At 66.4% G+C, this 56095-nt stretch carries 53 protein-coding genes and 1 pseudogene (1 of these 54 cut by a window edge); 22 read left to right on the top strand and 32 right to left on the bottom strand.

Annotated features, from left to right (window positions below; genetic code table 11):
• Positions 1–547: 547 nt before the first annotated feature.
• Entirely contained in the window at positions 548–991 is a 444-nt protein-coding gene (locus tag K7W42_RS00530; RefSeq protein ID WP_224571434.1) for a hypothetical protein, read from the top strand.
• Between the two features lie 68 nt (positions 992–1059).
• Here K7W42_RS00530 and K7W42_RS00525 read toward each other — a convergent pair whose 3' ends face one another.
• From K7W42_RS00525 to K7W42_RS00505, 5 genes and pseudogenes are all read right to left on the bottom strand, one after another.
• Positions 1060–2391, bottom strand: a complete 1332-nt coding sequence (locus tag K7W42_RS00525) for a hypothetical protein (RefSeq protein ID WP_224571433.1) — start codon at positions 2389–2391, stop codon at positions 1060–1062.
• A gap of 108 nt (positions 2392–2499) precedes the next feature.
• Positions 2500–2736 (bottom strand): hypothetical protein, encoded by a 237-nt coding sequence (locus K7W42_RS00520; protein ID WP_224571432.1) that lies wholly within the window; start codon positions 2734–2736, stop codon positions 2500–2502.
• A gap of 663 nt (positions 2737–3399) precedes the next feature.
• Entirely contained in the window at positions 3400–4302 is a 903-nt protein-coding gene (gene holA, locus K7W42_RS00515; RefSeq protein WP_224571431.1) for a DNA polymerase III subunit delta, read from the bottom strand.
• Positions 4290–5099: a serine/threonine-protein kinase gene (locus K7W42_RS00510; RefSeq protein WP_369411302.1), complete on the bottom strand. Its 810-nt coding sequence runs from the start codon at positions 5097–5099 to the stop codon at positions 4290–4292. Before K7W42_RS00510 ends, holA begins: the two co-directional genes overlap by 13 nt.
• Positions 5100–5491: 392 nt before the next feature.
• A pseudogene (locus K7W42_RS00505) lies at positions 5492–6559 on the bottom strand (erythromycin esterase family protein); the annotation flags it as partial.
• A gap of 395 nt (positions 6560–6954) precedes the next feature.
• Between K7W42_RS00505 and K7W42_RS00500 the strand changes: the two are divergent.
• Positions 6955–7962 carry a transposase family protein gene (locus K7W42_RS00500; protein WP_224571945.1) on the top strand — a complete coding sequence of 336 codons (1008 nt, stop codon included), beginning with the start codon at positions 6955–6957 and terminating at the stop codon, positions 7960–7962.
• 72 nt (positions 7963–8034) lie between these two features.
• On the opposite strand, the gene K7W42_RS00495 is transcribed toward K7W42_RS00500, so the two are convergent.
• Positions 8035–9420, bottom strand: coding sequence for an esterase/lipase family protein (locus tag K7W42_RS00495; RefSeq protein ID WP_224571430.1), 1386 nt, complete (start codon positions 9418–9420; stop codon positions 8035–8037).
• Positions 9421–9709: 289 nt separating this feature from the next.
• Here K7W42_RS00495 and K7W42_RS00490 point away from each other — a divergent pair, with 289 nt between their 5' ends.
• The 6 genes from K7W42_RS00490 (at position 9710) to lysX (ending at position 13452) form a co-directional block, all read left to right on the top strand.
• Positions 9710–10978, top strand: a complete 1269-nt coding sequence (locus K7W42_RS00490; protein WP_224571429.1) for a 3-isopropylmalate dehydratase large subunit — start codon at positions 9710–9712, stop codon at positions 10976–10978.
• Positions 10979–10986: 8 nt separating this feature from the next.
• A complete protein-coding gene (locus K7W42_RS00485; protein WP_224571428.1) occupies positions 10987–11391 on the top strand; it encodes a RidA family protein in 405 nt (134 codons plus the stop codon).
• Position 11392: 1 nt separating this feature from the next.
• A complete protein-coding gene (locus K7W42_RS00480; RefSeq protein WP_224571427.1) occupies positions 11393–11887 on the top strand; it encodes a LeuD/DmdB family oxidoreductase small subunit in 495 nt (164 codons plus the stop codon).
• A 34-nt stretch (positions 11888–11921) separates the two neighbouring features.
• Positions 11922–12266: a hypothetical protein gene (locus tag K7W42_RS00475; protein WP_157458276.1), complete on the top strand. Its 345-nt coding sequence runs from the start codon at positions 11922–11924 to the stop codon at positions 12264–12266.
• Positions 12267–12333: 67 nt separating this feature from the next.
• Complete coding sequence (lysW, locus tag K7W42_RS00470; protein ID WP_224571425.1) at positions 12334–12507, top strand: lysine biosynthesis protein LysW; 174 nt, start codon at positions 12334–12336, stop codon at positions 12505–12507.
• Between the two features lie 81 nt (positions 12508–12588).
• Positions 12589–13452 (top strand): lysine biosynthesis protein LysX, encoded by an 864-nt coding sequence (lysX, locus tag K7W42_RS00465; protein WP_224571423.1) that lies wholly within the window; start codon positions 12589–12591, stop codon positions 13450–13452.
• 148 nt (positions 13453–13600) lie between these two features.
• Here the strand turns inward: lysX and K7W42_RS00460 are convergent, their stop codons facing one another.
• Positions 13601–14224 (bottom strand): CBS domain-containing protein, encoded by a 624-nt coding sequence (locus K7W42_RS00460; protein WP_157458273.1) that lies wholly within the window; start codon positions 14222–14224, stop codon positions 13601–13603.
• 120 nt (positions 14225–14344) lie between these two features.
• Between K7W42_RS00460 and K7W42_RS00455 the strand changes: the two genes are divergently transcribed.
• Together K7W42_RS00455 and K7W42_RS00450 are read left to right on the top strand one after the other, a co-directional pair.
• Entirely contained in the window at positions 14345–14833 is a 489-nt protein-coding gene (locus tag K7W42_RS00455) for an OmpH/Skp family outer membrane protein (RefSeq protein ID WP_224571420.1), read from the top strand.
• 76 nt (positions 14834–14909) lie between these two features.
• Complete coding sequence (locus K7W42_RS00450; RefSeq protein ID WP_224571417.1) at positions 14910–15383, top strand: OmpH family outer membrane protein; 474 nt, start codon at positions 14910–14912, stop codon at positions 15381–15383.
• Positions 15384–15470: 87 nt separating this feature from the next.
• Here the strand turns inward: K7W42_RS00450 and K7W42_RS00445 are convergent, their stop codons facing one another.
• The 7 genes from K7W42_RS00445 to K7W42_RS00415 all read right to left on the bottom strand — a co-directional run bounded on the left by K7W42_RS00445 (position 15471) and on the right by K7W42_RS00415 (position 22015).
• Entirely contained in the window at positions 15471–15962 is a 492-nt protein-coding gene (locus K7W42_RS00445; protein ID WP_224571415.1) for a pyridoxamine 5'-phosphate oxidase family protein, read from the bottom strand.
• A 124-nt stretch (positions 15963–16086) separates the two neighbouring features.
• The gene (locus tag K7W42_RS00440) at positions 16087–17343 is read right to left on the bottom strand and encodes an MFS transporter (RefSeq protein WP_157458269.1); all 1257 of its coding nucleotides are present in this window, start codon (positions 17341–17343) and stop codon (positions 16087–16089) included.
• A 557-nt stretch (positions 17344–17900) separates the two neighbouring features.
• A complete protein-coding gene (locus tag K7W42_RS00435) occupies positions 17901–18656 on the bottom strand; it encodes an RluA family pseudouridine synthase (RefSeq protein WP_224571413.1) in 756 nt (251 codons plus the stop codon).
• Between the two features lie 2 nt (positions 18657–18658).
• The gene (locus tag K7W42_RS00430) at positions 18659–19249 is read right to left on the bottom strand and encodes an NADPH-dependent FMN reductase (protein WP_224571411.1); all 591 of its coding nucleotides are present in this window, start codon (positions 19247–19249) and stop codon (positions 18659–18661) included.
• 173 nt (positions 19250–19422) lie between these two features.
• Entirely contained in the window at positions 19423–20496 is a 1074-nt protein-coding gene (locus K7W42_RS00425; protein WP_224571408.1) for a M48 family metallopeptidase, read from the bottom strand.
• Between the two features lies 1 nt (position 20497).
• A complete protein-coding gene (locus tag K7W42_RS00420; protein WP_224571406.1) occupies positions 20498–21646 on the bottom strand; it encodes a YjgN family protein in 1149 nt (382 codons plus the stop codon).
• A gap of 111 nt (positions 21647–21757) precedes the next feature.
• On the bottom strand, positions 21758–22015 hold the full coding sequence (locus K7W42_RS00415) for a cold-shock protein (protein WP_157458265.1): 258 nt from the start codon (positions 22013–22015) through the stop codon (positions 21758–21760).
• Positions 22016–22418: 403 nt separating this feature from the next.
• Between K7W42_RS00415 and K7W42_RS00410 the strand changes: the two genes are divergently transcribed.
• Positions 22419–22976 (top strand): gamma carbonic anhydrase family protein, encoded by a 558-nt coding sequence (locus K7W42_RS00410; RefSeq protein WP_157458264.1) that lies wholly within the window; start codon positions 22419–22421, stop codon positions 22974–22976.
• A gap of 45 nt (positions 22977–23021) precedes the next feature.
• A complete protein-coding gene (locus K7W42_RS00405) occupies positions 23022–23882 on the top strand; it encodes a hypothetical protein (RefSeq protein WP_369411301.1) in 861 nt (286 codons plus the stop codon).
• A 403-nt stretch (positions 23883–24285) separates the two neighbouring features.
• Here K7W42_RS00405 and K7W42_RS00400 read toward each other — a convergent pair whose 3' ends face one another.
• Together K7W42_RS00400 and K7W42_RS00395 are read right to left on the bottom strand one after the other, a co-directional pair.
• Complete coding sequence (locus tag K7W42_RS00400; RefSeq protein WP_224571404.1) at positions 24286–25131, bottom strand: SDR family NAD(P)-dependent oxidoreductase; 846 nt, start codon at positions 25129–25131, stop codon at positions 24286–24288.
• A 259-nt stretch (positions 25132–25390) separates the two neighbouring features.
• Complete coding sequence (locus K7W42_RS00395) at positions 25391–25987, bottom strand: TetR/AcrR family transcriptional regulator (protein ID WP_224571402.1); 597 nt, start codon at positions 25985–25987, stop codon at positions 25391–25393.
• 212 nt (positions 25988–26199) lie between these two features.
• On the opposite strand from K7W42_RS00395, the gene K7W42_RS00390 reads away from it, so the two are divergent.
• Complete coding sequence (locus K7W42_RS00390) at positions 26200–28482, top strand: YhgE/Pip domain-containing protein (protein WP_224571401.1); 2283 nt, start codon at positions 26200–26202, stop codon at positions 28480–28482.
• Between the two features lie 314 nt (positions 28483–28796).
• Here the strand turns inward: K7W42_RS00390 and K7W42_RS00385 are convergent, their stop codons facing one another.
• The 12 genes from K7W42_RS00385 to ftsE all read right to left on the bottom strand — a co-directional run bounded on the left by K7W42_RS00385 (position 28797) and on the right by ftsE (position 40881).
• Positions 28797–29936: an FAD-dependent monooxygenase gene (locus tag K7W42_RS00385; RefSeq protein WP_224571399.1), complete on the bottom strand. Its 1140-nt coding sequence runs from the start codon at positions 29934–29936 to the stop codon at positions 28797–28799.
• Positions 29933–30577, bottom strand: a complete 645-nt coding sequence (locus K7W42_RS00380; RefSeq protein ID WP_224571398.1) for a TetR/AcrR family transcriptional regulator — start codon at positions 30575–30577, stop codon at positions 29933–29935. Before K7W42_RS00380 ends, K7W42_RS00385 begins: the two co-directional genes overlap by 4 nt.
• A gap of 361 nt (positions 30578–30938) precedes the next feature.
• Positions 30939–31814 (bottom strand): DUF705 domain-containing protein, encoded by an 876-nt coding sequence (locus K7W42_RS00375; protein ID WP_224571396.1) that lies wholly within the window; start codon positions 31812–31814, stop codon positions 30939–30941.
• Positions 31815–31839: 25 nt separating this feature from the next.
• The gene (gene recG, locus K7W42_RS00370) at positions 31840–34179 is read right to left on the bottom strand and encodes an ATP-dependent DNA helicase RecG (RefSeq protein ID WP_224571395.1); all 2340 of its coding nucleotides are present in this window, start codon (positions 34177–34179) and stop codon (positions 31840–31842) included.
• A 468-nt stretch (positions 34180–34647) separates the two neighbouring features.
• A complete protein-coding gene (locus K7W42_RS00365) occupies positions 34648–35244 on the bottom strand; it encodes an LON peptidase substrate-binding domain-containing protein (protein WP_224571393.1) in 597 nt (198 codons plus the stop codon).
• A gap of 102 nt (positions 35245–35346) precedes the next feature.
• Complete coding sequence (trmD, locus tag K7W42_RS00360) at positions 35347–36174, bottom strand: tRNA (guanosine(37)-N1)-methyltransferase TrmD (protein WP_224571391.1); 828 nt, start codon at positions 36172–36174, stop codon at positions 35347–35349.
• The gene (gene rimM / locus K7W42_RS00355; RefSeq protein WP_224571389.1) at positions 36167–36721 is read right to left on the bottom strand and encodes a ribosome maturation factor RimM; all 555 of its coding nucleotides are present in this window, start codon (positions 36719–36721) and stop codon (positions 36167–36169) included. The genes trmD and rimM overlap by 8 nt, the downstream gene beginning before the upstream one ends.
• Positions 36718–36957 carry a KH domain-containing protein gene (locus K7W42_RS00350; protein WP_198170423.1) on the bottom strand — a complete coding sequence of 80 codons (240 nt, stop codon included), beginning with the start codon at positions 36955–36957 and terminating at the stop codon, positions 36718–36720. The genes rimM and K7W42_RS00350 overlap by 4 nt, the downstream gene beginning before the upstream one ends.
• 189 nt (positions 36958–37146) lie before the next feature.
• A complete protein-coding gene (rpsP, locus tag K7W42_RS00345) occupies positions 37147–37395 on the bottom strand; it encodes a 30S ribosomal protein S16 (protein WP_157458255.1) in 249 nt (82 codons plus the stop codon).
• Between the two features lie 372 nt (positions 37396–37767).
• Positions 37768–39222 carry a murein hydrolase activator EnvC family protein gene (locus K7W42_RS00340; protein ID WP_224571387.1) on the bottom strand — a complete coding sequence of 485 codons (1455 nt, stop codon included), beginning with the start codon at positions 39220–39222 and terminating at the stop codon, positions 37768–37770.
• On the bottom strand, positions 39219–40082 hold the full coding sequence (locus K7W42_RS00335) for a cell division protein FtsX (RefSeq protein WP_224571385.1): 864 nt from the start codon (positions 40080–40082) through the stop codon (positions 39219–39221). Before K7W42_RS00335 ends, K7W42_RS00340 begins: the two co-directional genes overlap by 4 nt.
• 115 nt (positions 40083–40197) lie before the next feature.
• On the bottom strand, positions 40198–40881 hold the full coding sequence (gene ftsE, locus K7W42_RS00330; protein WP_224571384.1) for a cell division ATP-binding protein FtsE: 684 nt from the start codon (positions 40879–40881) through the stop codon (positions 40198–40200).
• A gap of 155 nt (positions 40882–41036) precedes the next feature.
• Here ftsE and K7W42_RS00325 point away from each other — a divergent pair, with 155 nt between their 5' ends.
• The 3 genes from K7W42_RS00325 to K7W42_RS00315 all read left to right on the top strand — a co-directional run bounded on the left by K7W42_RS00325 (position 41037) and on the right by K7W42_RS00315 (position 46581).
• Positions 41037–42353, top strand: coding sequence for a S41 family peptidase (locus K7W42_RS00325; RefSeq protein ID WP_224571381.1), 1317 nt, complete (start codon positions 41037–41039; stop codon positions 42351–42353).
• Between the two features lie 189 nt (positions 42354–42542).
• The gene (locus tag K7W42_RS00320) at positions 42543–44183 is read left to right on the top strand and encodes a hypothetical protein (RefSeq protein ID WP_224571380.1); all 1641 of its coding nucleotides are present in this window, start codon (positions 42543–42545) and stop codon (positions 44181–44183) included.
• 454 nt (positions 44184–44637) lie between these two features.
• Positions 44638–46581 carry a lamin tail domain-containing protein gene (locus tag K7W42_RS00315; RefSeq protein ID WP_224571378.1) on the top strand — a complete coding sequence of 648 codons (1944 nt, stop codon included), beginning with the start codon at positions 44638–44640 and terminating at the stop codon, positions 46579–46581.
• Between the two features lie 208 nt (positions 46582–46789).
• On the opposite strand, the gene nadE is transcribed toward K7W42_RS00315, so the two are convergent.
• Positions 46790–47632, bottom strand: a complete 843-nt coding sequence (nadE, locus tag K7W42_RS00310; RefSeq protein WP_224571377.1) for an NAD(+) synthase — start codon at positions 47630–47632, stop codon at positions 46790–46792.
• 60 nt (positions 47633–47692) lie between these two features.
• Between nadE and K7W42_RS00305 the strand changes: the two genes are divergently transcribed.
• A complete protein-coding gene (locus K7W42_RS00305; RefSeq protein WP_224571375.1) occupies positions 47693–48610 on the top strand; it encodes an adenylyltransferase/cytidyltransferase family protein in 918 nt (305 codons plus the stop codon).
• Positions 48611–48678: 68 nt separating this feature from the next.
• Positions 48679–49308, top strand: coding sequence for a CoA transferase subunit B (locus K7W42_RS00300; RefSeq protein ID WP_224571373.1), 630 nt, complete (start codon positions 48679–48681; stop codon positions 49306–49308).
• A gap of 98 nt (positions 49309–49406) precedes the next feature.
• Here the strand turns inward: K7W42_RS00300 and K7W42_RS00295 are convergent, their stop codons facing one another.
• The gene (locus K7W42_RS00295) at positions 49407–50750 is read right to left on the bottom strand and encodes a cytochrome P450 (protein ID WP_224571371.1); all 1344 of its coding nucleotides are present in this window, start codon (positions 50748–50750) and stop codon (positions 49407–49409) included.
• A 68-nt stretch (positions 50751–50818) separates the two neighbouring features.
• On the opposite strand from K7W42_RS00295, the gene K7W42_RS00290 reads away from it, so the two are divergent.
• The 3 genes from K7W42_RS00290 to K7W42_RS00280 all read left to right on the top strand — a co-directional run bounded on the left by K7W42_RS00290 (position 50819) and on the right by K7W42_RS00280 (position 54228).
• Positions 50819–52483, top strand: coding sequence for an acyl-CoA carboxylase subunit beta (locus tag K7W42_RS00290; protein ID WP_224571369.1), 1665 nt, complete (start codon positions 50819–50821; stop codon positions 52481–52483).
• Positions 52484–52561: 78 nt separating this feature from the next.
• Complete coding sequence (locus tag K7W42_RS00285; protein WP_157458246.1) at positions 52562–53764, top strand: acyl-CoA dehydrogenase family protein; 1203 nt, start codon at positions 52562–52564, stop codon at positions 53762–53764.
• A gap of 47 nt (positions 53765–53811) precedes the next feature.
• Complete coding sequence (locus K7W42_RS00280) at positions 53812–54228, top strand: hypothetical protein (RefSeq protein ID WP_224571367.1); 417 nt, start codon at positions 53812–53814, stop codon at positions 54226–54228.
• Here K7W42_RS00280 and K7W42_RS00275 read toward each other — a convergent pair.
• Complete coding sequence (locus tag K7W42_RS00275; protein WP_224571365.1) at positions 54225–55043, bottom strand: DUF1152 domain-containing protein; 819 nt, start codon at positions 55041–55043, stop codon at positions 54225–54227. The genes K7W42_RS00280 and K7W42_RS00275 overlap by 4 nt on opposite strands.
• Before the next feature lie 200 nt (positions 55044–55243).
• Between K7W42_RS00275 and K7W42_RS00270 the strand changes: the two genes are divergently transcribed.
• Positions 55244–55948, top strand: coding sequence for a hypothetical protein (locus K7W42_RS00270; protein WP_224571363.1), 705 nt, complete (start codon positions 55244–55246; stop codon positions 55946–55948).
• Between the two features lie 115 nt (positions 55949–56063).
• On the opposite strand, the gene K7W42_RS00265 is transcribed toward K7W42_RS00270, so the two are convergent.
• Positions 56064–56095, bottom strand: the 3' portion of a protein-coding gene (locus K7W42_RS00265) for a putative bifunctional diguanylate cyclase/phosphodiesterase (protein WP_224571362.1). Its footprint extends 2344 nt past the window's final position; 32 of the gene's 2376 nt are visible here — the last part of the coding sequence; its start codon lies beyond the right edge, outside the window — the gene reads right to left on this strand; its stop codon occupies positions 56064–56066.

Here is a 56095-nt window from a genome sequence, read left to right as displayed (position 1 = left end):
CAGAAGTCCAGCGAGTCGAGACCAAGGTGCAAATAGATTCGCAGCGGTCTTCCGGTGCAGGCAAGATGGGACAGTGCCGCCACCGAGTCATTAACGGTTGTTTTGCGGCATTGCTCTATGAAGCTACTCTCTCAAAAGCAGTTGAGGGATAAAAATTAGGTCGCTCTGAGAGCCGTCTGGAGCAGAAGGCTTCAGAGGTTGTCGATCAGCTAGGCCTCTGGCGATTACAAAGTCTGTCAGTGGACTCTCTGTCAGGCCTCAACATCAGAATGGTCTTGTCTGAACGCGACCATTGGTCTCACCCTTGGCCAGCACTCAGGGGTCACGAAAAGGAGGACGGCGGCGTCCAGATGCACAGAACCAAGCCCCCTGTTCCGATCTGTTACCGTGACGGGCAGAAGCCGTGTGACACGGCAGAAGAGGGCGCTGTTCCTGCTCTGTTCCTGTGCTCGGTCCATACTGCGGGCGCTTCGGCCAGCGACGCCGAGAAGAAGGAGCTGAATCTGTGAGGAAAGCCAAGAAAGGTCTATGGGTTACGCTGGTGATTATGCTGACGGCATGTGGTGAAGCAGCAACGGAGGTGCCGGTCAATGCAGCGCCTCAAGCTGCGCTGTCAGCGGCGGCGCTGCCCTCCTGCCCAAGTCGCTGCGACCGTGGCCCCAGCTACCGGGCGGCCCTGGAGGAACTGAACCGCGTGCGCGAGTACATGCCCAACTCGGGCGTCATTATCGTGCCGGACGGCGGAACAGTGAATCTTGAGGCGGGCGCGATGGGCCGCCTGTCTCAGACCCTGCTGGACCAGTTGCGGCGGGGTCTGGCTGAAGGCTTCTGGGATTCGCCGGGCAGCGAGCAGGCCCGTGGGCAGGGTCTTTCTCTTCTGACTGGCTTTCTGCTCAAGGCCCAGGCCCGAATCGTGAACGACCAGCCTTATATCGTGGTGCTGCCTTCGCAGGTCAATGAGCTGTACACCGCCCTCTCGACCCTGAAGTAAAAGTTTCTCTCTCGGACCAGAGGCCGCCCAGGATATGCCCTGGTGTGGCCTCTGGTTCTCTGTGCGGTTTACCGCTGCCAGATGACGTTCCCATTGTGGTAGACGACCAGATTGCCGTCCACCTGCACCGCCAGAGCGGCGCCAGGGTGGCCGCCCGTGCCGGTGTCCCAGATCTTCGCGCCTCCGGCGTCCAGCAGCACCAGATTGCCGTCCGCCTGCATCCGCAACTGGTGGCCGCGCCCGGCGGTGTTGGTGGTCCACAGCACCCCGCTGGGACCGTACAGCGCCAGGTTGCCGTCGCTCTGCAGGCACAGGTGATAGCGCCCATCACGGGAATGAAAGCAGTCGTCGGTGGCGCTCAGGCCCTCGCCGCTCGTCAGCAGGTCGTCGTCGTTATGGGTTGGTGGCGGTGGGGGCGGCGTGGGTGACCCGCCCGGCCCGCTGCGCCACGCGACCTGCGAGCCGTGCCACAGGACCAGGGCGCCGCCGTCCTCAATAGCCAGCCAGGCACCCGCGCGGCCGGAGGTGTTCGTGGCCCACAGCGCCTGGTTGCCCGTGCCGTAGATGACCAGATTGCCGTCGCTCTGCATGACGAGGCGGTGAACGGGTTTGCCGTAGGTGCCGGTTGGGATGATGCGCGGGCTGCCGCTTGCGCTGTAGAGCACCAGATTCCCATCGGCCTGCATGGCCAGGCGGTACTGCCCATTGTTCGAGAGCACCGAGTCACCATTGGCCATCAGGCCTTCGCCCGCTGTCAGGTCGCCGTTGCCGCTGTGGGTCACCGTGGGGAGTGGTGCGGGCGGCGCAGAAGTCACCGCTTTAGAGCGCAGCAGGTCGTACTCGCCGCCGTATTGCACGATGGTGTAGCGGCCGTTGGTTAACTTGCGCAGCGTCAATTCTGAACGGATGGCCTTGCCTGCCCCACCATTCTCCTCGTAAGCGATGAACACGCGGTCATTCGGCTTGTTGACCTCACTGGGGGTCTTCCATTCCACGAACAGCACCACATGGCCGTCGTTGCCTGTCCGGGGGTTGTTGACAGCGTCGCCGGGCAGCAGGTCGTTATAGCCAATCTTGTCGGCGTACCCCGGCAGCGTGGCCGTGTTGGGGCCGCCCCAGGTGCCTGCGGTGCTCAGGCCCCAGGCCATGCTGACCAGGCCCGAGCAGTCCTGGCGGTAGCCGTCGCGCAGCGTGGTCTGGCTGTATGGCACGCGCGCCGCCACCCACGCCTTGGCCCGGTTGACGATGTCGGTGCGGTTGCTGATGGCCTGGGCCGAGAGCAGCGTCGTCTGCGGCGCCGCAGCCGAAACGGAGGCGGAAGGCAGCTCGGCGGTCTGGCTGCACGAGGCAAGGGCGCAGGCGCCAGCCAGCATGAGGGTAACAACACGGATGACGTTCAAGTTCAGCACTCCTTAGGGAAAAAGGCGACAGGGGGTTTGGGAAAGGGCAGAGGAAAACCACCCGAACAGGGCCGGATGGTCGGTGAGTGCAGGTTGGGCTTGCTGAATTCAGATGGCGTTGATGCCGCCCTGAGGGCTCAGGTCACTGGGGCGACCTGCTCCTTCGGTGGCTGCACCCGAGACGCCGCTGGGTCGGGTCGCGCCATCCGGGGCTTCACTGGGGCGGGTGACGCCGTCTACCTGCACTGCTGCTGTGCGCTTGGGAGCGCCGCCAGCCCAGGACTGGTAAGAGGCGAAAGCAGAGCTGCTCAGGAGCAGGGTGGCCAGGACAACAGCTTTTTTCATGTAGTTCCTCCAGGGTGCAGGCGGTGGCCCGGTGGGGGCTGGTTCCGCCGCCTGCGGGGCGCACTGAACCTGCACTGACCTTAGCCGGGCCCCTGGGACAAGCCAGGAACAGAGGGTGCTGTTCCTGCGCTGCGGCGGATGCCTGGTCAGGAACAAAGAGAGGCGGGCCAAGGTGTTCCTCGTGGCACAACCTGAGGCCGCGTCGGCATGAAGGGGAGGTGGCTCCAGGATAGGCAGACGTGTCAAACGGCTTATGGGTGCGGGGCTTGCCGCCTCCCTGGGATAGAGAGGGACTGTCCACCTCTGCAGGAAGGCAACAGCCCTTGGCTGGGCAGGGTCGGCGTATTTTGTTGATCCACCGGCACCCGTCTGGCTCTGTTCATGTTATGCCGGGCATCCCGCTCTATGCGCTTTCCTGCAGAACTGTCCCCGGCTGCGGCGCCGCTCTTTGAATCTTCCTGATAGTGCGGTCGGCAGTTGTTCAAGATGGCGTTTCGCCAGTCAATTGCTCGCCGCAAGGTCAGTGGATGCTGAGCTCCGCCGGCGCACCTCAAAGGCCACGCCTGGAAAAGCGCCCTGCCTCTGCGCGCGGCCTCACTCGCTCTAGTCAGCGGCGGGATTGCGGGCCGCAACGCTGGTGCAGCTGAGTCGTCACGCCCACGCTTACAGGCTCAGCTGGACCACCAGGCGTTCCATGACCGTGCCGGCGTCCTGGCCACGCTTCATGGCGAGGTCGGCGGCCAGAATACGCTCCAGGTGCGTTCGAATCCTGGCTTCATTGAGGCGGCGGGCCACCTCCAGTGCCTTCTTGGCGGGGTAGGGCTTGACGCCCAGGCGCTGCGCGGCCACGCCCTCACTGACCGGCCCGCCCTCTTGCTGCAGCGCCACGCATCGCGCGACCAGGCTGTACTGCCACACCACCGCGCCCATCAGTTTGAAGGGGTCCTCGCCGGCGGCCAGCAGGCGGCGCAGCTGGGTCACGGCCTCGGTGACGCGGCCAGCGGTGGCGGCGCCCAGCATGGCAAAACTGTCGCCGGGCGGCTCCAGGCCCACCACGCGCTGCACAGCCTCCCGGGTAAAGGGGCCGTCCAGCAGTGCCAGTTTGTTCAGTTCAGCGGCGATGCCCGCCAGGTCGGCGCCGTAGACCTCGGCCAGGTAAGCGCAGGCCCCCTTATCCAGCGGCACCTTCTGAGCGCGGGCCCGCTGGGTGACCCAGCCCGTCACGTCGCCCGGCTTGCTGGGCGCGGCCGAAGGAATCACCTCGCCGCGCGCCTCGTACAGTTTCAGGCGCGTGGCCGGGGGCGCCTCATCCAGCAGGGCCACCGTTACGGCGGCGCCCACCAGACGCTCCAGCAGCGCCTTGTCGGGCTTGACCCCGGCCAGGTCCACGATGACGCCGCCGTCGCCAAACAGGCCCGGTTGCAGGTGCGCGTCCAGAAGGTCCAGCGTCACGTCCTCGCCGCTGACGCGCGGAAGAGAGCGGGGGTCTATCGTGCGGGCCCGCAGGGTCAGGCGCAGCGTTTCTTCCGCCAGAAAGGGGTTGCCCGTAAAGGCTAGAAGGGGCACAGGTCCTCCGGTACCGGGGTCAGCCCCAGGGCCACGCGCGCCGCCTGAACCTCGGCCAGCATGGCGCCCGCACTGCTGGGGCGGTCGTCGGGCTGGCGGCCCAGCGCGGCGCGCAGGACGCCGTGCAGCTCAGGCGGGCCAGGAAGGGCCGCGCGCCGTTCGTGAATGCCCGCCAGCCAGCCCAGCGCGTCCTCGTAGGGCGGGTGCCCGGCCAGGCAGTCGAACAGCAGCACGCCCGCCGAGTACAGGTCGCTGCGGGGGTCGCCGCGCAGCCCCAGAAACTGTTCGGGCGCCATGAAATGCGGCGTGCCCATGCGCGTGCCGCTGTGGATATCTAGCGGCAGGCCTCTGGCGTGGCTCATGCCAAAGTCAATGACCCGCACGCTCTGGGCACTGGGCTCCCCCCCGGCCAGCAGCACATTCTCCGGCTTGAGGTCGTGGTGGGTCACGCCGCGCGCGTGCAGGTGGGCGGACGCCAGCAGCACCCCCGCCGTGACGGCCGTGGCTTCCTCGACATTCAGCTGGCCCTGTTCCAGCCGGTCGCGCAGGGTGCCGCCGGGGACAAAGGGAAAAATCAGGTGGTCCGGGGTGCACTGGAGCGGCGAGACAATCAGGGAGCACGCCACGCTGGCCGCCACCTGACCTTCGTGGACAAAGCGGCGCTGCACCTCGGGGCTGTCCACCACCAGGGTCTTGACAAAGACGCTCTGGCCGCGCCACAGCGCCTGCTCGCACAGCACGCCGCCGTGTTCCGTCAGGGGCACGCGGGCCTGCAGCGTCCCGGCCGCGCCCGTCACGCTGGCCTCCAGACAGGCAGCGGGGCGGCGCCGGAGCAGACACAGGACACGAACAGGGGACGGGAAAAGGCGGGCAGGCAGCTCACTGGGGTTAAGTCTTTCACACTCGGCCGACTCTGGGCCACCTCCTCCCCACAAATGGGCTGAGGCGGCGGCGGAACCTGGCATTTGAGAAGCGCTCTGGGGCCGCTGCGCCTCGGCACCCCTGACCTATTCGCCGCTGGGAAAGGTGGCGGGCTGCTCCCCAGCTTCTGCCTGCTCGGGTGGTTCGCCGGGGCTGTCCAGCGGCACCAGGGCGCCCGTACGGTCCAGGTGCAGCACGGCGTCGTACTGTTGGCCAGGCGGGTGTGCAGGTAGTGGCTCTGCCGCTCGGTGGCGGGCCGGTAGAGGACGCCGATAAAGCGCTGCAGGCGCTCGCCGTGCAGGGCAGGTGGCACCTCGCCGCGCAGGCTCAGCCAGTAGTGAGAGGGCCGCAGGGCATGCAGCGCGGCTTCGACACTGCCGCTTATGGCGGGGCGCACGGCCTGGTGGCGTGCGGGCTGCCCCCAGTCGTCGGCGGCCGTCACGTGGCCCTAAAAGGTGGTCTGGCCCAGCACAAAGGTCTGCCCAGGGTGGCGCTGGCGCAGGTACTGGCCCAGATTTTCCTGGCCCTGGCGCCAGCCCACCTCGGTGGCCCGCGCGTCGCCCACGTGAGAGTTGTGCGCCCACACGACCAGTTTGCCCGCCTGACCCTGGGCCTCAAGATGCCCGGCCAGGGCGTTCACGGTATCGGCCATGTGGGTGTCGCGCAGATTCCAGGTGTCCTGCCGTCCCCGGAACAGCTCGCGGTAGTAGCGTTCGGCGTTCAGGGCCAGGCGGGCGTTCTGGTCGGCGTAAAAGCGCTCGTCTTCGGCCAGGATGTCCTCGCCTGCCCTGCGCAGCGTGCGCGCCTGCAACTCCACCAGCTGGGCCACTGCGGCGTCCTCGCACGGTTCGGCCACCCCGTAGCCCGTGGCCAGGCCGTAACTCTGCGGGTCGGTGCCGTACGGCTCAAAGCAGCTGTACCGCTGCCGGGCCCGCTGGGCGGCTGCCGGGTCCACACCCTCCAGGTAAGCCACCACCGCGTCCATTGAGCGGTGCAGGCTGTAGAGGTCCATGCCGTAAAAGCCAGCCTGCGCCTGGGGACGGCGTGCGTTGTGCGCCCGCAGCCAAGCCGCAAAGTCGCGCGTGGGCTCGTTGCGCCACATCCAGCGTGGGAAGCGCCCAAAGTCACCCAGGGCAGCCTCGGCGTGGGCGTCCGTCGGCGCCTGCCCACGCACGAAGCGGTTGACGCGGTAGGCATCGGGCCAGTCGGCTTCTGCGACCACCGCCTCAAACCCGCGCTCCTCAATCAGCCGCCGCGTCAGGCGGGCGCGTTCCTCGTAAAACTCGTGGGTCCCGTGCGAGGCTTCACCGATCAGCACGAAGCGCGCGCCTGCCATCTGGGCCAGCAGGTCGTCGTAGCACGCAGGGTCGTCGGTGACGGGATGCAGCCGGGGTGAAGGGGTCATGCCCCCACCATGCCGGTCAAGGGCCAGAAGCCGGGTTGGGCGCACATGAACGCCGCTCCAGGCTTTGGAAGAAGAGGCTTCAAGAACAACGGCTGTCCTGAGCCCCAACGATCAGCCAGAAGCGGGGGAAGATTTGCACTACGGCAGTCTCCTATCTCTCTGCTGGCGGCGGCTGTCCTCCAATGAACAGGAGGCCGCCGCCTTGCTGCGGGGCCTCATTCCCCCCGGCCAGTGGCGCTGGGGTCCTGCCTGCCCCTCACCCCTCTAGCCCTTTTCTCTCAAGACCCGTTGCGCAGTAGAGCTGAGGGTAGGTAGGCTCAGGGGTGTTGCGGCTGGAGAAGCTGAAGTCCCGAACGCGTTCCTTCGAGCGGCTGGTGGGGTTAACGCCCGCAGCGTTTGACCAACTCGTGATTGAACTGGAGCTGTTGTGGGAGCAGGCCCACCGCCGCTTTCTGCTGCGCGCCGGACGGGTGAGGCGCATCGGGGCGGGCAACACCTTCAAGCTGGACCTGGGCCAGCGGCTGCTGGTCACGCTGCTCTATCTGCGGCAGTACTTCACGATGCACGTCTTGGGCCTGCTGTTCGATTTGGACGCGGCGAACGTCTGCCGCAACATCCACGGCCTGTTGCCGGTGTTGGAGCAGGCCTTGCCTGCTCCCCTGCGTCCCCGGACGCTCCAAGCCCAGCCGGACGAAGCTCCTGGCAAAGCGAGCAAGAAGCCGAGAAAGATTCGTTCGCTGGACGAGTTCTTGGAGGTGTTCCCCGGGCTGACGGACGTCATTGTGGACGGAACTGAGCAGCCCCGGGGGCAGCCGAAAGTGAAGAAGGGGCAGAAGCCAGGCAAGAAGGCGGTCGGGCGGCCCAGGGGCAAGAAGCGGTTCTACAGTGTCAAGCAGGGCACCCACACCCTCAAAACCCAGGTGGCGGTGACGCCCGGGGGGCTGAGCGTCCACCTCAGTGCGACCGCCAGCGGTCGCACTCACGACATGAAGGTGCTGCGGCGTTCCCGGCTGATGACTCGGCTTCCCAGGCACGTCCGGGTGTGGGGGGACCGCGGGTACACCGGAATAGAGAAGGTCTATCCCGACCAGGAGACCATCGTGCCCGCCAAGCGCCCCAGGAAGGGCGCGTTGAGCCAAGAGCAACGCGAGCTGAACCGCCTGATCTCCAAAGTGCGGATCACCGCCGCGAATGTCATCAACCGCATCAAGAAGTTCCGCGCCTGCAAGGAGTTCTTCAGGAACCAGCCCTCACGGCACGGCGTGATCTGGGGCTGCGTCGCTGGACTCGTCAATCTCCGCTGGCAACGTCGACGCCACGGCCCCATTCTCTGAAGCCAAGCGCAGGGCAGCGGGGCAACGGTTCACGTTGCTCCGCTGCCCCTTCAGTTACTGCGCAACAAGTCTTCAGTTCTGTCCAGCCAGGAACGCCGCCTGATTGCGGTAAAACGCTTTCACGTCGCGGAAGGACAGGTTCCCCGTGATGTCAATGTGGTCGTAGCCGCTCACCCGGCCCAGCCGTGACCAGCTGCCCGGCGCGGTAACGCCGCTGCTGTAGGCTGTGCTGGTCTCATTCAGGGGCGCGTTCATGGACTTGTTGGGCACCAGGCCGTCGTTGGGCCACCAGCTGCGGTCGTAGGTCACGGCCCCCGCTGGACTGCGCCCGCCAATGTTGCCCAGACCGGGGCTCAGGGGCGGCGCGTAAGGAAACGCCACCACCGACATCACCGGGTTCATGGTGAGGGTGGGGTAGTGCCAGCCGCTTAGCAGGCCCGGCGTGGTGGCGTTGGTCTCCCACGAGAAGTACCGGGTGGTGCGGCTGCGCCCGACCCAGCGGTTGAGCGCCGCCGCGCCGTCGGGGCTCAGGTCGTAAGCGGCCTGGTCGGTGCTGGTCCAGATTCTGGAAGCAAATACGCGGTTCTGGTAGGCGCTGAAGCGCTCGCCCGGCGCGCGGGTCAGGCCCCAGTGCCCCAGGTCAAAGTTGTAGACGAAGTTCTCGGGGTCGGCGGCGCCCACGCTGGCAGCAAAGGCCAGAATCAGGTTCTTGAACATGGGAATGGCGCCCTGCAGCGTGTCGGCGGCGGGGCTGCCGCTGTTGGGGCTGCTGACCGTCATGACGCTGCGCACCCAGCCGGCACGGCCTCCGGAATACAGGCTGCCGCTGGCGTTGGCCCCATTGGCACTGTGGCCGTCGTCCAGCAGTTTGACCAGTGTGCGGGCCGTCTGCCCGCCCATCGAGTGCCCCAAGAGATTCACCGGATGCGCGGCGTCCCAGGCCGGATAGAAGCCGGCGTAGCACTTGGCGGGGTCGGTACGGGCGTGCCCATGCTGCGCGGCGTGCGCGGCGCCATAATCCACGCAGCCGCCCTTGATCTGCGCGTACAGTTCGGCGGCGCGGTCCCAGTTGCTGCTGACGGGCCCCATGCTGGCCGTAAAGACCCGGTAGCCCTGGGCGCGCAGGTCCTGTTCCACGTCCAGCAGGCCCCCCCAGTAGCGCAGACCCAGCGCCTCATCTCGCCCAAAGCCGCCCAGGCCATGCACCAGAATCAGGGGCACGCTCTTGTCCAGCGCCTGCGCGGTCATGGGCTGGCCCCCCGGATAGGTCTTGCTGAGGTCGGTCGTGGGCGTGGGTGCGGCGGTCGGTTCTGGGGGCGTGGGGGTGCGGGTGGCTGCAGGGGCCAGCATCGCGTCGGGCGCTGGGGGCTGCGTGGGGGCCGTACACGCGGCGAGCAGGACAGACAGGGTCAGGGCAGCAGGCAGGGCAGCAGGCAGGGCAGAGCGGCGAACAGTCATAGGGCTCCTGGGGGCCACCCGAACGGCCAGACTGCGCCCCGCCCACGTCAAGGCAGGCGTGGGCCTGAGAAGCGCGCCGCGCGGCGGCAAACTGAATTTTTGGTACAGCCTGAACTGTGACAGAGTGCAGAATGTATATCTTGACCCGAGTCCAAAAAAGCCGGTCACTGGGCTTGTGGTGCGTGTTGAAGCTCATCATGGATCGTTTTGCCATTCCGTTTGATAAGAAAAGCCGCAGTTTTCAAGTCAAACTCACGCTGCTGAATACCGAAAGCGGCATGATGGGGTCATGACTGTTCTCGAGCTCCGCCCACAGACGATGGCGGAAAAGATTCTGTCCCAGCGCGGCGCGCAGCGGGTGTATGCCGGCGACCTCGCGGTGGTCGAGGTGGACCAGGTGATGGTCGTGGACTCTATTGCCCAGAGCTTTATCGAGCGCATGGAGCGCGACCTGGCGGCCCTCCCCAAATATCCTGAGCGGGTCTCCATCGTGATTGATCACGTGGCACCGGCCAGCACGGTCAGTGTGGCCCAGGCGCAAAAAGAAGCCCGCGAGTACGCTGCCCGCACCGGCGTGCGCCTGTTTGACGTGGGGCGCGGCATCTGCCATCAGGTGCTGATGGAAGAGGGGCTGGCCCGGCCCGGCTGGATTGTGCTGGGGTCTGACAGCCACTCGACGACCTACGGCGCGGTGGCTGCCTTTGGCAGCGGCATGGGCGCCACGGACATCGCCCTGGCGGCGGCCAGCGGCAAAACCTGGTTGAAGGTGCCTGAGAGCGTCAAGGTGACGTTCACCGGCGACCTGCGCCCTGGGGTAGGGGCCAAGGACGCCGCCCTGGAGATGATCCGGGTGCTGGGGGCCGACGGCGCCACCTACCAGAGCATCGAGATGCACGCCGGAGACCGCTTTACACGGGGGGAACGCATGACCCTGGCCAACCTGTGCGTCGAAGCCGGCGCCAAAGTCGGCCTGGTGGTGCCGGGCGGTGAAATCCTGACTGGCTACGGCTACGAGGTGCCTGGGTGGGTGTACCCGGATGAGGGCGCGACCTATGTCCGGGAACTGACGCTGGATCTCTCGGCCCTGAACCCGCGCATGTCGGCCCCCAGTGAGGTGGACAACGTGCATGACGTGGCGGCGCTGCGCGGCTTGCGGGTGGATCAGGTGTTTATCGGGACCTGCACCAATGGCCGCATTGAGGACCTGCACGCCGCCGCCGAGGTGCTGCGCGGGCAGCGGGTGGCCGCTGGCACACGCCTGCTGGTGATTCCGGCCAGCAGCGAGGTCATGGAGCAGGCGATGGCCGACGGCACCCTCCTGACCCTGCAGCGGGCCGGGGCGGTGCTGGGCACGCCGGGCTGCGGGCCGTGTATGGGCCGCCACCAGGGGGTGTTGGCCCCCGGCGAGGTCTGTGTCAGCACCAGCAACCGCAACTTTATTGGCCGCATGGGCGACAAGGACGCGCAGATTTACCTGGCCAGCCCAGCGGTGGCCGCCGCCACGGCGGTGCTGGGCCACATTGGTTTGCCACAGGACGTACAGAGGGACGTGGCATGAGCGGCGGTGTGAGATTCCTTCAGCCGTCTGGTCTGGCTCCTGCCGTGGGCTACACCCCGGCGGTCGAGGTGAGCGGCGGCCGGACCCTGTACATCTCCGGGCAAGTGGCGCTGGACGTGGCGGGCGCTCTGGTAGGTGGCCGCGACTTTGAAGCCCAGGCGCGGCAGTGTTTTCAGAATATCGGCCACGCCCTGGCTGCCGCTGACCTGACCTTTGGCCATGTGGTCAAACTGGGCCTGTACGTGCTGGACATCTCGCAGGTGGGCACGCTGCGCCGGGTGCGCGACGAATTCGTGGACACGGCCCAGCCGCCCGCCAGCACGCTGGTACAGGTGAGCGCCTTCTTTCGCCCCGACCTGCTGGTCGAAATTGAGGCCATCGCCGTGGCCCCCATGCCCCAAAGGACGCCCTGACATGCCCCGACTCTGGAAGTTTGGCGACAGCGTGAACACCGACGACATCCTGCCCGGCAAGTTTGCCCCCTTTATGGCCGGCGAGGACGTGTTTCAAACCTTCGCCTTTCATTACATTCGCCCCGAGTTTGCCGCGCAGGTGCGCCCAGGCGACGTGCTGATCGGCGGACGCAACTGGGGTCTGGGGTCCAGCCGCGAATATGCCCCGCAGGCCCTGAAGAAATTACAGATCGGCGGCATCGTGGCGCCCAGCTTCGCGCGCATTCATTACCGCAACCTCCTCAACCTGGGGATTCCGGCCTTCGAATACGACCTGACCAGCCTGCTGGATGACGGCGCCGAGGTCTCGCTGGATGTGAATACTGGCCTGCTGACCCACGCGGGCGGCACCGTGCAGCTGCCCCCACCCCCCGAATTTCTGCGCGAGGCGCTCGCAGAGGGCAGTATCCTGGCGTTTTTCAAGAAGCACGGCCGTTTTCCCGGCGAGAGGGCTTGACCCTCAGAGTGGCCACGCTCCTTACACTGGGGTCATGGCGACCCTGGAAGTAGATTGCCCCGTGTGCGCGGAAGTGCTGGAACTCACCGACGCTGACCGAGCCGAGCTGGCGGTGGGGGACGTGATTGTCTGCGCGGCCTGTCACAGCGAGATGGAGGTCACGCGCAACGGCGGCGGCGAGGATTTCGAGCTGGAACTGCTGGGGGCCATGACGACCTGCCCCCACTGTGACGAGGAATTTGAGGTCACGACCGAGATGCTGGCGGCGGCCCCCACCACCCGCGCCCAGGACGGCGTGGAGGTCAGCCTGATGACCTGCCCCCACTGCAAGGCCAAATTCGAACTGGAACTGGCCGACGATGAAGTCGAGACCCGCTAAGGTTGTCTAGTCAGCATCGTTTGCTAAGTATAAGATCGTTTAACCTATCAAACGCGAGGAGATAAAGATGACTATCATTCAATTTGAAAATCCCGATACGGGTGCCACCATCGAACTGACCAGCCCCGAACTGGGCGAGCTTGTGACCGACGACGAAACTGGCGTGGAGTACGAGGTGGTCTCGGTGGACCCCCCCCGCCTGGAAGCGGCCCCGCAGGAAGCGGAGGACTGGGGCGAGTAAGGCGGCCTCAGGGCGGTCGGGTGGGGCCCCGCTGGCGCCTGCACCTGACCGCCCGCCGCTTTGCCTGCCCTGGACAGCGCTATGGCTGATCTTGCCGTGCTGTATGACCGGATTCGTCCGGATGAAAAGATGCTCTTTGAGGCCCTGGACGCGCTGGGCACGCCCTACGACAAGGTGTATACCCCGCACCTGAAGGTGACCTTCGATGACCAGGGCCGCGCGGCCGTGCCCTGGCGCGTGGCCCTCGAACGCTGCGTCAGCCAGAGTCGGGGTCACGGCGTTACCCGCGCACTGGAAGGCTTTGGGGTCAAGGTGATCAACCCGGCGCACGTCATCGAACTGTGCGGCGATAAACTGGCCACCAACGCCGCGCTGCATGCCGCCGGGCTGCCGACCCCGCGCACCGGCGTGGCCTTTGACGGCGAAACGGCCCTGGCCCTGATCGAAGACCTGGGTTACCCGGTGGTGCTCAAGCCCACCGTGGGCTCCTGGGGCCGCATGGTCAGCCGCCTGAATGACCGCGCCGCCGCCGAGGCCGTCATCGAGCATAAGGAAGTGCTGGGCGGCCCCCAGCACGGCATCTTCTACGTGCAGGAACTGGTGAACAAGCCGGGGCGCGACATCCGCGCTTTTGTGGTGGGCGGCCAGTGTATCGGCGCCATCTACCGCACCAGCGAGCACTGGATTACCAACACGGCGCGGGGGGCCAAGGCCAGCAATTGCCCCGTCACGCCTGAACTGGCCGACCTGGCGGTGCGCGCCGCCGCCGCCGTTCATGGCCAGATTGTCGCCATTGACCTCGTCGAAGACCCGCAGGCCCAGAACGAGTGGGGCGGCCTGAAGATTATCGAGATCAACCACACGATGGAATTCAAGAACTCGGTGGCGACCACGGGCGTCAATATCCCGCGCCTGATGGGCGAATACGCGCTGTCCCTGCTGTAAAGAAAAGAGGGAAGAGGCCCGGTCGGATGTGGCGGCCGGGCCTTTTGCCGTAGGTGTTCAGGCGGCCTGGTTCATGGCCTATGAGCCGCAGCGGCGTCCCTCTGTTTTGTGGACGCCGCTGCCTGCTCAATTGATCTGGGTTCTGTGATCAGTCCATCACTTCAATGCCGGTGGCCTGCACGCGCTGGCGCACGTCGCTTACTCCGTCGCCGTTGACCCGCATCACGAAGCGGCGGCGGCCATTTTCCCCGCCAAATGTTGCCACGCTGATGATGTTGCTGGGCAAGATGGCGCCGGTGGCGCGCTCCAGGCTGCCGGGCACGTCGGGCATGTCCAGGGTCAGGCGCTTGCCCCCCTCGCGCATGCCCAGAATGCCGGTAAAGGCGCGCAGCACGTCCATTGTGGTGATGATGCCGCTCAGCTGCCCGGCGTCATTCAGCACCGGCAGGCCGCCCACATGGTGCTCCTGCATCCGCAGCGCAGCGTCTTCCATGTATTCGCCTTCGGCGGCGGTGACCACCGGGCGGGCCATCATTTCTTCAACGGTCAGCTTGCTCAGCAGGTAGTTCAGTTCCCAGACGCTCAGGGTCGTGGCCTTGCTGGGCATGGCGTCTTTGAGGTCCTTGCGCGTGGTAATCCCGACCAAGCGGCCATCCTGTACCACCGGCAGGCGGCGAAAGCCCCCTTCTTTCAGCACCCGCAGGGCGTCCATGACAGGTGTGTCGGGCGTGACAGTCACGGGGTCACGGGTCATCCAGTCGCGTACAAGCATGACCCCCAGTCTAGAGGCTCAGGTGCGGGCCAGTTGCCCTGACCGCCGCCTGATCCCACATGTGAAGCGGCTCTGAGGGCCTTCATTCGGCTCAGAAACATGCGTGCTACGTTGCCGACCATGAAGATTAGCGCCAAAATTACTGCTCCCCTGGCCCTTGCGGCTGCGTTCGGCCTGGGTACGGTGTCACCCCACGCCCAGACGACGCCTCAAAAAGTTGGTTTTGTCGACGTGGCCAAACTGCTGGCCGCTCACCCCGCCGACAAGGAAATTCAGGAGATTCAGAAGAAGGCGGACGCTGAACTGGGCGCCATTGACAAGCAGATCAAGGCCATTGACGCCAAGGGCACGGCGGCCACCGCCGCCGACAAGCAGACGCGCGAAACGCTGGTGAAGACGATTCAGTCCAAGGCCGACGCCTACGACAAGCAGATGCAGCCCAAGATTGCGGTTGTGGAAAAAGCCGTGGACACGGCGATTAGTGCCGTGGCCAAGAGCAACGGGTACGGCATCATCATGGACCGCGACGTCGCGTCCAAGAGCGGCCTGGTGATCTACGCCGACGCCACTGCCGAGATTACCGACGCCGTGGCCAAGGCCGTCAAGTAACCCGAACTGGCCCCGCCTGCCCCGCCTGGTGGTGCGCGGGGCCTTGTTGTTGCCCCACCTACAGGAGGCTCGCCGCATGACCCGATTTCTGTTTCTTCTGCCTCTGGCCCTGCTGGCCACTGTGCCGCACGCCCAGCAGGCCAAATCCCGCCTGGGCATCGTGAATGTGCAGCAGGCCGTCAAAGCCCTGCCCGAAAGCAAGGCGTACCTGGACCTGAACAGCAAGGTTGCCGCCGACCTGGCCGCTAAAGAGAAAGCGCTGAGCGAGCTGAATGCCAAGGCTGCCGCCAGCCGCAGCGCTGCTGACCGCGCGGCGCTGACTAAGGCGCAGCAGGCCTACAGCGCGGCCCGCGCCGACTACGCCAAGCGTATTGACACCACATTTGCGCCGCTGGCCACCAAACTGAATGCGGCGGTGGCCAAGGTCGCCAAGGCCAACGGCTACAGCGTGGTGTTGGATGAGCAGGTGGCCGCCCAGACCAGCCTGGTGGTGTATGCCAACGAAAGCGCAACGAACCTCACCCAAGCTGTGATCAAGAGCCTGAAGTAAGACGGGAATGACGGGCTTGAGCCCGCTCTTGACCGCCTAACAGCACCGCCCCCGACGCCAGAGTGTCGGGGGCGGTGCCTCTTGTGCTTACAGATTGACGGTTTCGTTCTCGCCCTGCTTGGCTTCCTTGCCGGTCAGCAGGCCCTTGGCGAGCCCAATCAGGCTGCGCACCTTGCCGTCGCTTTCCCAGTATTCGGCGCCATCGGCTTCAATACGAATGAGCTGAATGTTGGGGTCATCAATGCCTTCGGGGAAATAGGCCTTGTAGAAGTCACTCCAGACCTGTTCCAGCTTGGCGCGGTTCTCGACCAGGCTGGCCGCGCCGCGCACACTTACGTAGATGCCTTTATCGGGGCGCGAGTAGCTGACATTGACCTGTGGCCGGGCGCCCATGTTGCGCACCTGCTCGGTGTCCTTGCCACCCAGGAACCAGATGTCGCCGTCAAATTCCACGTCCTGCGTGGTCATAGGGTGGCCCTTCAGGTGGCCGTGTTCGTCCGTTACGGTCAGCATGGCAAACTTCACGTCTTGAATCAGCTCGCCCACTTTGTTCAGGGCTTCCTCGCGGGTCGTGGTCATGGCGTCACCGTCTCATGAGGCGGGGCAGCGGAATTGAAAGGTGCCCCACCGTCTGAACGCTGCCCCAAGATGTCCTGAAGAAAGGTGCGGTCGCCCAGTCAAGTGCGCCAGGACACCTATGGCTTCAGGCCGCCGCGCGGGCGTGGGCGCGCTCGGGAACGTTTCTGACCAGCACCACGCCCAGCACAAAAAACAGCGCGGCAATGCCGAAAACCAGGGTGTAGCCCAGATTGCCGCCCTGCGCGTTGCCCCAGTCCAGCAGGGCGCCCTGCGGCGCACTTGTCATCTGCGGGCCCACGAACGCAACATGCCAGATGCCCATGTCACGGGCAAAGCTGCTCTGGCTGGGCATGGCGTCGCTGCCCAGTGCCCAGTCCACCGAACTAAAGGCGCCGTAGCCCAGACCAAAGGCCAGCGCCAGGGCCAGCGCCGCGCCAAAGCTGGGGGCCACCAGCAGCAGCAGGGCCGCCCCGGCCATCACGCTGCCCGCCACGTAAATCACGGGTTTGCGCCCAATGCGGTCGCTGATCCGCCCCCCCACCAGCGCCGAGGCGATACTGCCCACGATGATGCACGCCAGCATGATGCTGGTGCTGGTGCCGGGGTCACTCTGACGCAGCACGTCCTTGTTGTAGTACTGCAAGAAGGGCTGCACCGAATACTGCCCCAGCGCAAACAGCACCCGCGTGACAAAAACCCACAAGAAGGGCTGGTGGGCGAATAGCTGCTGCCAGCTGAGGGTCGGCGCGTGTGGATCGCGGGCCACCACCGTATCGGGTTCAGGGACGCCGCGCAGGGTGACCAGCGCGGGCACAAAGAGCATGGCGGCAATGAGGACGAACGAGGCCAGAACAGGCAGGTGCAGGGCGCCCACCGCAAACGCCGACACGGCCGCCAGCAGTTGCCCCAGCGCCTGCAACATGGCCATCACGCCGCTGTAACGCCCCCGCGCCTCGGGGCGCACCAGTTCGGGAATCAGGGCGGAATACGGGGCAGTGGCGTAGTTGTTGCCAAACTGCACCAGCAAGAAGCCCAGCAGGTACACCCAGAAGCCCGGCAGGCCCGGCACCAGGGTCACGGCCAGCGCCATCACCCCCAGACCGGCCAGATTGACGCCCAGCCCCAACTTCAGGTACGGCAGCCGCTTGCCGGTGCGGTCGCTGTGGGCGCCCACCAGCGGCGGCAGCACGAGCGCCATGATGGCCCCAATGCCGGCCAGCAGGCCCAGGTACGTGCCCTTGCGCTCGTCCCCCACAAAGGTCACCACGTTGGCGGGCATCAGGATCAGCAGCAGCAGCAGCCAGTGAAAGGCGGTGCCAAACCAGAACGCAGACAGCACCCACGGGCTGACGCGCGGGCGTTCGGGGGACAGGGCAGTCATGTGCGGCGAGTATACGGGGCCGCTGAAGCAGCGGGCGGCTCAGGTGACCTGGAGGGGTCAAGGGTCTCTGTTGTGTATTGGGGAGGCAGAACGCGCCAGCCACGTTACGCCGGGGGCACTGGGGCCACCCCTTTAGCGCTGACCACCGCCCTCAGGTCCTCATGCGGGCGCTGACTCTCTTGTGGCCACCACGATTGAAGCTGAGTGGCTCTGGACAGAGGGGTCACAGGTCGAGCCAACAATGTAATATAGACTCCGATTGAATCAAGCAGAATGCCGGGTGGCATCCGAGCGGCCTTGGACAGCGGCACAGCAGACTTGAAAAGCGACGCAGGAGAAGGAACAGATGCGGATTCCACGATATGGACGCGCAGACGGTGCCTTTCTTTGCTGTGTTGCAACTCAGCGGACTCCGCATAAGCAAGCGAGCAGAAGACAACGTGGACCTGACGGGCATGGCGTCAGCTCACCGACTCTCTCCTGATGTGTCAACAGGCCGAAGCTACAGAACAGCAGCAGGCTGGCGTGACAGCAGTCGCCTGAGCCTCGGCGCCCCCTTACCCCGGCAGCAGCGCGTCCCAGTACGCCTGAAGATCGCTGGCCAGGGGTACCTGCGCGCTGAACTGCGTGCCCCCCCACGGAAAGGCGATGCGCGCGGCATGCAGCGCCTGCCGGGGCAGCCCCAGACGGGCCGTGAGTTCCGGGGTCTGGCCCACCTCCATGAACTCCAGAAAGACACTGGGGTCGCGGCCATAGATCTTGTCCCCCACCATGGGCAACCCCAGGTGCGCCAGATGCGCGCGAATCTGGTGCAGGCGTCCACTGCGGGGAAAGGCTTCTATCAGCGCGTGGCCGGCCCGCCGCTCGACCACCCGGAAGTCCGTGACCGCCGGGCGGCCGTCCGGCACCACCGCCTGCCGAATGGCAATCCGGTTGGCGCCACCCAGTCCCAGGTCGCCCAGGGGAGCGTCCAGGGTTTGGCGCTCCCAGTCCGGTGTGCCATGCACGATGGCCAGGTACGTTTTGCCCACCAGATGCGTCTTGAACAGGGTAAAAAAGCGCTGCGCAGCTTCGCGGTCGCGGGACAGTACCTGCGCGCCGCTGGTCTCGCGGTCCAGCCGGTGCGGCGGGGCCAGGTCGGGTTCGCCCGTGGTGCGGCGCAGGTAGGTTAAGACGTCTGGCACGTCAACCCGCGCCCGCACCGGATGGGTCAGCCACAGCGCGGGTTTTTGCACCACGTAAAAATCAGGGTGCTCAACCACCACACGCGGCTTTTCGGTGGGGGGTAGTAGTGGCGCGCGAGAGGCACTCATGGTCACAGTTCCCACACGCTGCGGTAGGGGCGGTCGCGCAGGCGCCCGGCCAGATCCACGCCCCGCGCCACTGTGCGTTCCAGCCGCGCGGCCAGCCACTCGTTGGGTATCCCCGGCGCGGTCCAGTGCGCGCCCGTGGCATACACGAAGTCCGGGTTGACCACGCAGCGGAAGTCCACCATCAGGCCAAAGGCAAAGGCGCCGTGGCTGAGGTAGCCGTGGTCCAGGCCGCCCGACACCAGAAAGGTCACGGGCTGGTCAAACCAGGCGCCGTGCAGGCCGCGCGCCTCGTCGCTGCTGCCCGTCAGTTCCACCAGCGCCTTGACCCCCGACCCCAACCCCCAGTTGTAGACCGGCACCCCCAGAAACACCCCGTCGGCCTCGCGGATAGCCTGGTGATACCGCGCGGCATAGGGGTGGTCGTAGCAGCCGCCCGGCCCCTGCACATTGTCAAAGGGCGGGAGCGGCTGGGCGCGCAGGTCCAGGTGCGTCACCTCGTGCCCGGCGCGGCGCAACTGCGCGGCAGTCAGGTCGCAGAGCCACGCGCTGCGGCTGTCCGGGTCCAGGCTGGTGGAAAGAACCGTCAACTTCACCGGGTTAGCCTAGAGCATGGGCGCCGGTTCACCGCCGCTTCCCGTGCCGGCTCTGTCTGTTTGTTTCACATACTTGGACCAGTGGGCTGACGAGCCCTCGCTGTCGCCTCCTCACTCTCCTGCAGAGCTGGCCAATTCTGGTTGGCTTGCCCCCGGCGGGGTTGGCGTCCACCTTACTTATCCAGCGATTTGAGCAGTTCGATGCGTTCCTCGGTGACCGGGTGAGACCGCAGCACGTCCAGCAGCGAGGCGTCTTCTGGCCCCTGGTCGTCTTCCTCTTCCAGCCGTCTCAGGATGGCCTGAAGCGGCGCCGTGGTGCCGTAGGCGCGCTCCATGTAGGCCGCCGCCACCCGGTCGGCCCCAGTTTCGGCGGCGCGTGAATAGCCGCTTTGCAAGATGGCCGCTGGCACTGCCGCTGCAAAGGTGCTGGCGCTCACCAGGTCGCCCGTCAGCACAGTCACGACCAGCGAGATACCCAGCGCCTGATACACCGTCGCCACCCCATGCCGTCCGGTGACATGCCCGGTTTCGTGGGCCAGCACGCCAATCAGTTCGCGGTCACTGCGCGCCAGCGCCACCAGCTGGTCGGTCATCACAATGGTGCCGTTGGGCAGGGCAAAGGCGTTGGCCCCCAGCCCGGCCTTATTGCCCGGTTCGCCGTCGCGCAGCAGCAGACGGTAAGGGTAGCCGCCCCCGGCCCAGTCGCGCACCGGGGCAAAGGCGGCCTGTAACTGGGCCTGCCGGGCGGCGCTCAGCTCGGACGGTCCCAGCAGATCCTCGTGCTCCAGCAATTCCAGCGTTTCGCGGTCAAAGGTGGCCAGGACGCTGCGCGGGGTCACGTTGGCCGCCTGCGCCGCCAGGGCCGGAATGCCCCAGACCACAAAAGCGCCCATCAGGGCGCCGGCCACCACCAGGGCGCCCAGGGCGCTGCTCCAGCGGGCCTCCAGGCCGCGCACGCCACTCAGGACGCGGTTGCGGCCGGTCAGGCGTTCCCAGCGGCGCACAGCGTCGTCGTCGGGGGTTTCAAAGCGGCTGCCGTCGGGAAACTTCAGGCTACGGCGCACACCGGGAATGGCCGGGTCCACGCTGACCTGTGAGGCGGCCCAGCGATACAGCCCCTGCGGCCCCTCGCCGGTTAGGGTCAGGGCGGCGCCTCCGGCGCTCAGCTCGGCCTGGGCCGGGTGGGGGCGGCTGCTGCGGCCATCGAAATACACGCCACTGACGCGCATGACCGTCGTGCCGGTCATCTCAGAACCCCACCTGAATGTCCAGCAGCTCAGAGGCCGCTTCACCCAAGGCGGATTCCTCGTGCGCGGCCTGGCCGGTGAAGGTGTCCAGCGGCACCAAGCTGCGCACCCCAATGCCTTCAAGGACATAGCGCGTGCGGCGAATGGTCGCCCAGGGAGTAGCCAGCCCCAGGGTCAGAATCTGCGCGGCCGTGTTGGTCACGCCAATCCACACCAGACGCCACGGCGAGAACGTCGCGCCGGTGCGCACCACGCCGCCCAGCTCGGCGTTGTTCAGCACATAAGCCATCACAGCGGCGCGCACATACTGCCAGGCCACGGCGTACAGCAGCAGGGCGCCTAGATAGATGGCTCCGGCCGCCACGAAGAAGGCCGCAGGAGGGGTGTCGGCCTCAAACAGATCGCTGATATCCCCCCAATTGCCCAGCCCAGCGACCAGCGTGCCCACGATGGCGACCAGCAGCAGGGCCACCAGGCCGCCGCCGATCACCAGCCCCACGCCGGTCAGTCCAATCATAAAGAAGGGCGCCACGTCCCCGCGAAAGCGGGCGCGGGCCGTGCCGTAGGCCAGGTTGTTCACCTGATACTGCCGCTGCATGAACCACGCCCAGGGGAGGGCCAGCCCAAACAGCCCGGAGACCACGTTGGCCGCGCCGTAGGCGACGTAGGCCTCGCCCACCGACCCCTGAAACGAGAAGCGCAGCCCCCGGTGAACGGTGTTGACCGCCTGAAAGCGCAGGGATTGCCTGACCAGCCAGGGATAAAACCCCGCGTAGACCAGCAGCAGCACCAGGCCCAGAACGATAAAAACGGTGTTTTCAGAGCGCAGCGCCAGGCTGTACAGCACCGCCAGCCCGCTCACCAGCAGGTAGCCGCGCAGCAGCGCCCAGGGGTTGGCGCGGTACTCGAAGTTCTGGCCGTCCAGCCAGGTATGCCCGTACATGTACTGCCGCGTGCGCACCCGCGCCCAGGGCATGTACAGCCCCAGCGACACCAGGGTCAGCGCCACGTTGACAATCCAGACCCGGAAGTATTCGCCGGCCTGGCCGGTAAAGGACAGGGCGTGGTGGCTGACTGCCGGCGTGGACAGAGACGCTGGCTCTGGCCGGGGAGAATTGAGGCCGCTGAGGGCCGCGTGGGCGTCGATCATGGCTGCATCCTATCTGGCTGGGGCCCCGGCGCGGGCCGCATGTACGGGCCTGAGCGCCGGGCAAAAGAAGAGGGCCGGCGCCCAGGGGCCGGCCACCAGGAAAGAGAAAACCTACCAGCGGCTGCTGCGGGCCATGTCCCCACCAGCCGGAGCTGGCGCGGCCGTGGTCACCACGACATTTTTGGCCTGGGGGCCCTTGCTGCCCTGCCCGGCCTCGACTTCAAAGTCCACTTCATCGCCCTCGTTCAGCTTGCGAAAGCCGCCGCTCTGGATGGCGCTGTAATGCACGAACACGTCCGGGTTGCCGGGATGCTCGATGAAGCCGTAGCCCTTCTCGACGTTAAACCACTTCACTCGACCTTGCGCCATAACTCTCCTTGCATCACAGCCTGAAGCGGCCAAATTCCTGTCCTCTGGACGGAATTTAACGGCGGCGCTTCAAACGGAGACGGGGCGATTATCGCATGTTTATGATGACCGGATGTGCAGGCCTGTGGGTCAGAGGGGGTGCCGGGGTCAGTTGACCAGATAAGGCTTGCCGGCTCAGGCCCCGGTCTGAAGCGGCCCTGAGGGGCAGGGGAGGGCGGCGAAGCTGGCGCGCAGGGACGTGAAGTTTTCTTGGCGGCTCAGCGGGCGTCGCCCACCAGACAGCAGGGCGCTGGGCGCGGCGGCGCGTGCTACCCTGGGCGGCAACTCAACCCCTGCCCCGAGTGCGTGTGGACGCTGCGGCCCTGGCCTGCCCCGCCCGTGACCGTGGCCCCCGGAGGAAGTCATGCCCCGCTACGCCCTGGACGGGCACGTCCCCGATATCCACCCCTCTGCGTTTCTGGCGCCCAGTGCCGACATCATCGGTCAGGTGACGGTCGCGGCGCAGGCCAGCGTGTGGTACGGCGCGGTGCTGCGCGGCGACCTGGAAGCCATCACGGTGGGGCCCGGCAGCAACGTGCAGGACGGCGCGGTCCTGCACACCGACGCGGGCTGGCCCTGCACCCTGATGGAGCGGGTCACGGTGGGCCACCGGGCCGTGGTTCACGGCGCCACCTGTGGGCCGGGCAGTCTGGTCGGCATGGGGGCCATCATGCTCAGTGGGTCCAGCCTGGGCGCGGGCGCCATGCTTGGGGCCGGGGCGGTGCTACCCGAGGGCGCCCATGTGCCAGACGGCATGTTGGCGGTGGGGGTGCCGGCACGGGTGGTGCGCCCCGCCCCCAGCGGCGGAAACGCGCAGCGCTACATTCACAATGCGGCGCGCTTCCGGGACGGCGCGCGGCGCCTGGATGACGGGGCCAGCGAGCTGACGCTGGGCGCCGCGCCGCTGCCCGAGGCGCAGTAAATATGCTGTCCTCAGGGCTGTTGACGCTCCGGAGTGGAGGACGCGATGACTGACGCTAGCCTGCCCCCCCAGGACCCGGCCCGGCCAAAAGGTCGCCCGGCTCAGCCGCCCTCCACCCCTGACCCCGAGCCAGAACTGGCCGAGCTGATTGCCGAACTGCCGCCCATGTTTCCGGGCGCCGCCCCTTTCCTAGCACGTTTTCTGCCCCAGGCCAGCGCCGCGCACGCGGGTCTCAATCACAGCTTTTGCGACCTGCACGCCTTTCTCAAGTACCTGCACGAACAGAGCTGGTACGGCTACCTGTTGGCTGCCCTGGGCGACCACAGCGCCTACGTGCTGCTGTTCGAAGGCCGAGCAGTGACGGCCGCCGCCGGGAGCGCCACGGGCGAGCAGGCCCTGGGCGAACTGCTGAGCCTCTATGAACAGGGGGCGTCCCTTAGCGCCTATCCCCTGGACGCCCCGCTGGCCCACGTCCTGAGCGGCATCGGGTCGCGCGCCTGGAAGTTCAATCTGACCGAGGACTTCACTGGCCTGCATGCCCGGCCTACCGGCGCCATCTTCTATGTGCGCGGCGAGATTGTGGCCACCATGCCGGCCACCCTGCCCTACGAGGGCGCCTTTCCGGCCCCCCTGCGCCCCCAGACCCTGATTCTGCCGCGCAGCCTGGCCGGCTGGGCGCACCACCAGTACGCCCTGACCCTTCGGGGCAAAGACGCCCTGAACGCCATTACGGGTGTTCACCAGGCCTTTCGCACGCGGCATGGGGCGCCTGGCCTGGCCTTCCTGCGCGCCCTGGGCGAAGACCTGAGTCCGGCTGAGTACGCCATGCGCTCAGACGAGGCGCTGCACGACCTGGAACTGATGGTGCAGGAGTTTTTGCAGAGCGGCCTGGTCCGCGAGAAGTAGGTGAGCAGGCCGCACTGAGAACGGAGCGAGAAGTGTTGAACAGTCAGGGCGACGGTTCTGGTCACCCCGGTTCACGGTGTCCAAGAGCGCTGATACGGCGTTCAGGGATGACGTTCACTTCTGGGCATGAACTGACTTGTCAAAGCCACTCTCGACCTTGCACACCTTGGCTGCCAGCCTGGCGAAAACTGGTCGGAGTGGAGACTCTTCACGGCCCTACTGCTTTACTTTGAGGACTCCGGTTTCCTCCTGTTGAGCTGAAGCTGACAGCGGGTTGTGGTTCAACAGAAATCCTGAATCACCCGCCTGATAGAGGAGTGCTCGGAAAGCAAGGCACACCGGCAGGACAAGCCGGCGCCCTGCTCACGCCATAGTTCTGTCACTGTCATTTGCTCTGGCTGCCTTACAGGTCTGCCAGATATGCCTCACTCAGACTCCACAGCCTCAGGGCGGCGCCGTCATCCTGGGCCTGGGGGGCTGGGGTTGCCTCGCGCCTGTTGCTGTAGTACCGCCCAGACGCGGCCAGGGGCGCCGTGGCCGCGTGCAGGGTGGTCTGGGCGCCCTCTTCTGGTGTCAGGGCGAAGCGGTCAATGAGGCGGTAAGCCCGGCTGAGCCAGCCGCCGTTGTTGTGGGCGAAGCCGGTGGCGACCATGCCGGGGTGCACACTGCTGCTCAGCAGACCGGGTTCACGCCGGGACAGTTCGCGGGCAAACAGGATGTTGGCCAGCTTGCTCTGGGCGTAGGCCGCCCAGCCGCCGTAGCCCCGGCGGAACTCGGGGTCGTCCAGCCGCAGGCGCCCGAAAGCGTGTGCGGCGCTGGCCACCGTCACCACGCGCGGCGCTGCCGACTGGCGCAGCAGCGGCAGCAGCTCGCGCGTCAGTAGAAAGGGCGAGAGGTGATTCAGGGCCCAGGTTTGCTCGATGCCCTCGCGGGTTTCCTGGCGCTGGGTGTACAGGGCGCCGGCATTGTTGACCAGCAGGTCCAGCTGGGGGAGTTGCGCGGCAACCTCCTGCGCCAGCCGCCGGACCTGCCTCAGTTCCGAGAGGTCCGCCAGGAATGTCCTGGCCGCGCCCGTGGCCTGTGCAGCGGCCTCGGTGCGGCTGGGGTTGCGGCCCACGAGCAGGACGCGGTGCCCCTGCTGCGCCAACTCGCGCGCCGTGACCAGGCCAATGCCGCCCGTGGCCCCCGTAATCAGAACCGTGCTGCCAGCAGGCAGGGCAGAGAGGAGGGCCGCCTGAGAGGAGGTCACAGGCCTCTCCCGTCAGACCAGCATGTGCCTAAAACGGGGCCCATCTGCGGGTCAGTCGGCGGAGCCCCAGTGGTGGTGTCCTGCGCTTCGCCTGCGTGCGGTGTCATGTGCGCCAGCATAGGGCAGAGGCTGGGGGCCAAAAAAGGAAGCCAGAGGGGTTGGGCCTCTGGCTCCGTGCGCTGCGGACTTCACCCGGCCCGCCCCTGCTCTTAGTTGTGCGCTGATGGGGTCAGTCTACGTGACCTGAGTCACAGGAGTGTCACAGGTTGCGCGCGGGCCCACCTTCATCGTCCAGCCCCTGGAGACCGGCGTTGACAAAGCGTTCCAGCGTACCGGCCAGCTGCGCGGTCTGGTCCGGGCTGAGGCCAGCTGTGACGGCGTGGGTGGCCGTGGCCTGAAGCAACAGGGTGACACAGGTCAGCAGATACGGCGTGCGGGTGCGGCCTTCGGGCGGGTGCAGGCTCTGAGACAGGCGCTCCTCTAGACCCGCCAGCACGGCCAGGCGCCGCGCCGCGAAAGTGGGGCCGCTGCCGCTGCCCAGCAGGGTCAGCAGGGCACGCTCCCCGACGAGTAGCTGAAAAATAGCGGCCAGCGGCCGTTGGGTATGGGTGCCGGTCAGCAGTGGCACCAGCCGCCGTTCCAGGTCGGCCAGGTGGCCTTCCAGCAGTTCGGACAGCAGGTCGGCCGTGGAAGCGAAATAGCTGTACACCGTGGGCCGCGAAATGCCCAGGGCCACAGCGATGTCCCCCATGCTGACGGCCTCAAAGCCGTGGACTGTAAACAGCGCTTCACTGGCGCTCAGCAGCTGCTGGCGGCGGTCAGCAGAGGGCAGGCGGCGGGCGGGGGAGGCGGTCACCCGCCCAGTCTACTCCAAGATGACAGAAAGTCACTTGACACTTTGTCAAATTATGTCAAGCTAAGATTTGTTGACAAGGTGTCAGCACCTTGCCTCTCCGGCTATGGCTCTTGCGTGATGGAACAGACATCAATTTGTGTTCCAGCCGAGCCCTCCCCAGCACCGTGCTTCTTTCCATTTGCCACCATTCCTCCCTTGCCCTGAGGCTGCCTATGACTCGACCGCCTGCCCGCTTAACCGTCCGCACGGATTACCGCGCCCTGACCCCCGCCGAACGCTCGCTGTGGCGCGCGCCTCTGATGTGGGCGTCGGCGGCGCTGTTTCTGTTTATTCCCATCATTTACGTGACGGTATATCTGCTGGGCGTCTGGGACCCGGCGGGGCAGTTGCCCCAGCTGCCGGCCGCGCTGGTCAACCTGGACCAAGGGATTGTGCAGCGCGGCAAGCGGGTCAATGTGGGTCACGACCTCGTGACCGAACTGCGCCGCGACCCTCCTGTGGACTTCCGCCGCTACCCCACCCAGGCCGCCGCCGAGGAGGCCGTGCGCCGGGGCGAGGTGTACTTTGCCCTGACCATCCCCGCCGAATTCAGCCGCAAGGCCGTGGGGGGGCGCAGCAGCGAGCATGGCCTGCTGCGGCTGTACCGGGCGCCGGGCCTGAATGCCTACGCCAGTGCGGTGGCTGACCGGGTGGCCGGCGAACTGGCCGAGACCCTGAACCGTGACCTGGGCGAGCGCCGCTGGGAAGTGGTGCAGAGCAGCCTGAAAGACGTGCAGCAGGGCTTTGCCGACCTGCGTGCGGCCACTGGTGACCTGGTGGCGGGTGCAGAGCGGCTCTCGGACGGCGCTGAGGAGTTACAGAGCGGCGCGGCCACTCTGACGCGAGGCGCAGGGCGCCTGGCCAGTGGCTCGGCCGACCTGGCCACTGGCGCCGGAAAGCTGGCCGGGGGCGTGAGCACCCTGACGGGCGGCGTGGGCCGGCTGTCGGGCTCGCTGCGGCAACTGGAGGCCGCTGCCCCCACCAGCGCAGAGGTCGCCCTACTGAAAGAGGGTGCGCGGGCGCTGTCGGCCGGCACCGGGCAGCTGGCTGGGCAACTGGAGAAACTGGCCGCTGGCAGCGGGGACCTGGCGACCGCCGCGCGCACCCTCACGGGCGGGGCAGCGCAGGTGGGAACAGGCAGCGCCCGGCTGGCCAAAGACCTGCCGGCGCTGGCCGGCGGCCTGAACGAGCTTCAGGCCGGTGCTACTGAACTGGGTGGCCAGTCCGGGACCCTGCGCCGGGCGCTGCCAGCTGGACAGCCGGTGACGGCGGGCGCCGCACGGCTGGAGGCCGGTGCCCAGACGCTGGCCCAGGGCCTAACCGCCGCCGGGCAGGGCGCCCAGCAAGCAGCCACGGGCGCCGCGGCCCTGGCCAAAGGCGCGGCCCAGGTGCAGGGCGGCGCGGCCCGACTTCAGCAGGGAACGCAAACGCTGGTCCAGGGCAGCCGCGCGTCGGCGACAGGAGCCGGACAACTGGCCGGCGGCGCCGCCAAGGTGCAGACTGGTGTCACCAAGCTGGCCGACGGCAGCGTCAAGCTGGGCGCGGCGCTGGGGCAAATCAACCGCAAGGTGCCGGCCCAGGCCGAGCTGACAAAACTGAGCAGCGGCGCTGACCAGCTGGCCCAGAGTGCCGGGGTCCTGGCGGCCCGCACGGGTGATCTGGCGGCAGGCTCCCAGAAGGTGCAGGCTGGGGCCACTGACCTCGCCAGTGGTGCCGGGCAGTTAGCGGACGGCTTGGCCCGCCTGCGCCGCGAAATCCCTGCCACCACCGAGGACCTAGGCGGTGACCCTGAAGGCCTAGCCCAGAGCGTGCAGGTGCGTACCCAGACCTTTGCCGACGTGCCCAACAACGGCAACGCTTTCGCGCCCTACTTTGTGGCCCTGGCGCTGTGGGTGGGGGTTACCATGACCACCTTTATCTTTCCGTATCTGCTGCTGCCCGCCAGTGGCCGGCAGACCTCGCAGGCGGCCCGTGTGCTGCGCAAGCTGGCGCAACCTGGCCTGATTGTGCTGGGGCAGGCGCTGCTGGTGGTCGCGGGCCTGCACCTGCTGGACGTTCATCTGCTCAGCCCGGCGCTGGTGGTGCTGACGGCCCTGGCGGCCAGCCTGACCTTTCTGCTGGTCGTGGTTGCCCTGAACCTGCTGTTTGGCCCGGCTGGGCGCGTCCTGGCCCTGATTCTGCTGATCGTGCAGCTGGCTGCCAGTGGGGGCAGTTACCCCGTCGAACTTTCTGGCCCGGTGTTTCAGGCGATCCATACGGTAATTCCGGTCACAGCTGTCGTGAACGCCCTGCGCGCGGCGATGTTCGGGGCATTCGAGGGGCAATACTGGGTCTTCATGGGCCATCTGGCGCTGGTGGCCGCTGTCAGTCTGGGGGTGGCCCTGCTCAGTCGCCGCCGCTGGGTGTACACGCCCGACGACCGCTTCCGTTCACCCATCCTGACCGACGTGGGGTAAGTGGAAAGGAGACTGAAGGCTGTGGAATGAGGTTGGGGGAGGGAACGGTCTCACAGCGGTCTTCTATGAGGTTATGGTCTCCCTGTTTCCGCAGAGGTAGACGTTACTGGCAGGAGCATTGAGGGGCGTCTGGTTGGCCCCCCAATGCTTCTACCTACCTTTGTTGGAGGTGGGGTCTCTCTTGAGTGCAGACGGCACTCATAGCGGAACCCAGAGCAGATGCGGGCAGGTTCTTCTGAAGGATTGAGTGACAGCAGCAGTCTGAGCGGAATGGAACAGCCAATAACGCTCCTGACCCTCACTGGCCGCTGCTCTCAGTCCAGCGCAACCTCAAAGAGGTCGCGGGCAGAGCGGCGAGCCAATGACGGCGGCGAGAGGCGCAGGCCCACGTCCCGCACGGCGCGCAGCCAGGTCGCCTCCAGTTGTCCGGCGCGACCCAACTGCCGCGACTGGGTTTGCACGCGGTTCACGCGCGCCTGCCGGAGCTGTTCGTAACGGGCCAGGGCGGCGGGCGCCTCAGATGTAGCCAACTGCCCGCCCAGCACCCAGGCGTCTTCCAGACTCATGGCCGCGCCCTGGCCCAGATTGGGGGTCATGGCGTGGGCAGCGTCGCCCAGCAGGGCCACCCGGCCCCGAACCCAGCGGGGCAGGCGGACCTCATGGATGTCGGTGCGGATGACCGGCAGGTCGGCACGCAGCTGCGCCGTCACAGCCGGGGCGAGCCCACCAAACGGGCGGCAGAGGGCCTGCAACTCCTGAATGGTATCGGTCTGAACAGAGGTCGGCCTTTCCCTTTCCGGCGCATTGGCCGTGACATAGCCGTAAAGTTGCCCCTGCCCTATGGGCACCAGACCTAGCCGGCAGCCTCGGCCCCACATCTCCACCGCGTAGTCGTGCGGGCCGGTTTGAGGCACGTCCACCAGGAAGCGCCAGCTGGTGTAGCCCGCGTAGTGTTTCGGAACGTCACCAAAAACTAGCTGGCGGACTGACGAGTGCAGCCCATCGGCGCCCACCACGGCCTCAAAACGTCCCTCTGAACCGTCGCTGAGACCGACTTCCACGCCCCCAGCATCCTGATGAAGGGCGCGAAGAGTGGTTCCAAATTGAATCTGGGACTCCACGCCCCGGCTGAGCAGGTTTTGTAAGGCGGCGCGGTGCAGGGCAACAGCGCCGCCCGCACTGCTCTGGGGGTAAAGGACGGTCTGAAGGGGGCGGCCTGCTGCGTCTGTAACCTGGGCCGAGGTGAGTCGCTGGCCCCGGTGCGCGGCGCCTTTGGCCAGGCCCAGCCGCTCCAGCACCCGTAAGGCATTGACGCTGAGAATCAGACCGGCGCCTACCGGCCGCCACGCGGGCACCTTTTCGATGAGCCTGACCTGAATGCCGGTCTGAAGCAGCCGCTGCGCCAGAGCCAGGCCACCAATCCCCGCCCCCACAATCAGCACTGAGCGGGTCATGCGCCGTCCTCTGAGGCGCTGGGGTGAAGGGCCCGGCAGTGCAGGTGAAGTAGCGCGGCGAGCTGAGCGCGCGCGGCTTCCAGCGAGGTTCCACCCGTCAGCCAGCCCACCAGACAGACCTGATACAGCGCAAAGATGGCCAGGGCGGCAGTCTGAAGATCCATTTCTGGCGCCACCTCTCCAGTGGCCTGCCGGTCTCGGAGGAGAGTACCCACCCGATTCACAAAGTCGCGTGCTTGCTGCATCTCCCGGTCCCGCCAGGGGCTCTGGTGAAACAGGGTCAATCGCAGGAAATCCTTTGAGAGCACCTGATGCTGCTGGTAAAACTCAAAAAACGGCTCGAACAATTGAGGCAGGACCTGGGGAAGTGGGCCGTCCAGCTGGCTTGACATCAGCGCGCGTTCGGCGGTGCGGGCAATCACGTCATGGAAAACCATCAGCAGCAGGTCGGCCTTGTCTGTGGCGTAGCGGAAGACGGTCCCTGTGGCGAGGTCGGCCTCATCAGCGATCTGGCGAATGGTGGTGGCTTCGTAGCCCTGTTGGGTGAACAGATGGAAGGCCGCCGCACGGAGGCGTTCTCGCTTGTCCTGTTTGTGCCGCTCGCGGCGGCTGACCCCTGGCAACACTAAATCTTCCGTCATCTGGCTCCTTTACTGCTGTAGGCGGCACCGACAACTGATCAGGAAATGCGCAACTCGACATGTCCATTCATGAACACGGCCAAAACTGAACATGTTCATTATTTGCCTGTCCTGTTGGTGATTACCAAGAAAAATGTCCTGGGGGTGGCAGTCCAGAGCGGCCACAGGTGGTCAAGCGGTTTATGGCGATTTGCTCTGCTTGGCTTTCTGAAGCCTGCCGTCCTGCGCTCGTTGTCCCTGATCTCAGGAAGTCGCCTGACCATCCCTGGAACTGCAGAATCTAGGCGAGCCGCAAGCCCAGAGCTGTCGTAGACAGACTGGCCACCCTGTTGGAGAAGACCGCTCTAGATCAGCGTCCGCCTTAGCGTTCTTCAGTAGGCTCGCGCGGGGGGAGAGGCCTGGACAGCCGCGCCCGGTAAGAGGCCACAGTCTCGCTCTCACAACTCAGCGGATGTACCTGCACCAAGCGCCGCCAGGTACTCACGGGTTGGTCATCCAGCATGACCTGGGGTTTGGGCAAAAAGGCCGTGAAAAGAGCTTCCAGGCCAACTTCGCGCGCACTCTCGCGGGCGTAGGCCGCGCCGCCCGAACTCCAGCAGTACAGCTCGGCGCCTTGCGTGGCCAGATCGCGCACATGCTGCACGGCCGCCGGAATGGGAATACGCGAGCGCCCCACGTTGCGAATTAGGGTCTCGTCTATGTCCACGTAGACAACGAGCGGAGGAGCTTTGCGTATTAAGGCCTGTGCTCCCATCCGATGTGCCTCAGCGCTGCGCTCAGCCAATCTGCGAAAGTAACTCGCGACATAGAGGTCATAGAGTTCTTGGAAGAGAGGAGCCACCCAAGCATCTGAGAAAGAAGGATTGTGGTGGAGTAGCTCTTCTAGAGCTGCTTTGGTTTCGGGAACGTAGGTAAAAGTCCCGTCCGATAAAGCCATTCGAAGATTGGTCATCCATGCCGATTCCTTAGAGAAGTCTTCGACCTCACACCAATGGTCGTAGACCCCACAGAGGATAGAAACCGCCGCTCCCTGGCGCAAAAGGTCAAAGTCGAGGAGATGGTGTTCCGAAAGGTCTGCGGCTGCAGCAGCATTGACAAAGTGGAAAGGGTCAAATGCAGACCTATCGCAGCCATGACCGAAGCCGCCATGTGAGTCGGCCAGGTCAACATACAGGCGCAGAATCTCCTTGATGATTTCCTCTCCAATGCCAATGTTGGTGAAGTTTGCAATGTACATCAGGTACCTCTGACAAAGTCTGCTGCTAAATCACTTCCCTGTACGCCACGCTCTGGCTGCGGTTCTGCAGTTCGCTGCGCAAGTACTGGAGCCGGGGATGTTCCAGTTTCGGGTCGTGGGCCAGGATGTGTTTGGCCAGAGCCCGGGCCTGCTCGATAATGTCGGCGTCGTTGGCCAGGTCGGCCAGCCTGAGGTCGGGAATCCCGCTCTGGCGGGTACCGCGTAGCTCGCCGGGGCCGCGCAGCTTCAGGTCCGCCTCGGCAATCACAAAGCCGTCGGTGCTGCCCTCAATAATTTTCAGGCGCTGGCGGGTTTTCTTGCTGTGTTCGCCGGCAATCAGGACACAGTAACTCTGCGCGCTGCCACGGCCCACCCGCCCCCGCAGCTGGTGCAACTGGGCTAGGCCAAAGCGTTCGGCGTTTTCAATGACCATGACTGTGGCGTTGGGGACGTCCACCCCCACTTCAATGACGGTCGTGGACACCAGAATGTCGAACTCATGCGCTCGGAAGCGCTCCATCACGTGGTCTTTTTCGGCGGCCGGCATCTTGCCGTGCAACAGGTCTATGCGGGCTTCGGGCAGGATGGTTTTCAGGTCGTCGGCCAGCTGGGTGGCGGCCAGGAGTTCCAGGGTGTCGTTTTCTTCAATCAGCGCTGTGACCACAAAGGCCTGCCGCCCTTCCCGAATCTGGCGCATGACAAAGCCGTACGCCTGCTGCCGGAAGTTGTCCTGAATCAGCTTGGTTTCAATCGGCGTGCGGCCCGGCGGCAACTCGTCAATGACGCTCAGTTCCAGGTCGCCGTAAGCCGTCAGGGCGAGGCTGCGCGGAATAGGTGTGGCCGACATGACCAGCACGTCGGGGCGTCCGGCCAGCAATTTGCGCCGCTGCTGTACCCCAAAGCGGTGCTCCTCGTCCACCACGGCCAGGCCCAGGTGGTCAAAGCGCACGTTGTCCTGAATCAGGGCCTGGGTGCCCACCACCACGTCCACCTCGCCCTCGGCGATGCGGGTTTGCATCTCCAGTTTGGCCCTGGCCGTCATGGCGCCAATCAGGAGGCCCACGCGCACATCCAGCTGCCCCAGGTAGCCGCGTAGGTTCGCGTAGTGCTGCCGCGCCAGAATCTCGGTGGGGGCCATCAGGGCGCCCTGGTAACCGTCGCGTACGGCGAGGTACAGCGCGCAGGCGGCCACGGCCGTTTTGCCGCTGCCGACGTCGCCCTGGACCAAACGGGCCATCTGGCGCTCGCTGCGCATGTCGTCGGTGATTTCCAGCAGCACCCGCCGCTGCGCGTTCGTGAAGCGGAAGGGGAGCGCCGTCTCAAAAGTATGAATGTCGTCGCCGCTGGCCTGAAAGCGTTTGCCTTGGAGTACGGCGTCTTCGCCCTGCAACAGCATTCGCAATTCCAGAAACAGATATTCGTCAAAGCGCAGCCGGGTGTTGCCGCGCCGCAGATGGTCTTCATCGTGCGGAAAATGAATGCCCCAGAGGGCATCGGCCAGGTCGGTCAGGCTGTACTGTCGCCGCCAGTGGGCCGGCAGGTAATCGTCGGGCGGGGCCGCCTGCAGGGCGCGGTGCGCCGCGCGGCGCAGGAACTCCTGCGAAATGCCTTCCTTGCTGTCGTACACGCCCACGATGCGCCCGGTGCTGAGGCTGTCCTGGGCACCGTCCAGCGTTTCCAGGTGTTCCACACCCAACTGCACCGAGCGGCCAAACTTTTTAACGCGCCCCGTCAGCACCAGCTGCGCGCCCTCCCGAAGCTGCTTTTCGACCCACGGTTGATTAAACCAAGTGGCCTTGACGCGGCCGCCTGCCGGGGTTTCCAGCGTGACATCCAGGATCATCATGCCGGGCTTGGGGCTGCGGCGTGATTTGGCCACCACGCGGCCCGCCACCGTGACCTTCTGGCCTTCTTCGACCTGCGACAGGTCCGGCAGGGCGCGGCGATCTTCATGGCGGTGGGGGTAGGCGTGCAGGACATCGCGCAGCAGGTGCAGGCCCAGCGACTGCAATTTGCGCGCGCCGCCGGGGCCGGTGTCCAGCCGCGCCACCGGCGTGTCGGGGGCCAGGCGCTCGCCCGGCTGGGCGGTGGGCACGGCCTGACGGGCGGCTTTGGGCGCGCGGGCGGCCGCTTTTGGTGTTTCAGTCAGGAGGGCCAGAGCACGTTTCAGGGCTGCTTCCCGGTCGGGCTGGCCCAACTCGGCGTAGCCAGTCAGCTCTTCGCGCACCTTTGGGAACGGGTTGCCCAGCGGCGAGGCCAGCAGCTTGTCCACGCCGCCCGCCACCACGCGGTTCTGGCAGCCCGCATTCAACTCCGCCAGGAGGGGCCGCCGCAGTTTCTCCCGAAGTTCCGCCACGGTCGCCATGCGGGGCACAGGCTACCAGAGCCGGGGGCGGAGAGACCGGGCTGCGCGGCACTTTCGCGGGTCAGGCCGGCTGAAAGGACATTTTCTGACAGTGACCTGGATGGCAGGCAAACGCTATGGTCCAGTTCGCGTCGGTCCCCATCTGATCGGGGAGAGTCAGCCTTATCAGGTGTTTCTACCCAGTGCTGTCCAAGCTAAGCGCCGGGTTCATTGACCTGGCTGGCTGAGGTCTTGGGATCGGACCAGCACCTCCATGCGGTTGGAGGGCGGGCGCTTTGCCTTTCCCCTCAAGCCCCCTCTGGCTCGGAATCAATCTTTTAGACAGGTTCCATCTATTTCATTTCCAAACTGGGAGAGCACCGGTTTGCACGCGCCACGCCCGGAACCCGTTTCGTTCTCGCTGCGGAACAGCTTTTTAAGTCCGCTTGGATTTAAGCGTTTTTGTAGACGATTAAATATGAGGCTCTACTAATTCAGCAGTTTGGTTTGCTGAGGCATCTGGGCCAGCAGGAGGTCCAGGCGGGCGCGCAGAGTCGGGGCACGCAGGGCCGCCTCGCGCTGGGTGGCGCTAAGGGGCAAGTTGGCTGCGGCGTAGCTGCTCAGCAGCAGCGGGTCGTCCGGGGCATTCTGACCCAGAGCGTCGGCCCGGTCTGGATTGAGCCGCAGTAGGGCCGACAGCAGCTCACGCGCCAGCCCGTCCTCCGCACCGTCGGCGGGCAGCGGCCAGGGTTTGACTTCGGCCGACAGGTAAGGGGTACCGAAGTAAAAGCTCTGCACCTCAAAACGCTCGCCGCCGCCAACCAGAATGGTGCTGGTGCCGTCCTCGTGGCCCTGGGCCTGCTGAAGGTGAGCCAGCGTGCCCACCAGAGAGACCCGTTCGTGGAACGGTTTGGAGGATTCCTGCGCCGACTCCAGAATCCGCACGATGCCAAACGGGCCTCCACTGGCCTGCACGTCTGCCAGCAGGGCGCGGTAACGTGGTTCGAAGACATACAGCGGCAGCAGTACCCCTGGAAACAGCACCAGATTGGGAAGGGGAAACAGCGGCACGCGCATAGGCGTCATGGTGCGCCCATTGGGCGCAGGCAACTTGGGTACAGACCACACAAACGCTGCCGGAATGCGGGTTTTCTGACTATGTGGCGCTCAGAATTCATCAGAAAGGTGCTAGTCCGGCTGGACAGGACGCTTTGGCTTACGCTTGCGTTTGGGCGCTGGCGGTGGCGGCGCGTTCCAGGCAGTCAGTTGCTCTGGCATGACCCCCAGGCCCAGCAGCACCGCGCTGTCCTGTGGCGTCAGTGGGGCGCTCATCAGGAGGTCAGGGCGCCGGGCCAGGGTGCGGGTCAGCGCCTGCTCGCGCCGCCAGGCCGCCACTGCCGCGTGATGCCCGCCGCGCAGAACCTCAGGAACAGGCTGGCCGCGCCATTCGGGGGGACGGGTGTACTCCGGGTAATCCAGCAGTCCCGAACTGAACGAATCCATCTGGTGAGATTCGGGGTCGCCCAGCACGCCTGGGCGCAGACGCGCAACCGCTTCGAGCACGCAGGCGGCGGCGGCCTCTCCGCCCATCATCACGAAGTCACCGATGCTCAATTCTCGCGTGACCAGCGTCTCGACCCGCGCGTCAAAGCCCTCGTAGCGGCCACACAGGAAGGCCAGGTGGGTTTTCTGGGCCAGTTCTTCGGCCACCGCCTGCGTAAACGGCTGCCCTGCCGGGCTGAACAGAATCACCTCGTCGGCGGGGGGCAGTCTCTCCAGCGCGCGCCCAGCGACATCGGCGCGAATGACCATACCGGCGCCGCCGCCGTAGGGCGTGTCGTCCACCTTCAGGTGCTTGTTGGCGGCAAAGTCGCGCAAGTTGATCAGCTGCACCTGCACCAGCCCTCGGGCCTGGGCCTTGCCCACAATCGCCTCGGCGGCAAAGGGGGCCAGCAACTCGGGAAACAGCGTCAGGAAGGAAAAGGTGAGGGGCGAGGCCGCCAGGGGCTCACTCATGCCCGGTGTCGTCCTCGTCCTCATCCTCATCGCCCAGTAGCCCGGCCGGGGCGTCTTCGGTCAGTGTGACCGACTCGGGGCGCTGCGCCGCATTCAGGTTCACCACCACATAGGGCGCTTGAAGCGGCACGAACGAGTCGCCGCCGGCGTGACGCACCACCAGCAGGTCCTGGTGCCCAGCGTCCTGTGCGTCCGTCACCTCACCCAGTTCGGTGCCACTGGCGTCCAGCACCCGCAGGCCGCGCAGTTCGTGGTAGTAGTACACCCCCACTTCAGGCACAGGAAGTTCGGCGTCGGCGGCGTAGACGTTCAGGCCACGCAGGTCCTCGGCGCCCTCCCGGGTGGTCAGGCCCGCCAGATGCAGCGCCACGCCAGGGGACAGAGGCTCGGCCTTCAGCACCCGCAGCCAGCCCCGGTTCTCCACGTATACCCGGCCCAGGGCAAGCAGCTGCGCCGGGTCGCCCAGCACATACACCTTGACGTCGCCGCGCACGCCGTGTGGCCCCAGAAAATACCCCAGTCGGGTGCGGTCAGTGCTGCCCGTCACGCTTTGCGGGGTGCGTCCAGATCGACGTTCAGGCGCTCGCGCGGGTCAGAGGCGGCGCGCACCAGCGTCCGGATAGCCTGAATCACACGGCCCTGGCGGCCAATCAGGCGGCCTTCCTCGCCGGGACCCACGCGCACCACGACCGTGGGGCCGCGCCGCGCCACGCGCACCAGCGCCGGCTGGTCCACCACGCTCTGCGCGAGGTACAGGGTCAGGTCAACAGGGTCAGTTTTCATCCCGGGCATTGTACTCTGCGCGCCACAGCACAACAAAAAAGACCCCCGCAGGGGTCTGTGGATGACTTGGGCAGATGACGTGTCGCGGCTCTCCGTTGGGGACCGGAGCGCACGGCCTTCCAGTCCCTTCACTTCGGCCGCTTAGGCCACGGCTGCTCGCTTCACTTGGGCTGGAAAACCAGCCGCCGCTTAGGCGACCTTGACGCCCTGGCTTTTCAGCAGGCGGCGGGCGGTGTTGGTGGGCTGGGCGCCCTGGGCAATCCAGTACGCGGCGCGCTCGGCGTCCACCTTCAGGTAGTTCTCAGTCGTCTTGCGGGGGTCGTAGTGCCCCAGGTTCTCGATGTAGCCGCCGTCGCGGGGACGGCGGGCATCGGTCACGACGATGCGGTAGTGGGGGTTATGGGTGGAACCAAAGCGGGATAGGCGAATCTTAACCATCTGAAGAACCTCGGATTGGGGGAGATGAGGGTGCAGCGCCCGTTAGGAGTACGGGGGTCATGCGCCCGTCAGCAGCCAACCGGGGAACGCACCGAAGGAGGTTATCAGACCGGCCCGTCTATCGGCAAGAGTGCTGCCCAGTCGGCTGCCCTTCAGCGTCAGCAGAAGAGAGTGGCAAGAAAAGTCCGTCTCGGCGGGAATGGAGTGACTTGAGTGCGTTACCGAAAACAGCAGGGAGGGCCAAAGGCGACGGCCGGTTTCATCCTGGAGCCAGGGGCGTCCCCACTGGCACTGCTGCCTGCGACGGGACCCCCTGCGTTCGCCAGGGAAGCGGCCGAAGGACAAGCCTGGTGGCCGCTCCGGGTGCCGCTTTTAGAACGTGGGCGCGACGGTGACGCCACCCCGGCGCACCTGAAAGGCCATGCTGCCCGGCCCAATCACCGAACTGCCGCCCACCGTGCCCAGCGGCGCGCCTCTGGCCACGCGGTCCCCCACGCCCACCGAGAGGTCGCGCAGGCCCATGTACACCGTGACCAGTGGGCCGTGGTCCATCAGCACGATGCCGCCAATGGAAGCGTAGTAGGTGGCGCTCAGGACGTTGCCGTCCAGGGCCGCGACCACCTGCTCGGCCCCAGACAGCACGGTCCAGGGCGTGCCGCCAGCCCCGTAAGGCGCCGACACCCGGCCCCCCGGCAGCGGAAAGCCCAGGGCGCCCGTCTGCGCGGGCAGCGGCGCCAGCTGCACCTGCACCTGGGCCTGCGCGGCCTGCACCTGCTGCTGGCGCTGCGCTAGGGCGGCCTGCTCCTGGCGCACCTGGGTTTCGCGGGCCTGGGCCTGCTGGGCGCGCAGCTGGGCCTGGCGAATCTGCGCCTGACGCTGCTGCGCGGCCAGGCGGCTGGCGGCCTGCTGCCGGGCCAGCCGCTCCTGCTCAGCGCGTATGCGGGCCAGGCGCTCGGCTTCCAGGCGGGCGCGCTCCTGCGCCTCACGGATGCGGCGGGCCTCTTCCTCTCGGCGGCGGCGCTCTTCTTCCAGGCGGCGCTGCCTCTCCTGCTCCAGGCGGGTCTGCTCGGCCTGCACCTGCGCCACCAGCGTGTCGATGGTGCGCGCCGCCAGCGCCTGCTCGGCCTGCCGCTGCGCCGCCAGGGTCCGCTGCCCGGCTTCGCTGGCGCGCAGGCTGGCCAGCAGGGTGTTCTGCTGGGTGCGCTGGGCCCGCAGCGCGGTCAGTTTGGCCTGCCGCTGGCCCTGCAAGGTCCTGAGTTCCTGGGCCTGCTGCGCCTGCACGGTGCGCTGGCGTTCCAGAATCTTGACCTCGGCGGCCAGCGTCTCGATAACGAGGGTGTTGTATTCCCCGGCGCGGTTGGCATATTGCAGGCGGATGAGCAGGTCAGACAGGCTGCGGGCCTGCGACAGCAGTTGCAGGTAGCGCCCGCTGCGGTCCCGGTACTGGGCGCGCAGAATCTGGCGCACGTCTCCCTGAAGCCGGGTCACGCGGGTCTGGGTGACCCCCAGCTGGGTGCCGGTATCGGCCAGGGCGCGCTCGGCCAGGGCCACGCGGGCCGTCACCGTCGCCAGTTCGTTTTCCAGTTGCCCGGTGGTCCGCGCCAGGCTTTCCAGCCGGGTCAGGGTGGCCTGTTGCTGGGCACTGAGCCCGGCAATCCGGCTGCGAATCTGCGCCAGTTGCGCGGCCTTCTCGGCGCTCAGCTGGCGCTGCTCACGCAGGTCGCGCTCCAGGGTTTGGAGCCGCTCACTGGTGGTCTGGGCCAGGCTAGACGCAGTCAGGCCGCCGCCCAGCAGCGCTGCACACAGCAGCCAGGCGCGGGCGCTCATTCCAGTTCCTTGAGGTAGCGCCGGGTGGCAAAGACGCTGCCCAGCAGCCCGGTCAGAATGCCCAGCAGGGCCACGCCGCCCAGCAGCGGGAGCAGGGTGTCAGCGTCTCGCGTGACCGGAAACACCGGGGCCAGCCGCTGCACCCGCTCGGCGAGGTTGAGGTAGGTCGGGGTCAGGATACCCACGGCCAGCGCGGCGGCCAGCGTGCCCACCAGCAGCCCCTCAATGACGTGCGGCATGCGGATAAAGCCGCGTGTGGCGCCCAGCAGCCGCATCACACTGATTTCGTCGCGCCGGGCGTACATGGCCACCCGCACAGCGTTCAGGATGTTAAACAGCGTGCCCAGAAACAGCAGGCCCACCAGCGCGTAGCCCGCTCCGCGAATGGCGGTCAGGGTGCGCACCGTGGGGTCCACATAGTCGGCGCCGTATTCCACGTCTTCCACGCCGGGCAGGCCGGCCACCGCCTGCGCCACCACCCGCGCGTCCTCGACCCGGCCCACGCGCAGGCGCAGCGTGTCGGGAAAGGGGTTCCCCACCAGCGCCACAGCGTCGCGGGTATAAGGCGAGTCCTGGGTCATTTCACTCAGCACCTGCTCGCTGGTCACCAGCGTGGCCTCCCGCACCTGGGGCAGCGCGCGGGCCTGGGTCAGTATGGTCTGGTCCTGTGCGTTGGCCGTCAGGAACGCTGCGACCTCGACCTGCGATTCCAGCTGGAACAGGGTGCGGTTGACATTCAGGGTGAGCAGCAGCACGAAGCCCAGCATCAGCAGGGTCAGCGTCATGGTGACCAGCGTGGCCAGTGTGGCGGTGACGTTGCCGCGCATGGCGAGCAGGGCCTGGCGGAGGTGGTAGGTCATGGCTGGCCCCCAGCCAGGGTGATGGGTGATGCTTGGTGGTTGAGGGTGAACAGCTCTGCTCCATCAACTCTCAACCGTTCACCCTCAACAGGCCCTACAACGGTTTTCGCGGCCCTCACAGCGCATACCCCCCATACGGGTCGTCGCGCACCAGTTTGCCCTTGCGCAGGGTCAGGGTGCGGTGGCGGAAGGTCTCGACGAGATCGCGGGCGTGGGTCGCCACGATAACCGTGGTGCCGCGCAGGTTCACGTTTTGCAAGACTTTCAGCACCTCGCGGCTGTTGTCGGGGTCGAGGTTGCCGGTGGGTTCGTCGGCCAGCAGCAGGGGCGGGTTGCCCACGATGGCGCGGGCAATGGCCACCCGCTGCTGCTCGCCCTGCGACAGTTGCAGCGGCAGGGCGTATTTCTTGTGTTCCAGGCCCACGGTGCGCAGGGCCCCTCCCACCCGCTGCGGCCACTCGCGCCCCGGCACACCGGTCACCCGCAGGGCAAAGGCCACGTTGTCATAGGCATTCAGGTGCGGCAGCAGCAGGTTGTCCTGAAACACGGTGCCCATGCGGCGGCGCAGCAGGGCGGTGCGGCGGCCCCGGTAGCGCGCTAGGGCCTCGCCCGCCACCTGCACCTCGCCCCGGCTGGGCAGCGCGCGCTTGAGGACCAGGCTCATGAAACTGCTTTTGCCGGCGCCTGAATGGCCGACCAGATACACGAATTCGCCCTTGCCGACATGTAGCGACACGTCGTCCAGGGCCAGGGTGCGGGTCACGGGGTACTCCAGCGACACGTTTTTGAAGTCAATCACGCGCTCTCCTGCTGGGGCGCGGTGAGAAAAGGGGCAGCTTGGTCATGCTCGCCGCCCAGCATAGCCCCTGAGTGTATGGGCGCTATGAAACTCTGCGCGCGCTCCTGTAACAGCCCTCCCGATTGGTCTCATCTTGGCGCACTATCTTGGCAGGCGTGAACGCCAAACGTCTGACTGTCACGCTGGCCGCGCTGGGCGCGACCGCCGCCGTCGCCTACGCGCAAATGGGCGGCTACACCCAGGCGAACCTGAGCAGCACCGCCGAGGGCCGCACCTTCTTGCAACTGCTCAGCGACCTCAACCGGCTGTACCTCTACCCGGTGGACCAGAAAAAGGTGCTGCGCGGCGCGATTACGGGCGCCCTGGGCAGCCTGGACGATGAATTTACCTATTACAGTGAGCCTGAAGACAACGCCATTGACGCCGCCAACCTGCAAGGCGAGTTTGGTGGGATTGGGGTTCAGCTTGTGGCGGCGAATCCAGACGGCTCTGGCGGTAAGGTTGACAACGTGTATAAGGGGTACTCGGCGGCCGAGAATGGTGTGCAGATTGGCGACCAGTTCCTGAAGATTGGCGAAACCGACGTCACCACTGCTAAGTTGAATGAGATTGTGCGTCTGGTGCGCGGTGAGAAGGGCAGCAGTGTTGCGGTGACCTTCGCCCGTGAAGGCAAGCCTTACACCGTTAAACTGGAGCGCCGTCAGGTTACCATTGTCAGTGTGGAATCCACTGTGCTGCCCGGCAACGTGGGCTATATCGCCCTGAACACCTTCTACAACGAGAAGGTTAGCGAGCAGTTCAGCGCCGCCGTGGCCGACATGAAAAAGAAGAACGTCAAGGGCCTGATTCTGGACCTGCGTGACAACGGCGGCGGCCTGCTGAACGCCGGCGTGGAAGTGGTGGACCAGTTCCTGCAAAGCGGCCCTATTGTCAGCCTGCGTGACCGCAGCAAGGCCACCGAAGTCTTTGGAACCGCCCGGCGCCAGACCACCGACTACACCGGCAAGTTGATGGTGCTGGTGAACAAGAACAGCGCCAGCGCCAGTGAAGTCGTGTCGGGAGCGTTGCAGGACACCAAGAAGGCCACCATCGTGGGCGAGCAGACCTTCGGCAAGGGTGTGGCCCAGATTCCCGTCACCCTGCCGGACGGCGGTAAGGCGGCCATCGTAAACAGCGAGTGGCTGACACCCAATGGCCGCCAGATTCACAAGAAGGGCATCACGCCCGACGTGGTGGTCAAGGACACCCGCTTCACCACGCCCGTCAACTTCACCGGCAGCGGCGTCAAGCCCGGCGAGAAGATCACCCTGACTGTCGAAGGTAAGCCGGTCACTGTGACCGCCGACAAGGACGGCAAGTTCACCTACACCGGCGAAATCAAGCGGCCCACCCGCAGTGCCCAGCAGGGTGAAGCGGTGGTGGACCTGCAAACCGACGCCATTCTGAAAAAAGCCTACGACCTGCTGAAGTAAGTCGCAGAGTCAGGGTGGGAGGCGTCAAGGGTCAGTCCCTTGGCGCCTCCCATTCGTTTGGCAAAGTGACGTGGCTTAGATAGACCGCTGTTTGGTTGATGCTTGGCATAGACGCGGCTGCCCGGAGAAGGCCGCGCCGCTCTATCGTTGAGGGGTGCCGCCCAGGTCAGGTCAGTGGAGCCGCCGCGCGTGAGTGCGCTGGGGGTGACCAGCGGCGTCCGCTCGGCGGTCCTCAGGGGAGAGCCGCAGCAGGCCTGGGCCGAGTTCACGCGCCTGACGGCGCCCACAGACAGCGACCGGCTGTGGGCGGTGCGCGCCCTGATGCTTTTGCGCCGCGAACATGAGGCCCACCGCCCCGTGCAGGCGCTGGCCACCGCCGGGGTGTCGGGCGCCGCCGCCGAGCTGGCGCGCGTGCTGCTGTTTCTGGGGCGCCCGGAGGAAGCGCTGGCGCGGCTGGACGCTGGGCGTTCAGACCTGCGGTCTGCGCTGGACGGTGCCCTGTGGTGGCGCACCCGCGCCCGCCTCCTGGCCTATACCTCCTCGTACCGGCAGGGGCTGGACCACGCTGAGCGGGCCTGGGAGCATCTTCAGGACGCGGCCCAGGACGAGCTGGCCTTTTACCGAGCGCCCCTCTTGATTCAGGTCGCCGAATTTCAGATGTACACCGGGGACCTGCCGCGCGCCCTGGTCACGCTGGGGCAGGCGCGGGCGCAGCTGGACCCGCAATCGGTCACGCGGCTCTACCTGCACGCGATTGAACTCGAAGCCCTGCTGTCGCTGGGCCGCTGGAACGACGCGCTGGTTAGCCTGCGGCGCCTGGATGCTCTGCCTCAGGCGCGCGCACAGTATCAGCTGCGGTATCACTGGGCGCGGTATTACCTGGCGGCGGGCCAGCTGTCTCAGGCGCTGCGCGAGTTCACGCTGGTGGCGTCGGCGGCTTACGAGCGGGCCAATCAGGACCTGGAGTTCTGGGCGCGCCTGGGCACCGCCACGCTCCTGGCCTGGCAGCAAGATGAGGCGGGATGCCAGGCCGAGTTGCTGCGCGCCGCAGAACTGCTGCACGCCCTGAAGTCCAAGGAACATCAGCAGGGTTTTGCGCTGCGCCGCGCGGCGTGCCTGCTGCGCCTGGGCCATCCAGTGACGCCAGAGCTGCTGGATGACCTGACCACGGCGCGTGACGTGCATCAGGCGATGGATTTGCCGCTGGACGCCGCCGCCGCGCAGTTGCAGCTGTGCGAGGCCTACCGCCGCCGGGGCGACGAGGCCGGGCTTCAGAGTGCCGTCTTGACCCTGAAAGCGCTGTGTGCGCGGCTGCGCGGACCGTATCTCCTGGCCCGGGAGTGGCCGCTGCTGCCCGAGTTGCAGGCGTGCCTTGCTGGCCAGCTGGAAGGCGGGGAGCTGGGGCGGCCGGTGCTGGAGGTCGTGACCCTGGGGGCCGAGCGGCTGCTGGTGGATGGCCAGCCGGTGCACGTGCCCATGCGCCGGGCTCTGGAATTAATCGCTTACCTGATGCAGGCCCGCTCGGCGTCGCTTGGCCGCATTCTGGCTGATGTGTTCGAGGAGATGCCTGCCGCTGCCGCGCGGAACCAGTTTCATCAGGTGCGCCATGAAATTGGGCGGGTGGTGCCGCAACTGCATGTCCTGTATGACCCGCGCAGCCGGGAGTACCGCCTGGAAACCACCTTTCGCCTCCAGTGGGACGTGCAGCGGGTGCGGGCCGGGGCCGAGCCACTTGAGGGGCGGCTGTTTTTGCCCAGCAGCGGCTCCTGGTGGGCCGAGCAGGTCAATGAAGAACTGAGCCGCCAGGCTCAGGCACCAGAAGGACGCTGAGGGCGGCATCCAGCTCGGTTGAGAGCCATGTCACTCAACCGACGAGAGGAGTGGCCGAAAGAGGCAGCGCGTCCACGGCACTAAAGGGCGTGTTGTGCTCCCTGAGGTGGAGCAGACAGCGACCGTGAGGTCAAGCCTATAAGCGACAACTACAACAGGACTCTAGCCGCGCAGGAGTGCTTGAGAACCTCTCTGGACCTTGAGGTCGGCCCTTGTCAGCTGCCGGGGGTATTTGGGGGCCTCCCTGGGGGGAAGCTGTCTAGATTGCCCCCAGACTCCGACTTTTTCCCCCCTAAGTGTTGGTCAGACACTAAACGGACGCTACACAGCCTCCGCCTACACTGAATTCACACGTTCCTCTCCTTTTTCTGAGTGTCTCCAACCCGTTCCACCCGGTCTTTCCCTCTGTCAGGCCGGGTGGGTGGCCCCCACCTTTATCTCTTTGGAGGTTGTCATGAGACCATCCCACCTGTTTACCGCCCTGACCCTCAGCGTCCTGCTCGCCGCCTGCCAGACAGGCCGCACCCCGGACGTGCTGACGGTTGACGGCACCACCAATCTGGCGGCCACATTGCCAGCGGGCGACTGGGCCTTTGCTGGAACGGCGGCGCAGTACAGCCACCTGCAAATTGTGCCAGGCAATGGTCAGGCCCAGGTCACGGCGACGGTGCCCGGTGACTACCTGCTGCGCGACGGCGAGCGCACCCTGACCTACCGCGCGGCGGGGCCAGTGACGGGGGCCCTCAACCTGACGGAAGTCAACCTGAACCCTGAGGCCGATGCCAGCGGCTGGGTGGAGCTGTACAACGGCACTGGCCAGCCGCTGAATCTCAGCGACTACGCGCTGCGCGCCCCCAGCCGTGACCGCGACGCCCAGACGGGTGGGGGCCAGACCGTCACTTTCGCGCTGCCCTCTCAGGTGCTGGCGCCCGGCGAGTACGTTCTGGTGACGGGCCGCCTTGACCCCAATGCTGCCAACGGCCCGCAGGCCGTCTTTATCGCCAGTGGCGACCGCGTGCCCTACTGGCAGCGCAGCGCCACTGTGGAACTGCTGCGTGCCGGGCAGGTCACCGACAGCTTGCAGTTTGGTTCGGGCCTGGCGGCTTCGGGCAGCGGCCTGCGCGTGCAGGTGGCGGAGGTTGACCCGCAGCTCATCAGCTCGGTGGCGCGCACGCCCCGTCAGGGCCTAGCCGGCGCCAGCGCCGACGGCTGGAGTCAAACCGTGCTGCCCAGCCCCGGCGCCCCGAACAATGCACCTGCCCCGACCACCAGTGCCCAGGGGCTGGGGGCGCTGGCGGCCGGCGACACCGACAACGACGGCATTCCGGACAGCTATGAAACCTCAACCTCTGGGGCGTACAACGGCCTGTACGTGTACAACCTGGGGGCGCGGCAGAACCAGCGCGACATCTTCGTGGAACTGGACTGGATGAACTCGTCCTCGGCGTTTATTCAGCCCCAGCGCAGCGGCCTGGACAAGATGGTCGCCGCGTTCAGCCGCGCCGGCTACGCGCTGCACCTGGATGTCGGCCCCGCCTTCAGCTCGACGTTCTCGCTGGCCAACTACAACCTGGGCGGCGGCAATCAGGTGGGCTACAGCGCGTGTATCGGCCTGGGCTTCAGCACCTCGTCGTGCAGCGGCGTCCTGAGTTACAAGTACGGCAGCACCGGGTCGGTCAAGAACTTTGCCATCAACCGCCTGAACTTGTTCCGCTACGCCGTGATCGGGAACTCGCAGCAGACCAACGGCAGCAACGGCAGCAGCGGCGTGGCCGAGATTGCGGGCAACGACTTCGTGGTGACGATGGGCGGCTGGAGCTACAGCAACCTGACCCAGGTGGGCAACCAGCAGGGCTCGACCATCATGCACGAATTCGGCCACAACCTGAACCTGCGCCACGGCGGCTTTGAAAACACCCACCGCAAGCCCAATTACTACAGCATCATGAATTACAGCTACCAGCTCGCGGGCCTGGACGACACCGCTGACCGCATTGCAGAGCGCGCCAAGCAGTGGAAGCAGAGCTGCGCCGACCTGACTTACAACGACCCCTGCACGGCCAGCTTCAAGATGGACTACTCCTACGGGCAGGGGGGCCGCATAGACGAGGGCGCCGTTAACGAGAACAGCGGCATCAACCGGGGCACTGCCTGGATTGACTGGAACAACAGCGGCGCGGTCAACACCAGCGTCCGGGTGGACGTAAACGGCGACGGCACCGTCTCGACCGGCTCGTACTACCTGGCCGACTACAACGACTGGGCCAACATCCGCCCCACCTTCGGCTATGTCAACCCGAACGACTCCTCGACCGACCGCAATGGCGCGCTGCCCCGCCTGGACGTGGCGTCCAACGACACGCAGCCCAGCGTGCCCGAAACGGATCACGCCGAGTAAAGCGGGACTCGTCCGTTTCGTCAGGGGGTGGCCCGCCGACACTGGCAGGCCGCCCCGTTCCTGTTCCTACGGACTCCGACTCAACCGAGCAGAATGCTGGGTGAAATTCCAGCGGACTCGCAGACGAGGAGGAGAGCGTGCAAAGTGCTGCGATCTGGAAGCGCAGATGGTGCTCTCCCCGCTGCGCTGCAATCAAGCGGAAGCAGTATCAGTCCTGCGACGGCGCTGTCTCTTCCTGCCACCAGTCGTCAAAGGGCGTAACCGGCAGAGCGCGTTTATGGCGGGTTTGCCAGAACAGTGCCTCCAGCCGCTGCCTGACCTCGTCAGGCACCAGCTGCCCCTCTAGGTAGGCGTCAATCTGCGCGTAAGTTACGCCCAGCGCCACCTCGTCGGGGAGGCCGGGGCGGCTGTCTTCCAGGTCGGCAGTGGGGACCTTCTGCCAGGTGGCGGGCGGAGCGCCCAGACAGGCCAGCAGCGCCGCCCCCTGACGCTTGGTTAGGCCGGTCAGGGGGGTGATGTCCACGCCGCCGTCGCCGTACTTGGTGAAAAAGCCGGTCACAGCCTCGGCCGCGTGGTCGGTCCCGACCACCAGCAGCCCCAGCTGCCCGGCCAGCGCGTACTGCGTCACCATGCGCAGCCGGGCTTTGACATTGCCGCGCACGAAGTCGCGCAGGGGCTCGCCCAGCGCTTCTCCCGCCGCGCTGGCGGCCGCGTCGGCGGCCGCCTGTATATTGACCGTCACGACGCGGTCCGGCTGAATAAAAGCCAGGGCGCGCTCGGCGTCGGCCTCATCGGCCTGCACACCGTAGGGTTGGCGCACGGTCACACACTGCGCCTCAACCCCCTGTGTGCGCAGCCGCTCGGCGGCCAGCTGGCACAGCCGCCCCGTCAGGGTGCTGTCCTGCCCCCCGCTGACGCCCAGCACAAAGCCGCGCGCTCCGGCGGCCTGCAGGTAGCGGCATAAAAAGTCCACCCGCCGCTCAATCTCGGCGGCGGGGTCAATGGTGGGCTGCACCGCCAGCAGGGTGCGGAGGTCGTGCGGGACGGTCATCCGGCGCAGTATGGCACGGGGGCTGATGGGGCCTCCTCCTGCCTGCTCTAGACTCGGGCGGTGCCCCCAGGCCGCACTCTAGCTGTCCTCATTGGCCGCTTTCAGCCGCCACACGCCGCCCACCTGCACCTGATCGAGACGGCGCTGGCGCGGCACAGCCACCTGCTCATCTTGCTGGGCAGCGCCAATCTGACGCGCAGCGTGGTCAATCCCTGGACGGCGGCCGAGCGCGCCCGCCTGATTCGGGCCAGCCTCCCAGCGACGGGCCGCCTGTCCCTGGTCCCATTGGCCGACGAATTTGACGCAGCGCGCTGGGCCGCCAGTGTGCGGGCCGCTGTGCAGCAAAAGGCGGCCCAGGTGGGCACCCAGAGCACCGTGCTGACTGGCTTTGAAAAAGATGCCAGCAGCGTCTATCTGCGCTGGTTCCCCGAATGGACGCTGGACCCCTCTCCGGCCCACGGCGACCTGAACGCCACCGCCGTCCGCGCCGCATTGTTCGGGCAGGGACAGGTGCCGGCCGGCCTCCCTGACGGGGTGACAGCCGCCCTGAATGATTTTCTACACACCTCCACCTTTTGCCGCCTGCAAGCCGAGTTTCAGGCGGTGCAGGCTGAGCGGACCCGCCTGAGCGCGGCCCAGACCCCTGTGCCCAGGACAGAGGTGCTGCACCTGCACCAGCGTGGCGGGCAGGTGTGGCTGGTCCGCCGCGCTGGCCCGGTGGGGGCTGGACTGCTGGCGCTGCCGGGCGAGATTTGGCCGTCTGACTCGCCTCTGCCTGTAGCGGTCGCCACCTTTGCCCATCCGGCCCGCTCGCTGGTGTGGCCAGCGGTGGCCCAGGTGCAGCTGGACCCGGCGCCCGTGCCGGGCAGTCGGCCTTACCACCTGGACACGGTCCTGCGCCAGCCACGCGCTTTTTTCGAGGACCACCACGTCATCCTGCGCCGCCTGTGTGGCCCGGCGGCCGACCGGCCCGCTTGACACCCCAGGGCGCCGCGCCGCAAGCTGCCAGCGGATTTCCCCAGCGAACATGCCCTAAGGAGGCGCCTATGCCCTGGACAAGAGACGAGATGGCGGCCCGCGCCGCCCGCGAACTGAGTGACGGCTTTTACGTGAACCTGGGCATCGGCCTGCCGACCCTGGTGGCCAACCACATTCCCGAGGGCGTATCAGTGATGCTGCAAAGCGAAAACGGCCTGCTGGGCATTGGCCCCTTTCCCACCGAAGCGGAGGTAGACCCCGACCTCATCAATGCGGGCAAGCAGACGGTGACGGCGCTGCCTGGCGCCAGCTTCTTTTCCAGTGCAGACAGTTTCGCCATGATTCGGGGCGGGCACGTCAACCTGGCCATTCTGGGTGCCATGCAAGTCAGCGAAAAGGGCGACTTGGCCAACTGGATGATTCCCGGCAAGATGGTCAAGGGCATGGGCGGCGCTATGGACCTGGTGGCCGGCGTGCAGCGCGTGGTCGTGCTAATGGAGCACACCGCCAAGGGGGACGCTCACAAAATCCTGCGTGACTGCACCTTGCCGCTGACCGGTCAGGCCGTCGTGAACCGCATCATTACCGACCTAGGCGTGCTGGACGTGACGGAAAACGGCCTGCATCTGGTTGAACTGGCCCCCGGCGTGACGTTAGAAGAATTGCAGGCCAAAACCGGCGCACCTATTTACGCCTGAGAAGATGCAACTGCCAGCGCCAGGGGCGCAGCCGCGCTCTGAAATGCTCTGAGCAACTTCCAATGACCGGGCCGGGTGAGAGCGGCCCGGCACCCCTCCTAGTGCACAGTCGCCAGCACCGGCCCGTCTGGTTTGAGGGTCAAGCCTGCGGTGAGGCCTCCCGGACCCCCGCCAGGCACCTCCAGTGTGAAGTCGCGCAGCACCAGCGCGGCAATCAGGGCCGCTTCCAGCAGTGCCAGGTGGTTGCCAATACACATCCGCGCCCCGGCGCCGAAAGGCAAGAAGGCCTCGGGGGTCCGGCCCACCTGTGCCCAGCGCTCGGGACGAAAGGCATTCGGTTCGGGCCAGAATCGTCCGTTGCGCTGAATCAGGAACACGTTCACGCTGACTTCTGCTCCGGCGTCCAGCGGCACGCCGCCTACGGTCACCGGCGCCGTCGCCTGCCGGGGCAGCAGCCAGGCAGGTGGGTACAACCGCAGAGTCTCCTGCAGGCAGGCGTGCAGCAGGGGCAAGTCCCTCATCTGCTTGGCGCTGGGGGCGCCCGTGCCCAGGGCGCCACGCACCTCGGCCTGCACGGCGGCGCGGACCTGGGGATGCTGGGCCAGGCTCAGCCACAGGAAGGTCAGCAGCGTGGCGGTGGTTTCGTGGCCCGCCAGAAACAGAGTCATGACCTCGTCGCGCAGTTCGGTGTCGCTGAGGCCGCCGCCCTGCTCGTCGCGCGCCGCCAGCAACTGCCCCAGCAGGTCGTGGCCGCCTGGTCCAGCCGCCCGCCGCCGCGCAATGATCCCGTGAACCAGCGTGTCCAGCGCCCTGGTGGCGACCTGTTCCTGCCGCTGGCCCGGTGTGGGCAGGCGCCAGTCCACCGGCGAGCGCACCCGGTCGGCGGTCCGGGCCAGCAGTGGAGGCAACTCGCGCTCCACGACTTCCAGTTCCTCCTGGGCCAGCGCCGTGCCAAACAGGACAGCGGCCACCGCCCGCAGGGTGACATGCAGCATCTCGCGACCCAGGTCCACCGGCTCGCCTGTCCCTGCCGCCGCCCGCAGCCGCTCCAGCAGGGGAGAGGTCGCCGCCACGATGTCGGCCGCCATGCTGTCCAGCGCCGCGCGGTGAAAGGCCGGCTGCATCAAGCGGCGGTGTCCCCGCCAGGTGTCGCCCTCGGCGGTCAGCAGCCCGCTGCCCAGAAACGGCTGCATCTTCTGAATGCCCCGGCCTTTGCGGAAGTGTGCGCTCTGCTCCACCAGCACTTCGCGCGCCGCCCCAGGGTCGGCCACCACCAGCACGTCACGCGGCCCCAGCCGTATGCGGAACAGGTCGCCGTAGGCCGCGCGGCTATGGTGCAAAAACCCCAGGGCGTCGCGGCGCAGGTCCGGGACGTGGCCCAGCCAGGAAGCCAGCGGTCCACGGAGGCGCGGCCCGGCAGGCCAGCCAGCAGGAAGAGTCATGCCGCAGTATGAACCTGTCAGGCGGCATCCACTTCTCCTAACGGGCGTTTGTTAGACTGTGCCCAGCAATGACCCAGCCTGAGACCAGCGCCCCCTCGGCGCCGCCTGCCCCCTGGCCCGACGCCCTGGCCCGCCTCGCTGCGGACCAGGCGCGGGTGCGCGCGGGCGGCGGTGCCAAAGCCCAGCAGCGTCAGCATGACAAGAACCGCCTGACGGCCCGCGAGCGTATCGCCCGCCTGATTGATGAGAGCACCCCTTTCGACGAGCTGATGACGTTCGCCGGCTACGGCATGTATGAGGATGTGGGCGGCTGTCCGTCCGGCGGCACCGTGACCGGCATTGGCACCATTGGGGGCCGGCCCTGGATGATCGTCGCCAACGACGCCACTGTGAAGGCCGGCGCCTTCTTTCCCATCACGGCCAAAAAGGTCATCCGGGCGCAGACCATCGCACTGGAAAACGCGCTGCCGGTCGTCTATCTGGTGGACAGTGCCGGCGTGTACCTGCCGATGCAGGACGAGATTTTCCCCGATCAGGACGATTTTGGCCGGGTCTTCTACCTGAATGCCCGCATGAGCGCACGCGGCATTCCGCAGATCGCGGCCATCATGGGCAACTGCGTGGCGGGCGGGGCGTATCTGCCCGTCATGTGCGACACCCTCATCATGACCGAGGGCTCGGGTCTGTATCTGGCCGGGCCAGCGCTGGTCAAGGCGGCCATTGGGCAGGTCGTGGACAGCGAGGATCTGGGCGGGGCAAGTATGCACGCCTCCATCGCCGGTACCGTGGACTACAAGGAGCCCGACGACGAGGCCGCCCTGAAGCGCATCCGCGCGCTGGCTGACCTGTACGCGCAGGGCGAGGTCGCCCCGTTCGCCCGCCGCCGCAAAGAGCTGGTGCCGGCCCCCGAGCGCGACCTCACCGATCTGGTGGGCTTTGACGGCAGCAAGACCTACGATGTCCGCGACCTGATTACCGCCCTGGTAGACGGCGGCGAATTCCACGAGTTCAAGCCCGAATACGGCGAAACGCTGGTGTGCGGCTTTGCGCGCGCCGGCGGCTATCCTGTGGCCTTTGTCGCCAACCAGCGCACTGTCATCAAGAAGAAGCTCAAGGCGGGCGGCGAGCCGGGCCTGCGCACCCGGATTGAGGTGGGCGGCGTGATTTACGGCGACAGCGCCGACAAGGCCGCGCGCTTCATCATGGACGCCAACCAGGCGGGGGTGCCGCTGGTGTTCCTGAGCGACGTGACCGGCTTTATGGTGGGCCGCGACAGCGAACAGGAAGGCATCATCCGCCGGGGCGCCAAGCTGGTGAACGCGGTCAGCAACTCGGTGGTGCCCAAAATCACCATCATCACCGGCGGCAGCTTTGGGGCGGGCAACTACGCCATGAACGGCAAAGCCTACGCGCCCCGCTTCCTGTTCGCCTGGCCCAGCGCCAAATACGCCGTCATGAGCGGCAACGCGGCGGCCAAGACCCTGATGGACATTCAGCTGGCGGCCCTGAAGCGCGCGGGGCACCAGCCCGACGACGAGGAACTGCAGCGTCTGTACGACGAGGTCAAGGCCAAGTACGACACCGAGTTGGACCCCCGCTACGCCGCCGCCCGCCTCTGGGTGGACGAGATCATTCCGCCGAACGACACCCGTGACCGCCTGATCCGCGCCCTGGAAGCCTGCGCCCAGAACCCGGTGCAGGAGGAGTTCCGGGTGGGCGTGTTCCAGGTGTAAAGGGGCGGCCAGCACCGCTCCCAGCCCAGTCACCTCCCCGACCGCACCGTTTCCACTTCCCCTCCACAGGAGCCCCCCATGACCAGTACCCTTGACCGTCCGGCCAACGCCAACACGCAGCCCATGAACGATGACCAGCGCACGATTATCAGCGCGCTGAAAAGCTTCCTGAAGAACAAGGTCGAACCCGGCGCCGCTGAGCGCGACCAGACCAGTGAATTCCCCTTCGACATCGTCCGCGAACTGGGCGAGATGGGCATTATGGGCGCCCAGACCCCCGAGGAATACGGCGGCGCCGGCCTGGACACGGCGACCTTCGCCATGATTATCGAAGAGGTGGCGGCGGTGGACGGCAGCCTGTGCCTGACGGTCGCCTCACACAACAGCCTGTGCCAGGGCCACATCCTGATTGGCGGCACCGAAGCCCAGAAGCAGAAGTTTCTGCCCGACCTCGCCAGTGCCCAGAAGCTGGGTGCCTGGGGCCTGACCGAACCCGGCAGCGGCAGCGACAGCGGCGGCATGCACAGCAACGCCAAGGAGCAGCCCGACGGCAGCTGGATTCTGAACGGTTCCAAGAACTTCATCACCCAGGGCAGCGTGGGCGGCACCTACGTCGTGCTGGCACGCACCGACGCGGCCCGCCCCGGCAAGGGCAAGAACGACGGGATTTCCGCGTTCGTGTTTAACCGCGACGAGGTGCAGGGCTTTTCCATTGGCCGCAAAGAAGACAAGCTGGGCCTGCGGTCCAGTGACACCGCCCAGCTCATTTTCGAGGACATTCACCTGCCGGCTGACGCCCTGCTGGGCGAGCGCGGCAACGCCTTCAAAGACGTGATGAAGGTGCTAGACGGGGGCCGCGTGGGCATTGCCGCGATGGGCCTGGGCCTGGGCCGCGCCGCTTACGAATACGCCGCGCGCTACACCATGGGCCGCGAGCAGTTCGGCAAGCCGATTGCCCACAACCAGAACCTTGCCTTCCGCCTGGCCGACATGGACACCAAACTAGAAGCCGCCCGCCTGCTCATCCGCAAGGCCGCCGACCTGAAAGACGCAGGCATGAACTTCACCGTCCCCGTGGCCCGCGCCAAGCTGTACGCCACCACCGTGGGCGTGGAAGCCTGCGACGAGGCCATTCAGATGCTGGGCGGCTACGGCTACATCAAGGAGTACCCCGTCGAGCGCTTCTGGCGCGACAACCGCCTGACCCGCATTGGCGAGGGCACCGACGAAGTGCAGCGCCTCGTGATTAGCCGCGACGTGCTGAAACGCTTCGCGGAGTAAGACAAAACGCAGACGAAAAATGGAGGCGCGGCACCCAGGATGGTCGGGTGCCGCGCCTCAACACTATTTCTCTTCGCACCTTGCTCACCGCCCGGGAGAAGTTGCCTCTGCGACCCAATGACCGGATAGAACACCTGCTCAGCCGTTTCCGGGTCACGTTTGAAGCGGGTCAGACCCGGAAGGGTGTCTATCAATTGATGCGCGGCAACCTTGTTTTCTGGCTTGTCGATGGTCAGCTCAGCAGTTTGGAGCTCGCCACGTCTCACGCACCTTCTGACCTCATCAACTGGTGCGGCTTCGATTGGGTGCCAGACAGAGACCGCTTGTTGCGCTGGTGCCAGGCCGAGGGCATTCCCGTGTCGCTCCAGCAGGAGGAGAGCGGGGGCCAACTCTGGCAAACGCCCTCTGGCGCGCATGTCGCGGTGCAAGGTGGGCAGCTCTGGAACATCACCCTTCGGCTCTAGACTGGGATGTCCACCCTGGGCCGAAGAGGCACCTCGTCCCGGTGGCGTTCAATGACCAGGCCCACGTCCGACAAGCTCAGGGTGTCCAGCATCGGCCGGTAATATTGAAGTCGCCGGGCGACGGCCCCCAGGTCATACGTCCAGTACAGGCCCATCAGCGGGTTAATCCACAGTTCGCTGCCGTGGGTGCGGGTGCTGGCATGGTGGTCGCCGTACTGCCCTTCGATGGCGCTCAGAATGCTGCTGTTCACGATGCTGGTGTACCGGGGCATTATCTGAAAGGCGGCCTCGCAGGCGCCGCGGTATTGCTGGACAGGAAGCATCCCCGGCGTGAGGCTGAAAGCCCCCAGATAGGTACCGGCACGGGTCAGCTCGGCGGTGGCCTCCAGGTAGTGGGCGTGGCAGACCCCGTGAAAGGCGTCAACGCCAAACCCCAGACAGGCCAGCAGTGTTTTGACGCCGCGCAACTCATTGACGGCCACCAGACTGGTCGCGTCTTCATGCGGCGTGCCCAGGCCCGACTCATCGCCGCGCATCAGGGAATCGGTGCCGCCGTCCACCAACAGCACGGTGTCAAGAGCGAGGTGATCGCACAGGGCCTCGTACGCCGTCTTGAGCGGCTGCACGCCCACCTGGCGAAAGGCATACACAGTGCTGGGCTCGCCCTGAGTCTGGAGCCACCGGCTGAGCCAGTATTCAGGACAGTAGTCGCCGGGCGTCACCCGCTGGTCTGGGGTCACGGTCACCACGGCAGGTGCCAGGTCGCGCCCGAGAGTGGGCAGAAAGGACGTGAACGAAGAGTTCGCCAGAAACACCTGTTTGCCCTCGGCGCGCAGGGCGAAGTACAGGGGCAGGCCTCAGAACACATCGAACCCGCCGCCCATGCCTGCAATCAGAATGCGCTGGGATGAGGCCAGCTCTTGAACAAAGCGCGGCTGAAGAGCGGGCAGCATGGGCCTATTCTCTCAGGTTGGGTCTGACCCGGGCGAGGCATCTGCGGCTTACCCTGAAGCCTATGGGCAGGCGGGTGACCGAATTGGTGGCGGGGCTGTGCGGCGAAACGGCCCTGGCCCTCGCGCCGCCGCTGCTGGCCTGGGCAGAGGCCTCACGGCCTTTTCTGACTTTTCTGGACCACCACCAGAACAAGGTGCGGCGCAAACTGCGCCAGGCCTCGGGCTCGGGCCCGGAGGAACTGGCTGATGTGGCCGCCGAGCTGGGTCTGGCCGCCTGGCTGCTGGGCGAGCGGCGCTGGACGCTGGTCTATGAACCCCTGGCCGCCTCTGGCAAGCGGGGGCCGGACTTTCAGGTCGCCTCGCCGGACGGGGGCCCCGGCTTCTTTCTGGAGGTGACCCGTCTGCGCCCCGCCAGCACGCAGGCGGCGTTGGTCCCAAAACTGGCCCGCACCGTGGCCGACAAGGTGGGCCAGCTCCCAGCAGGGGCCGTCAACGTCCTGGCGGTGGTATTGCCCCCGGACACAGATGGCGCGGCCGTGTGGTCAGCCGCGCTGCGCCTGCTGACCGCTGGGTCCCCGGCCGCCTCTGGACTGGACAGCCGCGCCTTTGCGCGGGGCCGGGCAGGCCTGGCGGCCCTCCTGCTGTTTTCTTCAGCGCCGCCGCAGGCGCCTGGGCTGCTGGTGCCGTTGCCGGGCGCCCGGCATCCCCTGCCCGCTGAAACGGTACGCCGCCTGCGCGCCCTGGCCAGTTATAGGGATTCCGATTGAATCGTTTTTATAACGATTCAATCCGAGCGAAGCGAGCAGGAAAAAACGGGTTCCGGACGTGGAGTTGGTGAAGCAGTGGGGTGCTGCTTGGAGGGCGGAATAAACGGAATCCGTATTAGCCGCCCGCCTGGCCTCCGCCCGCGCGCC

The organism is Deinococcus betulae, assembly GCF_020166395.1.
GTDB classification, from domain to species: Bacteria; Deinococcota; Deinococci; order Deinococcales; family Deinococcaceae; genus Deinococcus; species Deinococcus betulae.
Note: the sequence above shows the minus strand (reverse complement) of the source record. Positions and strands in the feature narration are given on the sequence as shown.

What these genes read in the sequence shown, in the direction of transcription:
- K7W42_RS00530 (WP_224571434.1), top strand. Translation starts at nt 548, where the DNA reads ATGCTGACGGCATGTGGTGAAGCAGCAACGGAGGTGCCGGTCAATGCA.
- K7W42_RS00520 (WP_224571432.1), bottom strand. Translation starts at nt 2,736, where the DNA reads ATGAAAAAAGCTGTTGTCCTGGCCACCCTGCTCCTGAGCAGCTCTGCT.
- K7W42_RS00495 (WP_224571430.1), bottom strand. Translation starts at nt 9,420, where the DNA reads ATGACTGTTCGCCGCTCTGCCCTGCCTGCTGCCCTGCCTGCTGCCCTG.
- K7W42_RS00490 (WP_224571429.1), top strand. Translation starts at nt 9,710, where the DNA reads ATGACTGTTCTCGAGCTCCGCCCACAGACGATGGCGGAAAAGATTCTG.
- K7W42_RS00480 (WP_224571427.1), top strand. Translation starts at nt 11,393, where the DNA reads ATGCCCCGACTCTGGAAGTTTGGCGACAGCGTGAACACCGACGACATC.
- K7W42_RS00475 (WP_157458276.1), top strand. Translation starts at nt 11,922, where the DNA reads ATGGCGACCCTGGAAGTAGATTGCCCCGTGTGCGCGGAAGTGCTGGAA.
- lysW (WP_224571425.1), top strand. Translation starts at nt 12,334, where the DNA reads ATGACTATCATTCAATTTGAAAATCCCGATACGGGTGCCACCATCGAA.
- lysX (WP_224571423.1), top strand. Translation starts at nt 12,589, where the DNA reads ATGGCTGATCTTGCCGTGCTGTATGACCGGATTCGTCCGGATGAAAAG.
- K7W42_RS00460 (WP_157458273.1), bottom strand. Translation starts at nt 14,224, where the DNA reads ATGCTTGTACGCGACTGGATGACCCGTGACCCCGTGACTGTCACGCCC.
- K7W42_RS00455 (WP_224571420.1), top strand. Translation starts at nt 14,345, where the DNA reads ATGAAGATTAGCGCCAAAATTACTGCTCCCCTGGCCCTTGCGGCTGCG.
- K7W42_RS00450 (WP_224571417.1), top strand. Translation starts at nt 14,910, where the DNA reads ATGACCCGATTTCTGTTTCTTCTGCCTCTGGCCCTGCTGGCCACTGTG.
- K7W42_RS00445 (WP_224571415.1), bottom strand. Translation starts at nt 15,962, where the DNA reads ATGACCACGACCCGCGAGGAAGCCCTGAACAAAGTGGGCGAGCTGATT.
- K7W42_RS00440 (WP_157458269.1), bottom strand. Translation starts at nt 17,343, where the DNA reads ATGACTGCCCTGTCCCCCGAACGCCCGCGCGTCAGCCCGTGGGTGCTG.
- K7W42_RS00435 (WP_224571413.1), bottom strand. Translation starts at nt 18,656, where the DNA reads ATGAGTGCCTCTCGCGCGCCACTACTACCCCCCACCGAAAAGCCGCGT.
- K7W42_RS00425 (WP_224571408.1), bottom strand. Translation starts at nt 20,496, where the DNA reads ATGACCGGCACGACGGTCATGCGCGTCAGTGGCGTGTATTTCGATGGC.
- K7W42_RS00420 (WP_224571406.1), bottom strand. Translation starts at nt 21,646, where the DNA reads ATGATCGACGCCCACGCGGCCCTCAGCGGCCTCAATTCTCCCCGGCCA.
- K7W42_RS00415 (WP_157458265.1), bottom strand. Translation starts at nt 22,015, where the DNA reads ATGGCGCAAGGTCGAGTGAAGTGGTTTAACGTCGAGAAGGGCTACGGC.
- K7W42_RS00410 (WP_157458264.1), top strand. Translation starts at nt 22,419, where the DNA reads ATGCCCCGCTACGCCCTGGACGGGCACGTCCCCGATATCCACCCCTCT.
- K7W42_RS00405 (WP_369411301.1), top strand. Translation starts at nt 23,022, where the DNA reads ATGACTGACGCTAGCCTGCCCCCCCAGGACCCGGCCCGGCCAAAAGGT.
- K7W42_RS00390 (WP_224571401.1), top strand. Translation starts at nt 26,200, where the DNA reads ATGACTCGACCGCCTGCCCGCTTAACCGTCCGCACGGATTACCGCGCC.
- K7W42_RS00385 (WP_224571399.1), bottom strand. Translation starts at nt 29,936, where the DNA reads ATGACCCGCTCAGTGCTGATTGTGGGGGCGGGGATTGGTGGCCTGGCT.
- K7W42_RS00380 (WP_224571398.1), bottom strand. Translation starts at nt 30,577, where the DNA reads ATGACGGAAGATTTAGTGTTGCCAGGGGTCAGCCGCCGCGAGCGGCAC.
- K7W42_RS00375 (WP_224571396.1), bottom strand. Translation starts at nt 31,814, where the DNA reads ATGTACATTGCAAACTTCACCAACATTGGCATTGGAGAGGAAATCATC.
- recG (WP_224571395.1), bottom strand. Translation starts at nt 34,179, where the DNA reads ATGGCGACCGTGGCGGAACTTCGGGAGAAACTGCGGCGGCCCCTCCTG.
- K7W42_RS00365 (WP_224571393.1), bottom strand. Translation starts at nt 35,244, where the DNA reads ATGACGCCTATGCGCGTGCCGCTGTTTCCCCTTCCCAATCTGGTGCTG.
- trmD (WP_224571391.1), bottom strand. Translation starts at nt 36,174, where the DNA reads ATGAGTGAGCCCCTGGCGGCCTCGCCCCTCACCTTTTCCTTCCTGACG.
- K7W42_RS00350 (WP_198170423.1), bottom strand. Translation starts at nt 36,957, where the DNA reads ATGAAAACTGACCCTGTTGACCTGACCCTGTACCTCGCGCAGAGCGTG.
- rpsP (WP_157458255.1), bottom strand. Translation starts at nt 37,395, where the DNA reads ATGGTTAAGATTCGCCTATCCCGCTTTGGTTCCACCCATAACCCCCAC.
- K7W42_RS00340 (WP_224571387.1), bottom strand. Translation starts at nt 39,222, where the DNA reads ATGAGCGCCCGCGCCTGGCTGCTGTGTGCAGCGCTGCTGGGCGGCGGC.
- K7W42_RS00335 (WP_224571385.1), bottom strand. Translation starts at nt 40,082, where the DNA reads ATGACCTACCACCTCCGCCAGGCCCTGCTCGCCATGCGCGGCAACGTC.
- K7W42_RS00315 (WP_224571378.1), top strand. Translation starts at nt 44,638, where the DNA reads ATGAGACCATCCCACCTGTTTACCGCCCTGACCCTCAGCGTCCTGCTC.
- nadE (WP_224571377.1), bottom strand. Translation starts at nt 47,632, where the DNA reads ATGACCGTCCCGCACGACCTCCGCACCCTGCTGGCGGTGCAGCCCACC.
- K7W42_RS00300 (WP_224571373.1), top strand. Translation starts at nt 48,679, where the DNA reads ATGCCCTGGACAAGAGACGAGATGGCGGCCCGCGCCGCCCGCGAACTG.
- K7W42_RS00295 (WP_224571371.1), bottom strand. Translation starts at nt 50,750, where the DNA reads ATGACTCTTCCTGCTGGCTGGCCTGCCGGGCCGCGCCTCCGTGGACCG.
- K7W42_RS00290 (WP_224571369.1), top strand. Translation starts at nt 50,819, where the DNA reads ATGACCCAGCCTGAGACCAGCGCCCCCTCGGCGCCGCCTGCCCCCTGG.
- K7W42_RS00285 (WP_157458246.1), top strand. Translation starts at nt 52,562, where the DNA reads ATGACCAGTACCCTTGACCGTCCGGCCAACGCCAACACGCAGCCCATG.
- K7W42_RS00270 (WP_224571363.1), top strand. Translation starts at nt 55,244, where the DNA reads ATGGGCAGGCGGGTGACCGAATTGGTGGCGGGGCTGTGCGGCGAAACG.